This is a genomic window from Cedecea sp. AS113, assembly GCF_037152415.1.
Lineage (GTDB): Bacteria > Pseudomonadota > Gammaproteobacteria > Enterobacterales > Enterobacteriaceae > Cedecea.
Genome location: NZ_JBBCMI010000008.1, coordinates 1 through 55,276, shown reverse-complemented (window position 1 = coordinate 55,276; position 55,276 = coordinate 1). Strand labels below are relative to the sequence as shown.

Sequence of the window (55,276 nt, the reverse complement as noted above, 5' to 3'; positions counted from 1 at the left end):
GTCCGAAATCGATCTGAAGGCAAAATTCCACCTGACAGATATTTCTACAAGTGTAAATCCTTACACGTTGACGGAGATCCCTTCATATGAGCATCCGATGGTGCAGTTCTTTCGCCCTAAGAAGGAGGTAAAAAAACTGACAAAATGGGAGTGCGCTCGCATCCTCTTTGATGAGTTCCGGTATTTATCACGTCCTTTTTCGTGGGATGGCCCTTACACCTCTTTGATCGAACTAATGATCACGCACATGCAAAAGTGTGGCGGGAAGCCCTTTAGTCATCCCTTACTGAATAGTGCGCTGGAGGAGCAAATATTGAGCGATCGCTCGAAGGAAAACAGTACGCGGCTTCGTCTACAGGAGGTTTTTAGGGACTACATTGATTGGGATAAGAAGTGTTATCCAGTAGAGAAAAAACAGGAGCTCATTGATGCAATTATGGAAGGAAGGTTGCCAAAATTTGATCGTCTCCAGGATCGGGTGAATGGTATGGGAATTACCGTGCATGATACCTGGGCAACGCATATCACAATTAAGTCCCTAACGATTGATAACGAACAATATCACGCTGAGGTTCACTATAAAGTTCAGGATCATTTTGGATTGGATGATGATGATATTTTAAAAATAAAATTTAAAAGTATTCGATTATTTCGTATATGGTTTGTCCTGCAACGCTACAGCGAGTTTGCCTTCAAACCCTTTATTACCAATATGGAAGCCACTATTCATATTATTGGGCGGCGAAATGCAGTTAAAAAATAAAATGATGGTGGGTTTTTTCTGTCTGGCTGGATGTATAGTGGCGGTATACTGCTTATGGCTGTTCTTTCGATCTGTTGAAATCGTCGCTGTTCATCAGAGAAATAACTACAGCAGTATTTTGGTCAAGAACTTCCCGTTCACAGACAAAGGTAAGATTGACTGGTGGTTAGAAAATAAGGATGCACTTAAAGCAAAGTATGATATTCCAAAGCCTGCATCTTATGGGGGGTTTACTATCACTATTTGGCTTTTTAAAGATGGCTATAAAGAAGAGGGTAAGTATGACTGGCTTTGTTTTGATGATATGAATACCAAAATAAACTGCATTGATAAAAACTCTGTTTTTACTATAAGGAAGAGTAAAAACAGAGGAATTACATTTACTGTGGATGATGCTATTTATCGAGAGGAAGAGAACGGTAAGATTGTCAGGCTTGAATATTAGAATATAATGTCTGCAGTTTTGAAAAAACAGAAAATGCTTTATATTTTAGTCAGTTTTTTGGAGTGATTAAATTGAAAGGTAACATAATAAGGGGACTGAAATTTCTAGCTGGCGGTCTATTGGCAGGATATTGCTTATGGTTAGCATTTCGACCGGTAGAAATTGTTGCAGTTCATAAGAGAAATAGTTATAGCCACATTTTAGTGAAAAACTTCCCCTTAACAAATAAAGGTAAAGTACACTGGTGGTTGAAAAATAAAGATATGCTCAAAGAAAAATATGATGTTCCAGGTACAGGGAAAGATGCTTTTTTTGAAATTATATTTTGGTATTTTGGGGCCGGTTATGTAGAAACGGATGGTTACGATCGGCTATGTTTTGACGATCTGGAGCAACCGTTAAATTGTATCGATAAAGATAAAGCTTTTACGGTGTGGCAGGATAGATATAAAAATACAGTAGTTATTTTTCGTGATGGTCAATATCGATTAGGCGAAAAAGGGGAGCTGATAAAATATCTGTAAACGCCCGTTCCCCTGAAGACAACTCCGTCAGCACAAAGCCCCGGCCTTTCAGCCAGGACTTTGTATGCCGTTACTTCGTATAAAACTTATAAGTCGCCGTGTAAGGCACTTTCAGCGTCGCGCCAAAGGTTGCCGGGTCGCAAACCGTGGGGCCGGTTACGCCGCCACGGGTGTCCACGCGCTGGATGCTGCTCACGTTGGCGAACAGGCCTGGCTGCGCTTCGGATGTGCCGGTTAGCTGCAGCCATGGAATCGAGCCTTTATCTTTCGACGGGCGAGTGGCGCTTAGCGCGCCGGCCACCACGCTGCCGTCCGTGGCCTGCCAGTGCGGGCCGTCGAAGTGTTTGCCGACGAGGTGCTTCAGGCCTTTGTCGCTGAACAGGTCGGCTTCCGGGGCCTGGAATACCCAGCTCCCGGTTTTGGCTTCGGCGTCCGCCGCCGCGCAGCGATAGATTTGCACGCCGCGGGCATAAAGCTCGGTTTGCAGGTGCTCACCTTTCGGCGCGTCGATGGAGGGTTCCGCGGCACTTGCCAGCGGCGTCAGGCCGCCCATCATCAGTGCCAGGCAGGCCGTGGTTAAGAGATGCTGTCTCATGACGTGACTCCGCAAACCATACGCGCCCCGCCGCCGCCGAGCATAGCCGGGTGGTCAGAATGGTTGTCGCCGCCGGCGTGGATCATCAGCGAGTGGCCCTTCAGGTCAGACATGCGCAGGCGCGGAGCCAGAACCGGATAGGTTGCGGTGCCGTCGCTGTCGACGTACAGCGCGGGCAGGTCGCCGAGGTGGCCGTTGCCCCAAGGGCCTTCATGTTTGCCGGTGTGGGCCGGATCTAAGTGGCCGCCAGCCGCCAGGCCAGCCACCATTTTGCCGTCCTGCATGCCGGGGCCGCAGTTCGGATTAGTGTGCACGTGGAAGCCGTGAATTCCGGGCGGCAGGCCTTTCAGGTTAGGGGTAAAGACCACGCCGTACTGGGTGGCGTGGTATTCAATGGTGCCTGCCGGGGTGGAAGTGCCGCTGGCGTCGACGGTGTTCATGGCGACAGTGGCGGCCTGTGCCAGTCCGGTGTAGGCGAGGGCGGCAATACAAAGCGTCAGTTTTAGCGTTTTTAACTTATTCATCGTTTAACCCCGTACTTTTATTAGAAGGTGCAAAAAACAGATGTCGCAAAATTTTGTGCTGCGGGCTTATGCGCGGCAGTCAGCTGGTTATAACAAACTGTTTTGCGAGTTGTTTGATTGCTCTGATAGGTAAAGTTGTGGGTTGAAATTCAGCGTGAAGATTTTTAAAAATAATATTTTCATAAGGTTATCCTGTGGTCTTGAGCGATTAAAGGGAGCGGCCTGAATGAAAATAAAAACGGATAAGGCAGTAAAAAGAGAGAGTGAAAAAGACCTGCTAACGATCGTTAAAAATTATCTCGCTGCTGTGCCTGAAATAAAGTGTAGATGAATACGCTGAGGGAGTTGAAAGCGGTCGCTGAAAATCGCGAGATTTTTAAAAAGCTTTTTATTTTCATCCGGCTTGATAAATGAGATATATCTGAACGGGAAAAAGGGCCGCTAAGCGGCCCTTGATGTGAATAAAACGATTCAAGCCAGAGGCCGGGAGCCGATCGAGCGGGCGCTCTTGATCCACGCCATGGACCCCATCACCGCAATGGCCGTCAGCAGGATGTACTCGAGCGACATGGCATATACGCCCTGAATGGCGTAAATCACCACGCTAATCACGTCGATAATTACCCACAGCAGCCAGTTTTCCACGTATTTACGCGTCATTAGCACCATCGCGGCAATCGACAGGATCAGCATCGCGGAGTCCCATAGCGGGAAGGCATCCGGCTGGAGCTGCGGCATCTCAACCGCGACGCCAAGACTCTGCATAATGCCCACCGCAATATGGGTCAGCACGGCGAAGACCGGGTCGATAAAGAAGGTCATCAGCGCGATGGCGACCAGGCAAACTGCCGCCAGCGTGAACGCCTTGCTGCGCGGCAGCCAGCGGATCTTCAGCGCGGCCTCGTTGGCCTCGTTCTGGCGGCTCCACGCGTACCAGCCGTAAAGGTTGGCGGCGAAGAAGAACACCTGCAGCAGCAGGCTGGCGTAAAGCTGGATCTGGAAGAAGATCGCCGCAAACAGCGTGACGTTAATCAGGCCGAACAGGTAGTTGATGATCTTCTCTTTGCTGGCGAACCAGATGCAGAGCAGGCCGAAGACGGTGCCGATGGCCTCGATCCACGAGAGCGCGTAGCCGCCCTCTCCGAGCGGAATGGTGACCATCACATTCTTAATGCTGAAGAAATCCATGATTACTGCTCCTGGCTGTCAAGGTAGAGCGCTTCGAGGGCGAGTAAAATCTCGCGGGATTCACCCTGCAGGCAGGAGTGTTCCTGCTGCTGGTAGTTGTTAATGCCTTCTTCCAGATTGCCGCTGTGCTCAACCACCACGTTAAGCACGGAGGCGATGCGCAAACCGCGCAATGCGCCAACTACCATCAACGGTGCTGTTTCCATATCCGCAGCGAGAATGCCCTTGCCGGACCAGAACTGGTTAATCTCGTCTTCGCGTTCGGTGTAGAAGCTGTCGTGGCTGCGCACATAGCCGCAGTGGCTGGCGTAGCCCAGGCGTTTGGCCTGCTGAGTCAGGTGGTGCACCAGGCCGATGTCCGCGCAGGCCGGGTAGCCTTTGTCAATGTACATCTGGCTGGTGCCTTCGTCCCGCACGGCGGCGGTGGCGATCACCAGGTCGCCGAGGCGGATGTGGTTTTGCATCGCTCCGCAGCTGCCGATGCGGATGAGATTGGTGACGCCGACCTGGCGCAGCTCTTCCACGGCGATGGCGGTAGAAGGCCCGCCCATGCCGGTGGACATCACCAGAACTTCCACGCCGCGGAACCAGCCGCGCAGGGCGCGATATTCCCGGTTGCTGCCGAAGTCTTCCACGTTGTCCAGAAACTGCGCGACGTGTTCCACGCGTTTCGGATCGCCCGGCAGGAGCGCATAACGGGCGTGCGTCATCTCCCGGCTGAGCCGGATATGGGGCTGGAGTTGGGTCATGATAGTTACCTGGCGTTAAACGAGCCATTTGGCATGGCTCAGGATTGGCTGCTGTTATTTAATGTTCGGCGTGCTGGCGCAGGCGCTGAGGGTCGAGAACCTGAATCTGCTCGCCGTGAATCGCAATGATATTGTCTTCCCGCAGTTCGGATAAAATGCGGTTAATGCTGCGCGGAGCCACCGCAAACTGCTCGCTTAATTGCTGCTTATTAAGCGGAATACTGCCCTGTATTTGCTGGTATTTCTGCCACAGCACCAGGCAAAGACGCTGATGTAACGAATAAAGAATGTCTTCCCCGGCCTTTTTGGAGAGCTGATAATATTGATCGCTCACGGCCTGTAATATTTTTTGATTAAAGTAATTGTCTAACCCCAGCCAGCGAATAAACTCTTCCCGCGTCAGCACTAAAAGCGCCGCGTCGCTAACCGTTTCTACCGAGCAGATGTATTGCCGTCGCTCGAAGATTTCCAGCTCCCCCAGAATGTCGCCTTTTTTATAGCGCGCCTGGGAATATTTTCGCCCGTCGTCGGCGGTGGTGAAAACGTCGATTTCCCCTTTAACAATCAGGTGGAATTCATCGCAAATTTCCCCCTGGCGAAAAATCAGCGAGCCGCGTGGGTAATGTTTTAGCTGCCAGCTGCGCAGAATATCCAGCGGGCAATACTTCAGCAGCTCATACAGCACCGGGTCGCCGGTCACGCGTTCAATGACGTTCAGCCAGTCGCCGGGTCTGTTCTCGTTTTTCATGCTGTTCACTATAAAATTTCCCGTCAAATAAGGACAGGACGCCCGTCCCGCGTTGCCCACAGATTAGCGTGAAAACTGCCAGCGGGATCTTAAATCCGCATCGTGGCCGGGACATTTGTCCCGCCAGGGCGCAGGTGGGGTGGGCGATTTGTTTGTTTTTCGTACATACTGTTTTTGACGTTCACCCAATCTATTAACTGTTTATGATTTTAATCAAGGAGTTAACATGTCTGGTTGGTTCGAATTAAGCAAAAGCAGCGACGGGCAGTTTAAGTTCGTGCTCAAGGCGGGCAATGGCGAAGTGGTCCTCACCAGCGAGCTGTATAAAACCCGCGCCTCGGCGGACAACGGTATCGCCTCCGTGCGAACCAACAGCCCGCTGGAGGAGCGCTACGACAAGAAGGTTGCCAGCAACGGGAAGTTCTACTTCAACCTCAAGGCCGGCAATCATCAGGTGATTGGTACCAGCCAGATGTACGCCACGGAGCAATCCCGGGATAAAGGCATTGCCTCGGTGAAAAATAACGGTGGAACCGAAACGGTGAAAGACAAGACTTAACCGGAACCAGGGCGGCGGGGCAATCCGCGAGCATTCACCTGGGTGATGTTTTCGCGTGATGCTGCCCCGGCCGCCTTTTCCCGGTCGCAGCCTCAATGGCTTGTTGTTTATCGCCGGGAGCCTGGCCGTAAAAATGAAAGTTGAATCCCCCCCTGCGGCGTATCGCCCTTTAGAACTTCACCTGTCCATAGCGAGTCAAACGCCCGGCACGGATCTCTCGCAGCTTGTCTCGCATATCAAAGACAAAACCGGCATCGTGCCTGAGCACCTTATTCCGCTTCAAAAAGTCGCCTCGGAACACAATTGCATCATTGGCGTTCGCCCGGTGGACAAGCTGGCAACGGCGCTGATTGAGGCCGGCTATCCGACCAAAGGATTTCACATCAAGGGGAAAAGCGCCTCGTGGGGGCCGCAGGCGGGGTTTATCTGCGTGGAGCAGCGGTTCAGCAAGCTGGAGAACGCCTCGCCCGAGCGAATCGTGAAGTTTAACCTGCAAACGCAGGCCTGCATTGTTGACGGGCATGCTGCCGCCGTGCCGCTGGAAGTTTCCCAGAGCCGCCTGCACGACCTGTTTGAGCAGGGGCTTATCGACAAGCTGTCACCTGAGAGCGCCGGCGGCGTGAGTCATCTCAGGGCCAGCGGGCCAGGTGGGGAGCCTTATGCGTTTGAGGCCCGGCGCCTGCCGGGCAGCGGAGAAGCGCGGTATCTAATTTCCCATCACGGTGCACCCCTGCAGGTGCTTGCCCCACACGCTGAAGCCCGGCCCTTCACCGCGGATTATGATCTGCTGGTCATCGCCCCGCACGTCAGCGAGTTAGGGCCTGAGGATAATTTGCAGGTGCCGGATGTGTCCCATCAGGTATTTCGCCAGCGGCTGGAAAATTACCGCACGCTGCCTGAGCACCAGGCGCTGCGCGGGGACTATGACAGCCCGGCGAGTTTCTACCGCAAGAGCGATGAGGAAACAGGCAACACGAGCGAGCGCGCCCGCAGGATGATTGGCGTGCTAAACCAGGTGCTGGTGGGGGACGGGGAAAAAGTGGTGCATCACGCAACGGACAGCGCCAACCCGGTTACCGATCCTGAGAGCAACTACCCGGCCACGTTCGCGCTGCCCCATAAAATCGGGCGCTTTGCGCCTTTGTGCATTATTGAAAACAAAGACGATCTTGCGGAGCTGGTGCTTCAGGCCAAGAACGCGGGCTACCACGTGCCGCTGAATCCGCTGTGGGAAAAGGAGGTCCTTGGCGTGCGCAGCGACAGGTTTACTGCCGCAAAGTTAACGCTGGAGGCGGCGCAGTTCACAAGGCCGATTCGGCAGCGCTAAAGTCGCGTTTCGATATATCGCAGGGAGAAATCCCAAAAGCGCATTCATTGTTCAAAAAATAATCGTCGGCGGGTCGATACTGAAACCAGAAGCATATGACTTACCCAAAAGTTAACTCACAGAGGGATATGCTGATGAACAGAGATCTACAGGCAGTAAATAATTTTGATTTTCTGGCGCGTAGCTTCGCGCATATGCAGGCTTCGGGGCAGCAGGTGAATCTCCAGGCCGTGACAGGCAACATGAGTCGTGAGCAGAAAACGTGGTTCTGCGAACGCTTCAACCAGTATTGCGAAGAAGAATTCCGGGCCGCCGAGCTCGAACATTGAAATAATGGGCCATGCGGCCCGTTAAAGTTGCAGACAAAGAAGGAAAAAGCGTGGTTTTTCCTTCTTTGTGGCGAGCAGCCGAAAATCAATGGATTGATTTTCCAGTTTATTTTCAGGTGACAGATTGCAGAACTTTATCCGCATGAGCTTTGTCATCAGTCTCGACGGGCCAGATGGCCCGTTATCTGTTTTAGCCCTTCAAAACGCCTGTTTCATCCAGACTCTCGTTAATTACCTGTTATCCGGCTGGGCGCGAACGTTGTTCAGCCCGCTGGTGTTGATCCGGTATGGCTGCCCGTTGCTGGATTTAATCAGCTTCTTGGTTCTGAGCTTTTTGAACACGGCCAGCGTGCAGTCGCTGAGCAGCAACCCTTCGCGGGAGTAACACTCAACGGCGGTGACGCGGCCTGACGAGTCGCGAGTGTGAACGATGCGTCCCCCTTTCGCTAAAACGTGAAGGGTACGCTGTTCCTGACGGGATAAATTCATGCTGAAAAACCTTTTCATCATCATGTGCAAAACGTGCCAACACAACGCGTGTGTTCGCATAAGAGTTAAGCGCAGTGATAATCAGTCCGGCCTGTGACAGGCGGGGCACTGATTATCAGATGATGACATTCTCCAGCATCAAGCCTCTGAGTAAGTTCGGTAGAAATAACGGGCGGATAATAACACAGAAAAACTAAAGGGAAATAATTAAGGGATCCAGTTGTCCCACGCTGGCTGCGGCGAAAGCTCCCCCACAAGGAAATCAATAAACGACCTGACCTTAGGATTGCTGTATTTGCTCGGGAAATAGAGGGCGTACAGCGCATGGGTTTCGTAAGTGATGATGCCGTCCAGCAGCAGCGGGGTTAGTTCATCCTTTTGAATATGGTCGCCAATCAGATAGGTGGGCAGGTAGGCGACGCCCTGATTTTCCAGTACGGATTTAAGCAGTACCAGGCTGCTGTTGGCCTGGATTGGCGTACGCATTTTTACCAGGTGCTGCCGTTCGTGCTCGTCTGTAGTTTTAATCTGCGGTGTCAGCCCTGGGTAAACCAGGCAGTCGTGCGTGACCAGATCCGTGCGTTTGCCCGGCATCCCTTTCTTGCTGAGGTAGTCTGCGGTGGCACAGTAAGCCCAGCGAACTGGAGCCAGTTTGCGCATGGCGTAATTTTGCGGCGGAGAGGTGGATATTCGCAGGGCGATATCGAAGTCGGATTCATTAAGATTAATAAAGTTATCGTTGAGATCAATATAAAGATTCACATCGGGGAAGTTCGCCCGGTATTTATCAACAAGGTTGACCAGCCTGGCGTAGCCAAACGCAATAGAACAGGTGATGCGCAATTCACCCTGCGGATTGTTGTAATAGCTTGATGTGGTATTTAGCGTGTCGTCGAATTCTTTAATTAACTTATTAGCGCGGTTAAACAAATATTGCCCCGCATCGGTTAGCGTGATGCTGCGGGTCGTTCTTTTGATAAGCGTTGTGCCCAGTAAATCCTCCAGCGCCGCCAGGCTCTTGCTCACCGCCGAAGGCGACACGCTGAGCTGTGCCGCCGCTTCAGACAGCCCGCCGCAATCGATAATTTTGACGAATACCTCGAGATGCTTGAGTGAAATTGGCGCGCTCATTTTTTCCTTTTATTCACAAGTGATTTGAGGAAACGGTATTAATTCCCCATACCAATCCAATTTCAAAAGTGTAACTATTGCGCTGTAGTAAATAAAGAAGTTGGAAAATGAATTTTATACATTATTAGTGATTTTCATCACAAAAGTCCGGGGATTTAATTACAGCAGTTGGTAATTGTGATTTTCGTCCCAGTTATTATTACTTTTATTGAGAAGGTATCCTTTATGTGGACACGCCTTGAACCCTACAAATCATCTTTTGTTCTTTTATTTGCGCTTATTGTCGGCGGCTTGCTGGGTATTTATGCCCCAACTTACGCCATTAAATTACAACCTGTCGGGCAAATATTCCTCAACCTGTTGTTTATGATTATTGTGCCGCTGGTTGGCGTCAGCGTGATGTCATCTATTGCCGGCATGACCGACCTTAAACGGTTAGGCCGCATCATGGTGGTTATTTTTATTGTTTCCATCGCCATGGCGCTTATTCCCGCCGCAGGCATTGTGCTGCTGGCGCTTTGGTACAACCCGGCACAGGGCGTGACCATCGATCTTTCCCATTCGGTGAAAGGCGGCTCGGGGGAGATGGATTTTGTCAGCATGGTGACCACCAGCGACTTTGTCGGGTTGTTCTCCAAGTCGAACATCCTGGCGCTGATCGTGATTGCGATTATCGCCGGTGTAGCGATTGGTCAGTCGGCGGATGCGGGTAAACGCATCGCCGCTCTGCTGCAGGACGCCAACACCGTTATCATGAAAATTGTCTCTATTATCATGAAGGTGGCACCTGTCGGCCTGGGCTGCTACTTCGCTGCAACCATGGCGAGCCAGGATGCTTCGCTGCTGATGACCTTCGCTCGCGCCATCGGGTTATTTATGGCGGCAACGCTTATCTATTACGTGCTTGGCTCCATTTTCTATTCGTGGATTGGCGGCGGGCTTCCGGCAGTAAAAGCGTTCTGGAAACACGCGATTGAACCTTCCGCGACCGCGCTGGGGACCTGCTCTTCGCTCGGTACTCTGCCGGTTACGCTGCGTGCGGGCAAGGCAATGGGCATCAACCCTGAAATTGTCGATGTCTCGATTCCGCTGCTGGTGAACCTCAATAAAGGCGGCGTGGCGATGATTGCCGCGTTGAAAATCGTCTTTATCTATTCAGTTCTTGGCCTGCCATTTACCAGCGAAACCTTCTTTCTCGCGATGCTGATTGCCGTGCTGTCGGCCATTATCGTTGGCGGCGTGCCGGGCGGCGCGTTCCTCGGGGAGATCTTTATTGTCACGACGCTGGGGCTGCCAATGGAAGCCATCCCGCTGCTGGTGGTGCTTGGCACCATTACCGATGCACCGGCCACGCTTATCAACGTGATCCACGATCTTAATGCGGCACAAATCGTGGAACGCTTCGCCGGAAAGAAACGTGGTGAACCGGAAACCAGCGCTCCGCTGGCCGCAAACAGCCTCGCTGGCTAAGCCCTCTGAATGGAATGAATCAGGAAATAACGGGAGAATTTTATGAAACAGAAAAGTCATCTTGAAACTCAGCTGATCGTCGCCGGGCGTGAAAAACGCTACACCCAGGGGGCGGTAAATGCGGTCATCCAGCGCGCGTCCTCGCTGGTATTTGACAGCGTGAAAGCCAAAAAATTTGCCACTGCCAACCGGGCAAACGGCGAACTGTTCTATGGCCGCAGAGGCACGCTGACGCATTTTTCCTTCCAGAAGGCGATGACGGAGTTAGAAGGCGGTGCCGGGTGCTCGCTTTATCCGTGCGGCGCGGCGGCGGTCACCAATGCGATTCTGGCTTTTGTCAGCGGCGGAGATCATATCCTGATGACCGGCGCGGCCTATGAGCCAACGCAGGATTTCTGCAACAAGATCCTTAGCAAATTCAACGTCTCAACAACGTATTACGATCCGCTGATTGGCGCCGGGATCGCTGAACTTATCCAGCCCAATACCCGCGTTGTTTTCCTTGAGTCTCCGAGCTCAATTACTATGGAAATTCAGGACGTGCCCGGCATGATTAAGGCGATTCGCGCCGTTAACCCGGAAATTGTTGTCATGCTGGATAACACCTGGGCCGCCGGGGTTCTATTCCGTGCGCTGGATTATGGTGTAGATATCTCGATTCAGGCCGGGACCAAATACACCATCGGCCATTCGGACGGCATGTTGGGGACGGCGGTTGCCAACGAACGCTGTTGGGATCGCCTGCGTGAAAACTCGTACCTGATGGGCCAGACGCTGGATGCCGATACGGCGTATATGGCTGCCCGTGGCCTGCGCACGCTGGGGGTGAGGCTGAAGCAGCATGAGGAAAGCAGCCTCGCGATTGCCCGCTGGCTGTCGGCTCATCCGCTGGTGGAACGGGTTAACCATCCCGCGCTGGCTGAATGTCCGGGACATGCGTTCTTCGAACGCGACTTTTCCGGCAGCTCCGGCCTGTTCTCCTTTGTGCTAAAACAGCGCCTGACGGACGAGCAGCTTGCGGGTTACCTGGATAATTTTACGCTGTTCCATATGGCGTATTCCTGGGGCGGGTTTGAGTCACTGATCCTGGCCAACCAGCCGGAAGAGCTGAATGACATTCGTCCGGCAGGCAAAGTTGACTTCAGCGGCACGCTGGTGCGAGTCCACATTGGCCTGGAAAACGTTGAAGAACTGATTGCTGACCTGGAAGCCGGTTTTACCCGCATCGCCTGATTCCCTCTTTTGCCGCCCGCAAGGGCGGCTTTCTCGCCCGAGTTATTCTGCTATTCCCTTTGTGATGGAATAAAATATTCGTGATTGTGTTCACGCACATGGAATAAAATATTCCATACTATGCACAACAGAATACACATAACGGATGCCCCGATGAAAATTAACTTAACCAAACTGGTCACCGAAGGCCGCAATCCGGCCAGCGCGGAAATCGACACTCTGCCCACCTTAGAGATGCTTAAAGTTATTAATAACGAAGACAAGCAGGTGCCGCTGGCGGTGGAAGCCACGCTGCCGCAGGTCGCTCAGGCTGTCGATAAAGTGGTGGCGGCTTTCGCCCAGGGCGGCAGGCTGATTTACAGCGGCGCAGGAACGTCCGGCCGTCTGGGGATCCTGGATGCAAGTGAGTGCCCGCCAACCTTTGGTACGCCGCGTGAGCAGGTCGTCGGGCTGATTGCCGGTGGGCACCCGGCCATTTTGCAGGCGGTAGAAAACGCCGAAGACAACCGTGAAATGGGTGAGCAGGATCTGCGTAACCTGAACTTCAGCGCGCGTGACGTGCTGGTAGGGATTGCCGCCAGCGGGCGCACGCCTTACGTACTGGGCGCTATGGCCTATGCAAAAAGCGTGGGGGCCACCGTCGCCGCAGTCTCCTGTAATCCGGGCAGCGAAATGAGCCTGGCGGCGGATATCGCCATTGAACCGGTCGTCGGCCCGGAAATCGTCACCGGCTCTTCACGCATGAAGGCCGGGACGGCGCAAAAGCTGATCCTGAATATGATCACTACCGGGTCGATGATTCGCAGCGGCAAAGTCTACGGCAACCTGATGGTGGATGTGGAAGCCACCAACGCCAAGCTGATCCAGCGCCAGGTCAATATTGTGGTGGCGGCGACCGAATGCAGCCCGGAGCAGGCCGAAGCGGCGCTTAGCGCCTGCCGCCGCCACTGCAAAACGGCGATCTTCATGCTGCTGAGCGGCCTGTCAGCCGAAGAGGCAAGCGATCTGCTGGCGAAAAAACAAGGCTTTATACGTGAAGCATTGCGGGGGTTAAACGGGTAGCTATGGCGAAAATCACCGGCTCGATGATGGCAGACATCCTGCGCCTGACGGGCGGCAGCGGCAATATCCTTGTCTGCGGCAACTGCATGACGCGCCTCAGGCTGACGCTCAAAAACAGAGATCTCGTTCAGCACGACGACCTGAAGAAAATCCCCGGCGTGATGGGTGTGGTCAACGGCGACGACCAGCTGCAAATTATTCTCGGCCCCGGCAAAGCACAAACCGCCAGCGAGCTGATGAATGGCCTGTTAAAGCAGGAGGGCTTAAGCGAGCCGGAGCGTGGCGAAAGCGCGGACCTGGCCGCGCTCGCCAGCCAGAACAAACAGCAGATGAAGGCGAAGCAGAACAGCGCGGTGCATAACTTCCTCACCAAGTTTGCCACCATCTTCACGCCGCTGATCCCGGGTTTTATCGCCGCCGGGCTGCTGCTGGGTATTGCCACGCTGCTGCAGCAAACGCTGATCGTTGAAGGCACAGCGCCTACGGCCTGGCTGACCCAGCTTATCGCCTATATGAAGGTATTCAGCATCGGGCTGTTTACCTTCCTGAGCATTCTGATTGGCTTCAACACCCAGAAAGCTTTCGGCGGCACCGGCGTGAACGGGGCGATCGTCGCCTCGCTGTTTATTCTGCGCTACGTGCCGGAAGGCAAAGTGGGCTACTACGCCGGGATGGATACCTTCTTCGGGCTGGCTATCGACCCGCGCGGCAACATTATTGGCGTGCTGCTGGCCTGTATGCTCGGAGCGTGGATCGAACGCCAGGTTCGACGAATGATCCCGGACAACCTGGATATGATCCTCACCTCGACGATCACCTTATTGATCACCGGGGCGATCACTTTTGTGGCGATCATGCCCATCGGCGGCGAGCTGTTCAAAGGCATGTCCTGGCTGTTTATGCACCTGAACGGCAACCCGTTCGGCACGGCGATTCTGGCCGGGCTGTTCCTGATTGCCGTGGTGTTTGGTATTCACCAGGGATTTGTCCCGGTCTACTTCGCGCTGATGGATGCCCAGGGCTTTAACTCGCTGTTCCCGATTCTGGCGATGGCCGGTGCGGGGCAGGTGGGCGCGGCGCTGGCTCTGTTTGCCCGCTCGCCGAAAGGCTCGGTCCTGCGTACGCAAATCAAAGGGGCGATTATTCCCGGCCTGCTGGGCATTGGTGAGCCGCTGATTTACGGCGTGACGCTGCCGCGCCTGAAGCCGTTTATTACCGCCTGTATCGGCGGCGGCATCGGCGGGTTCTTTATCGGGCTGGTGGCCTGGCTGGGGCTGCCAGTCGGACTGAATACGGTGTTTGGGCCGTCAGGTTTGGTGTCGATTCCGCTGATGACTTCCCATCAGGGGATCTTCGCCGGGATGGCGGTTTACGTTGCCGGGATTGTTATCGCCTATTTGGCCGGGTTTATCATGACCTGGTGTTTTGGCAGTAAGAACGTTGATTTGACTTAAGTTAATATGACTCTTGCCCGCCCGCCTTCTGCGGGCGGCGTTATTCCCGCTCAGCAGCTAACCTTGCCCACTTTTTTTCTAAGGACGGAAAGGCATTAGCGATAATTTTTTATTCTTTTATGGAATCGTTGCCGTTGGAAATACTGCTCTCTCCCCCGAGACAGGAGCAGAATCATGGCAGCAAAACGACACTCACTCTGGCTGGTTGCACTGGCCCTAATTGCGGCTCAGGCCCACGCGGTGGACGTTACCGTGGCGTACCAAACCTCCGCCGAACCCGCCAAAGTTGCGCAAGCCGACGACGCTTTTGCCAAAGACAGCGGGGCGAAAGTGGAATGGCGTAAGTTCGACAGCGGCGCGAGCGTGGTGCGTGCGCTCGCCTCGGGCGATGTGCAAATCGGCAATATCGGCTCCAGCCCGCTGGCCGTTGCCGCCAGCCAAAACGTACCGATTGAAGTCTTCCTCCTGGCCTCCCAGCTCGGTAACTCTGAAGCGCTGGTGGTCAAAAAAGGCATCAAAACGCCGCAGGACCTGATCGGCAAACGCATCGCCGTGCCGTTTATTTCGACTACCCATTACAGCCTGCTGGCTTCCCTCAAGCATTGGGGCATCAAGCCGGATCAGGTTCAAATTCTAAATCTTCAGCCTCCGGCAATAATTGCCGCGTGGCAGCGCGGGGATATCGACGCCGCTTACGTCTGGGCTCCGGCGGTGAACGAGCTGGAAAAAGACGGCAACGTGCTGACGGACTCGGCGCAGGTGGGCAAATGGGGCTCCCCGACGCTCGACGTCTGGGTCGTACGTAAAGACTTTGCTGAAAAACATCCTGATGTGGTCACCGCTTTTGCCCGCAGCGCCGTTGCGGCTCAGAAAGGCTACCTCGACAATCCTGACGGCTGGCTTCAGCAGCCGGACAACCTGAGCAAGCTTTCGCGCCTGAGCGGCGTACCGGAAAACGACGTCCCGGGGCTGGTGAAGGGCAATACCTACCTGACGGCGAAGCAGCAGGTTGAGCAGCTTAGCGGCCCGGTGAATAAAGCCATCGTGGACACCGCACACTTCCTGAAAGAGCAGGGCAAAGTGCCGGCGGTCGCCACCGATTATAGCCAGTTTGTGACCGACCGCTTCGTGAAGCCGCTGGCGCAGTAAACAGGAGACACGGCGATGCTACAGGTTTCGCATCTCAGCGCGGAGTACGGCGGCAAGCCGGTACTCGACGACATTAATCTGACGGTGGACGAGGGCGAGCTGCTGGTGGTGCTCGGCCCTTCCGGCTGCGGTAAGACCACGCTGCTTAACCTGATCGCCGGTTTCGTTCCCTATCATTCCGGCAGCATTACGCTTCAGGGCAAAACGGTTGCAGGCCCTGGCGCCGAGCGCGGGGTTGTTTTTCAGAACGAAGGGCTGCTGCCCTGGCGATCGGTACTGCATAACGTGGCCTTCGGGCTGCAGCTTGCCGGGCAGGCTAAGCCCGAGCGGGAAGAGATTGCGCTCGACATGCTGCGCAAGGTTGGGCTGGAAGATAAGGCGAAAAACGCCATCTGGCAGCTTTCGGGCGGGCAGCGGCAGCGGGTGGGCATTGCCCGGGCGCTGGCGACGAAGCCCCAGCTTTTGTTGCTGGACGAGCCGTTTGGTGCGCTGGATGCCTTTACCCGCGAGCAGATGCAAACTCTACTGCTGAAGCTGTGGCACGAAAGCCGTCGGCAGGTGCTGCTGATCACCCACGACATTGAAGAGGCGGTCTTTCTGGCGACGGAACTGGTCTTGCTCTCGCCAGGCCCTGGCCGCGTACTGGAGCGGCTTCAGCTTGATTTTGGCCGTCGCTTTGCCGCCGGAGAGCCGTGCCGAAGCATCAAATCCGATCCAGAATTTATCGCCAAACGTGAATACGTGCTGAGCCGCGTGTTCGATCAGCGGGAGGGCTTCTTATGAGCATAGTGATTCCGGACAAACCCGTGTGCCGCAGGCTTGCCTTGCGCTGGCCGTTTTCGCGTCAGCTTACCCTGAGCGCAACCACGCTGGTGGCGTTGGTGCTGCTGTGGTGGTGGGTGGCGGCGCAGCATTGGATAAGCCCGCTGTTTCTGCCGCCACCGGGGCAGGTGCTGGCGAAGCTTATCACCATCGCCGGGCCGCAGGGCTTTATGGACGCCACGCTTTGGCAGCATCTGGCCGCGAGCCTGGGGCGCATTCTTACCGCGCTTGCCGCTGCGGTGTTGATAGGCATCCCGGTGGGCATTGCAATGGGGCTGAGTCCCACCGTGCGCGGCATTCTTGATCCGCTGATCGAGCTTTACCGCCCGGTGCCGCCGCTGGCCTATTTACCGCTGATGGTGATTTGGTTTGGCATCGGCGAGACATCCAAAATCCTGCTGATTTACCTGGCGATTTTTGCGCCGGTGGCCATGTCCACCATGGCGGGCGTGCGCAGCGCGAAGCAGGTACGCATTCGTGCGGCTCAGGCGCTCGGGGCATCTCGCTGGCAGGTTATCTGGCATGTGATTTTGCCGGGCGCGCTGCCGGAAATTCTGACCGGATTTCGCATTGGGCTGGGCGTGGGCTGGTCCACGCTGGTGGCCGCAGAGCTTATCGCCGCCACGCGCGGGCTGGGCTTTATGGTGCAGTCCGCCGGTGAGTTTCTGGCGACCGACGTGGTGCTGGCCGGGATCGGCGTCATTGCCGTCATCGCATTTTGTTTAGAACTGGGGCTACGGGCGCTACAGCGCCGCCTGACCCCGTGGCATGGAGAAGGGCAATGAGTGAAAAAGTGAACATTAAGCCGTTGGGGCCGTATATCGGGGCGCAGGTTGACGGCGTGGATTTAACGCGCGGCCTGAGCGACAACCAGTTCGAGCAGATTTACCACGCGCTGATCCGCCATCAGGTGCTGTTCTTCCGCGAGCAGGAAATTACGCCCGAGCAGCAGCGCGCGCTGGCTCTGCGTTTCGGCGATCTGCATATTCACCCGGTTTACCCGCATGCCGAAGGCGTGGAAGAAATTATCGTGCTGGATACCCACAACGATAATCCGCCGGATAACGACAACTGGCACACCGACGTGACCTTTATTGAAACGCCGCCTGCCGGAGCGATTCTGGCGGCGAAGCAGCTGCCGGAAACCGGCGGCGATACGCTGTGGACCAGCGGGATTGCCGCTTATGAGGCGCTGTCCGAGCCGTTTAAAAAGCTGTTGTCCGGGCTCGAGGCCGAGCACGATTTCCGTAAATCGTTCCAGGAGTATAAGTACGCCCACAGCGAAGTCGAACACCAGCGCTGGCGCGAAGCCGTGGCGAAGAACCCGCCGCTGCGCCATCCTGTGATTCGCACGCATCCGGTCAGCGGCAAGCAGGCGCTGTTCGTCAACGAAGGCTTTACCACGCGGATTGTTAACCTGACAGAAAAAGAGAGCGAGACGCTGCTGGGCTTCCTGTTTTCCCACATCACCAAACCAGAGTTCCAGGTACGCTGGCGCTGGCAGCAAAACGATATTGCCATCTGGGACAACCGAGTGACGCAGCATTACGCCAACGCCGATTATCTCCCGGCTCGCCGTATCATGCACCGCGCGACAATCCTCGGGGATAAGCCTTTCTGGCGCGGCTGAGCATCCGAAGGTGTGATTGATATTTGCTCTTTTGGTGGTTATTATAACCACCAAATTTCACTTCATGGATGAAGGAATGACAAGCGCAGAGCTGATAAGGATGTTGAAAAAGTTGGGATGGCTACACGTGCGTACCAGAGGCAGCCACCACATTTTTGAAAAAGAAGGTGAGGCAAACCCTGTCGTGGTACCCCACCCAACCAAGGATTTGGCCCCGGGAACGTTGCATAAAATTCTTAAGCAACTGGGTGAGAAATGAATAAGTGGCGTGCCAACGAGTAGCGCTTTCAGGAGAGAGGAACGTATGAAATATCCTGTGTATTTGCACCAGGCCGAAAGTGGAAGCTGGTCAGGGTTTGTGCTGGATATTGAAGGCTGCTATTTCGCCGGAGACACCATCGATGAGGCTATCGATGACGCCCATGGCGCGATTAATGCTCATCTGGAATATCAAAGCGAGAAAGGCAGAGCGGTGCCTGTTGCTCTGACGATTAACGATCATAAAAATGATGAGAGTTGCCAGGGGGGCGTTTGGGGATTTGTTGATATCGATATTACCCGGTACGAAGGTAAATCGGTAAAATTGAATATTACGTTGCCACAATCCTTGCTGGCGAGAATCGATAGCTATCTCAGTGGTAATAGGGAGTACGCCAGCCGAAGTGGTTTTTTAGCAGAGCTGGCTCGCCGTGAATTAACTAAACGCCTGTAGCTTCTCATCACGAATATGGCCCGCCAGGTGCGGGCCTTGTTGTTTTTACAACTTAAGCCCGCACCTTCACCGTAACCAGCACCGCTGTCAGCAGCATCAGGCTGCCGGACAAGATAAGCGGGGCCAGCAGGCCGAGGTTATCCAGCGCGAGGCCGCCTATTGCCGCCCCGCAGGTGTTGGCCAGTTGAATTACGGCCACCTGAATTGACCCGGCTTTTTCCGCCTGATCTGCCAGCGAGCGGGTGATCCACGTTGACCAGCCGACCGGTACGAGGGCAAAGGCCAGCCCCCAGACAATAGCAATCACCGATGCCACGGCTTTGTTCGTCCCCCACAGCACCAGTATCGCCGCGCTGATAGCGAGAATTAATGGCGCGCAGGCCAGGGCCAGCTTGAGCGATCGTTTCAGGATCGGGGCGGAAAGAGAGGTGCCGACGAAGCTGGCAATACCGAAGCTCAGCAGCACCAGCGTCAGGCCGTCCACGTCAAAGCCCGCCAGGGTCATATAAACCGGGCGAATATAGGTAAAGAACGAGAACTGCCCGGCGAACGCCATGAAAATTGCCAGCATACCCGCCAGCACGCCCGGGCGTTTGAGCAGGCCAAACATGTTTTGCTTCTGGTGCGCCGCTTCCCCTGGCAGAGAAGGCAGCGCTTTCCAGACCCAGATAATACAGGCGACGCCCATCAGGGCGGCGGCGTTAAAGACGTTGCGCCAGCCGATGATCCCCCCGAGGAAGCTGCCCAGCGGGGCGGCAATCACTAGCGCAATCGAGACGGCTCCGAAGATAACGGACAGCGCCTTAGGCACCGTGCGCGCGGGCACAAGGCGCATGGTCAGCGAGGCCGACATTGCCCAGAACCCGCCCAATGCCAGCCCAAGACAGGCGCGACCAAGCAGCAGCAGAGAGAAGTTGCCCGCGAACGAAACCAGCAGGCAGGAGGCGGTGAGCAGGACGGCAAAAAGCAGCACCACGCGGCGGCGATCGGTCGATCCAATCAGGTTGGTGACAAACAGGCTGGCAAACATCGCCACAAAGGCGGTGACCGTGACCGACTGCCCGGCAAGGCCTTCGGAGATATTCAGTTCCTGCGCCATCGGCGTCAGCAGGCTAACCGGCAAAAACTCAACGGTAATCAGGCAGGCCACGCAAAACGCGATGGCAAAGACTGCCGACCAGTTGGGGCGTGTTACTGAGGTTGCCGGAATGGTATGGGGGGCGGTTTCATTCATCCTGAAGTCCTGGGTCAAAGTTTGGGGCAAGCCTTCCAGTGTATCACCGCTTGCGCAACGTCTTTAACCTTTTGGCAACTTCACTCAGTATTGCGCGGCAGGCGTTCAAGATCCCTTTATCTGAATCAAACAAAAAATAAACAAATTTAACAAAAAACGAACAATTTTCTGGGGCTAAGAGAATAATATAACCCCCTAAATTAACGAGGCTTTTATCTCTCCAGAATCATTTTCCCGAAAGGTTTACCTGGTCATTTCTTAGGCGTTATTAAGACTGAGCTTATGCAACATAAAGAATTGGTATCTATTACTTAAATAAAATTTAGCTTAATTTAGCCATACTTCGTAGCCCATCACGAATATATAAAAATTTCATCTTGAATTATTAAAGATAACTTTATACGGCACATTAAATAATGTGCTGGGGAAACGTTTGTCTTTAATTCTAATGAAACCACTGAGCATTCTAAGGAATTCCCACAGGATGTGGGGAATGCGTTATGCGGTCATTTGAGACCGATGATGATTCAAACGGAGTCATGAAGGATGCCTGACTCCGATGTGCGTTTTATATATGAAGGAATACCCATGAAATTAAGCAAAATCGCCTCTTCTCTGATCGCAACCGTTGCTCTGGTCAGCAGCGCCGCTAACGCAGCAGATCCTGTTACCGTTAATGGCGGGACCGTGCACTTCCAGGGCGAGCTGGTTAACGCCGCTTGTGCGGTAAGCACTCAGTCCGACGGCCAGATCGTTAAACTGGGCCAGTACCGTACCGCCGCTTTCACCAAAGTGGGCGATACCTCTTCCCAGATCCCATTCAACATCGTTCTGACCGATTGCGATAGCACCGTGGCGGCCACCGCTTCTGTGGCATTCACCGGCCAGACTGATGCGACCGACCCAACGCTGCTGGCGGTAAACTCCAGCGGGAACGCAACCACCGCGAAAGGCGTGGGTATCGAGATCCTGGATCGTACCTCTAAGACCCTGTCTCCGAACGGTTCTACCTTCTCTACCGCTCAGACTCTGAACGACGGTGAGAACACCATTCCGTTCACCGCTCGCTATAAAGCAACCGCTGCCACCGCGACTGCCGGTGCTGCGAACGCGGACGCAACTTTCGTTATGAAATACGAATAATCAGCCACGGCTGAGAGCACAGGGATGATTCAGCCTCACGGATGAGGCTTGTCCGACGCGAGTCCAGAGAGGACGATGATGATAAGGAAAATCCTGCTCCTGGCGATGCTGGCTGCGGTGAATCCCGTTCAGGCAAAGCGCATTGTGGTTATCCACGGTGGGGAAGTGCATATGCAGGGTGAGCTGGTTAACGGCGCCTGCGCCGTCGCACCTGAAAGTCAGGAAATGACGGTGCAAATGGGCCAGTACCCGAGCAACGTATTTAAAGATGTTGGCAGCTACGCGCCGCCCAGCATCCCTTTTACCCTTCGGCTGACGGACTGTCGCCCGGAGGTTTATGACCATGTGGGCATCGCGTTTCAGGGATCTACTCCTGCGGAAGATCCTCTGGTCTTTCTGGCCACGTCCAGCGTAAGTGGCAATGACGCCAGCAGCGGCATTGGCCTCGCATTATTCGACCAACAGCAGCAGCTGATTATTCCCAATAGCGAACCGGCGTCTTATTCGGAAATAACTACGCAGGAAATGAGTTTTCATTTTACTGCCCGTTATCGCGCGGTTTCTAAGCATATGTCGCCCGGAAATATTCGCTCTGACGTCTGGTTCACGCTGGTTTATCCCTGAACCTCTGCTTTTCCATTCTGGCTATTTTGATGGTACCTGTCGTGATGAACAAATTATATAAAGCCGCTTCGGCACTGATGCTCTCTTTAATGATGATGACTTTTAATGCGCAGGCTGCGGGCGGTATTGCCCTGGGCGCTACGCGCGTTATTTATCCGGCCGACGCGAAACAAACTTCGCTGGCCATCACCAACAGCGATCCGAAAGAGCGCTTCCTGGTGAACTCATGGATCGAGAACGATCTCGGCCAGAAAGAGAAAAGTTTTGTGGTTACGCCGCCGCTGTTTGTCAGTGAGCCAAAAAGCGAAAACACGCTGCGTATTATCTATGCCGGGCCTGCGTTACCGACGGATCGCGAGTCTATTTTCTGGATGAACGTGAAGGCCATTCCTTCCGTGGATAAAAACAGCGTTGAGGGAAAAAACGTCCTTCAACTGGCGGTGCTTTCCCGCATCAAACTGTTTGTACGCCCTAAAAATCTGCAGATGCAGCCGGAAGATGCGCTGAAAGAGATTCGCTTCGCGCGCAACGGTCAGTACCTGAAGATCAGTAACCCGTCGCCTTACTACGTTTCACTGGTCAACCTGAAAATGGGGAGTGAAAAACTGCCTAACACCATGGTGGCACCGAAAAATAGCGTGCAGGTTGCCGTACCGTCCGGCGTTCAGGGGGCGGTGAGCTTCCAGACTGTGAACGACTACGGCGCGGTGACTAAAGCACAAGCGGGTGTCATGCAGTAACGCCAGGCGGGCAAAGGGAAGCCGATAAATCATGAAGAGATCAGTCTCGCGTAAGGTGTTTACGCTAGCGCCGCTGGCGGCGACCATTGTGGCCTCATTTTGGCCCGCGTTCGCTGCCGCTGAGAGCTATTTCAACCCGGCATTTTTGTCGGACGATACCGCGGCGGTGGCGGATCTGTCTCGCTTCGAAAAAGGCAGCAGCCAGCCGCCGGGCGTTTATCGCGTGGACATCTGGCGCAACGATGAATTTGTTGCCACCGAAGACGTACATTTTACGGCGACGGAATCGAAAGTCCCTGCTTCTGAAGCCGTGAAGTCCGGCGGGCTGACGGCCTGCCTCGACGTCGACTGGCTCAAGCGGCTCGGGCTGAATATGCTGGCGTATCCTGAGCTGGCGAAATATAAGTCCGGGGAGTGCGTCCCCGTGACTACGGCCGTGCCAGGCGCTGAAATGAGCTATGACTTTTCGCGTCTGCGACTGGATATTAGCCTGCCACAGGCCTCTTTAATCAACAGCGCCCGCGGTTACATTCCCCCGGATCAGTGGGATGAAGGGATCCCGGCGGCGCTGCTGAACTACACCTTCACCGGCAACCGCGGCACTTACAACGACAGCTACTATCTGAACCTGCAAAGCGGCCTGAATCTGGGCCCGTGGCGCCTGCGCAATAACGGGGCCTGGAACTACACCAGCGGCGATGGCCACCACCAGAATCAATGGCAGAATATCAGTACCACGCTGCAGCGCACGATTATCCCGCTCAAGGGCGAGCTGGTCATGGGCGACAGCAACACCGGCAGCGATGTGTTCGACAGCCTCGGGTTTCGTGGGGCGCGCCTCTATTCTTCCGACAGCATGTACCCGGACAGCCTGCAGGGCTACGCGCCAACCGTGCGCGGGATTGCCCGCACCAACGCCAAGATTGTTGTCCGCCAGAACGGCTACGTGATTTATCAGAGCTATGTCTCTCCGGGCGCGTTTGCCATCAGCGACCTTAACCCGACCTCTTCAAGCGGTGACTTAGAGGTTACGGTAGAGGAGAAAGACGGCTCTGTACAGAAGTACACCGTGCCTTATTCCACCGTGCCGATGCTGCAGCGTGAAGGCCGGTTTAAATATGATGTGGTGATGGGGGATTTCCGCAGCGGGAATAACCAGCAGGATAAGCCGTTCTTTACTCAGGGTACGTTGATTGCCGGTCTGCCGAACGGCTACACCGCCTATGGTGGGACACAGCTGGCAGAACGCTATACCGCCGTTGCGTTAGGTGCCGGGAAAAACCTCGGTGACTGGGGGGCGATTTCGCTCGATCTTACCCATGCGCACAGCAAGCTGGCGGATGACAGCGATCATCAGGGGCAGTCGCTGCGCTTCCTGTACGCCAAATCCCTGAGCGGCTACGGAACTAACTTCCAGCTGCTGGGCTATCGCTACTCCACGCGCGGTTTTTACACTCTGGATGATGTGGCCTACCGGAATATGGAAGGCTACCAGTACGAGTGGCAAAACAATGACAGCAACCGGCAGGAGCTGGTGGCGACCAGCTATCACAACCTGCGCTACAACAAAAAGGGCCGATTTCAGGTCAATATCTCCCAGTCTCTGGGGGATTACGGCTCGGTCTATGTTTCCGGCAGCCAGCAAACTTACTGGGGAACCGATCAGGACAACACCTGGTACCAGCTGGGGTACTCCAGCGGCTGGCGCGGGATCAGCTACTCGCTTTCCTGGTCGTGGAGTAAGTCGCTCGGCCTGGCAGACACCAACCGGATTGTCGCCTTCAACCTTTCGATTCCGTTTAGCACGCTGCTTGGGCACGGTTATTCGCGCGATACGGCGCTGGATCGTGCCTACGCCACGATGGCCACAAGCCGCAGCTCTGACGGCAAAAATAGCTGGCAATCCGGGGTCGGCGGCACGCTGCTGGAAGGTCGCAACCTGAACTACAGCGTGAGTCAGGGGCATACCAGCAATAACGGCTATTCCGGCAGCGCCACTGCCAACTGGCAGGCCACGTACGGCACGCTTGGCCTGGGCTACAACTATGACCGCAACCAGCATGACTTCAACTGGCAGGCTTCCGGCGGCGTGGTCGGCCATGCGGACGGGGTGACCTTCAGCCAGCCGCTGGGCGACACCAACGTGTTGATTAAAGCGCCGGGCGCTTCCGGCGTCAGCATTGAAAACCAGACCGGGGTGAAAACCGACTGGCGTGGCTATGCCGTTATGCCGTATGCCACGGTTTACCGCTACAACCGCGTAGCGCTCGACACCAACACAATGGACAACCACACCGACATTGAAAACAACGTCAGCAGCGTAGTGCCGACGGAGGGTGCCCTGGTCCGCGCCACCTTCGATGCCCGAATTGGCGTGCGCGCCATCCTCACCGTTAAACGCGGCGACCGCCCGGTGCCGTTTGGTTCCGTGGTGCGGGAAGAGCAAAGCGGTGTGACCAGCATGGCCGGTGACGACGGGCAGATTTACCTCAGCGGCCTGCCGCTGAAAGGCAAATTGCTGATCCAGTGGGGCGACGGGAAGGGTTCCCAGTGCCGCGCCAACTATTCCCTGCCGGAAGAGAGCCTGAAACAGGCTGTCGTCATGGCAACCGCCACCTGTTCATAGCGTGCGGAGAGATTCAGGAAGATGAAAATGAAACTGAGCAATGTTATCGCGGGTGGCTTGCTGCTGGCCTGCGCAGGTCCTGCTGCCGCAACGGTGTGCTACAACTCCAGCGGCACCGTCACCGATGTCTCTTATGACCTGTCGGACAAATTTAACAGCAGCAATAACAACGTTGGGCAAGTCGTTACCCTGGCGGAAAAAACGCAGTGGGTCGGGGTGAATGCCAAATGCCCGGCCGGCACGATCGGGAACACGACGATGCGAAGCTACAAGACGGAGCTGCCGGTTCAGGAAGTGGTGGGCAGTTATCAGTACCTGAAGATTAATGATTATCTTAACGGGGCGATGCAGATCACCGACAGCTATGCTGGTACGTTCTACCCGCCGCGCAATTATATTCAAATGGGGAGCCACCCGAACGTCTCTAAGCAGCAGCCTTTTGGCGTACAGGATTCGAAGCTGGTGTTTCGCCTTAAAGTCACCCGCCGTTTTATTAACATGGTGCCGATTCCACGCCAGACGATGTTCCGGGTCTACGTAACGACCACCTCTGCGGATCCGTTAGATACGGTCGTTTACACCATCAGCTACAGCGGCAAAGTTGAAGTCCCGCAGACCTGCGAAATCAACGCCGGGCAGGTGGTGGAGTTTGATTTTGGCAGCATCGGGGCATCGTTATTCAGCCAGGCCGGAGCCGGTAACCGCCCGCAAAGCGTGACGCCGCAAAGTAAAACGGTCGGCATCAAATGCACTAATATCGATGCCCAGGCTTACCTCACGCTGCGCCTTGAGGCTGAGAAAAGCAGCGGCAATATGATGATATCCGATAACAGCGATCTGGGCTTTATCGTGGCGAACGCCAGCGGTACGCCGCTGACGCCAAACAACCTTGGCAGCAAGATTAATTTCCAGCTTGATGATGCCGCTGCGGCCCGGGTGGGAATTCGCGCCTGGCCGGTCAGCGTGACGGGCGTTAAGCCGAAGGAAGGGCCGTTCACGGCTCGTGGTTATCTGCGCGTTGATTTCGACTAAGGGGACCTGATGAACAAGTTTATCCTGAGCGCGCTGGCGCTGGTCCCGATACTCTGCGTGCCCTCAGTGAAAGCGGCCTCGCCGCTGGGGGAAATCAACGTTGAGCTGCATGGAACAATCGTGGATTACACCTGTGTCGTGGAGACGGGCGGGGACAATAAGACGGTGAAGCTTGGCTCGTGGCCGACCAAACAGCTGCGCACCGCCGGGAGCACAACTCAGGCAATGCCGTTTAACCTGAAGCTAACCGGCTGCCCGCCGAGCGGTACCGCCTCTATCACCTTTAATGGCAAGAGTACCGGCACGGGACTGCTGGCGCTAAACGCTGCCAGTACGGCGAAAAATGTGGCCATTGAGCTACTGAATGAGGATAAGTCCCGATTGTTGTTGAATGATGCCAGTAAAACGATGCCGGTTGATGCCAACGGCGATGTGACGCTCAAGTTTTGGGCAAACTATATTGCCACGGCGGACAACGCGGATGCCGGGCTGGCCAATGCGGATGCGACGTTTCTGATTAACTACAATTAAAGCATCGTTAATGGTTCCAGAAAATAACCGGGAGGAGTCTTCCCGGTATTTCCGCTTCCGGTGCGTAATGGTCCTTTATAGCAGTTCATGCACCTTGGCATAGTCAATCAGCTCGACAATGGAAGTGAGTCCGAGTTTAGAGAATATATTAGCTTTATGTGCGCTAATGGTCTTGTTACTCAGTAATAGCTGTTCGGCAATCTCTTTATTCGACAGACCGTTTGCCAAATAACGCAAGACTGTGATTTCGCGGTTGGATAACGGCATATCGTCCATCGTTCCCCGGCGTGATTTATGGCTGCTGATAAAATGCAGCGTTTCCGAAGGGAAAAAGGAGTAGCCAGAAAGCAACATTTCAACCGCGTTAAATATATCTTCCTGTTCCTTACGTTTGCTCACAAATCCGTTGGCGCCGGCCTGAATAGCGCGCCCTGCGTAAAACGACTCTGATTTTGACGACAGGAAAAGGATTTTGGTTTTTTCCTGTAATCCTTTGATTCTTTTAAGTAATGTAAAGCCATCTGTGTTGGGGAGTTCAACGTCAAGAATCACCAGATCGACTGGATTCGCGCGCATATAGTCGATAACTTCCCGACCATCATCTGTTTTTAAAACAACATTAATATCTTTATTTTTCTGGAGGAGAACTTCTATCGACATTCTGACAATAGGATGCTCGTCCATAATGATTACGGATGCCGGTTTCATTTTTTTTTGCCTCGATTGTTTGATAAAAACATCGCTTTGACACAGCGTCAATGGCAGCGAAAGTGATAAACAGTGAGTTGGCGGTTGCCGGTCTTTATGCGGGAACCTCCTTGTTTTTTTTTAACTCTCTTCCTTTTTAAATTCGTTATTGTCGGCGGGAGAATGACTGCCTAAATAACTTCACATGTAATCCTTATAGATGCCATGGCAAATATAAATATGTGATGAGGTGATTATACAGCGCAGTTTTTGTGGGAAAAGTCTGATGTTCCTGGAATAAGTCTAAGTCAATACGAAATGCTGTGTAGTTAATTGACCTTTTTCTAAATTGAATTAACGAACCTAATTTTTTAGTTAAGGTGGGTTAAAAGACTTTTTATTGGAGAAAAAATGACATTTAGTTCTGAATGTTGTTATTTTGTTTTGGATCAAAAAGTGCTGAATGGCGTCATAGCGGAATAATTGCTTCCAGGAATAGTTGTAATTGTTAATTTTTTGTTTGTTTTTAACTCAATTTGAACATTGAAATTAAGTAAATTCTTAAAATATCTTATGCCTCAGTAGGTTAGTTCGATAGCCAATGTGCGCTATTTGCAACAGAAATTTCATGTAGAAGGTGCAGCAATTTACTGCGGTTATCGAGCGCCAGTCGAGTCAGCAAAACGTTGAAGCGATAAACGACGTAATGATAGGGTTTCTCAAGTAAAAGGGCGATTGATTTCAATGACTCTCCGCGGCTCAGCGCCAGTAAAATCGCCCACTCTCTGAGGGAAAAAACCTGCGTGTCGTAACTCGCCGCCAAATCTGGGTCGCCGGGGCTTAAAGCCTGTTTCAGTTTGTCCGGGGGGAGACGACGCTCGACAATCTTGCAGCCAACGGCCTGCTGAATAAATCGTGTGATTTCGGGCTTTCGCTGCGCGCTAAGCAGCATGATTTGGTGTTGCGGCGTGGTGATAATTTGTTGGCGAATGGCCTTCAAAACGTCAAGTGTGGGGATCTCCAGGCTGTCGAGGTCGACGATCAGTCGCGGTACGGGAGAGTGCACCTGATGCGCGATAACGTCATCCAGCGAAGAGAGCACGGGAATGTTAAGGCGATGGAAAAGAGTGCCGGTGATTGCGCTGCTGAGGAAATTGTCGGCAGAAACGAGGATGGCATCGGGCTTCTTTGGTTTTTGCCCCCCAATCAATTGCTGTTGAATATATTCGAGTCGATCAAAAAAAAGTGGCGCGGTGGAGTTGGCGGGGTTTAGAAGATAATCAGTCCTGGTACGACGGTGTTTATTTCGCCTCATAGCTGCGCACATAAGCCTGCTCACAATGACAAGGTATCAGAGAGCAGCCAGCGTTTATGCGGCCATAAATAGCCTTGCCCGAAGCTGGCACCTGACTGGCGAGCAAGCTCGAGATGATGTGTGTCTTCGATACCTTCAATGATAATGTGAGGTGAAATGTCCGCGCACCGTGCGACCAGGCGTTGAAGTGCCCTGGGATTTTTACCGAGCGTCCAGAATGCTTGCTTATCAATTTTTACTCCGCCGACATCAATGGCGTAGCGGTGGAAGCTTTCAATACAGCCCTCGGTAAGGTCATCCAGCCATACCGATATCCTTTGTTGCTGTAACAGCTTAATTCGCTCCCGCAGGCAAAGCTGATGCCGCCTGGAGCACGTATCAAAAAGTGGAGCATCCTGTATCTCAATTGTTATCCATGATTCACAAACATCAAGCAGCCGGGCGAATAGCCGCTCGTCAATCAGCGCCATAATGGGAAGGTTAAGGAAGAAGCTACCGGATGCCTGTCGGGACTTCAGCAGGTTGGTCTGACGGCAAAAAAGCGCCACGCTGTCGGCTGCCGACAGGTTTGCAAAAAAAACCTCGGAATCTCGTGATGGCGCGGCGAGCTGGCTGAGTACTTCGTGGCTAATAACGTGTCCGCTAAATAAATTAACAATCGGTTCCAGACGGAAACCGGAAATATGCTGGTCAACAGATAATAAATTGTTATCTCTAGAAATATTTATCATTATTTTGTCGCTAATTGTGACAGCTATAACTGAATTGCTGAGCAATCAATGCCCTGAGAGGAAGAGGTGGTGTGCTTTCAGCAAATTTGGAGATTTTTCTGAGCGTATTCTCTCAGCGCCTCGAATGAGTGAATACCGGGGATGGCTTATTCCAGGTTGCGAAAATTCGCAACCCTGAAGAGTGAGGGGCGCGTTTTTTTTATAATTAAGAGTAATTCCCTGGCATAATAAGAAAATACTTAATTAAATAATTCAATCCAGCAAGAACGGCAGATTGAGTTTGATATAATTCATGAGTTTATATTGGCTCTTGATATTAAGTTTTTTCATAATCGACAGTCGTTTATCCCGCGCAGTATTTTCATCAATATGCATAATAAAAGCCGCGTCAATCAGCGAGTAACCACAGGCCATTAGCTTCAGTAATTCACGCTCCTGCATGTTGAAATGCCGCGTTGTGCAGTAGTGGCAAATAGACGTAGGCACGGGCAGGGTGTTTTTTTTGCGCCGTTCTGGATCTATCCAGGGGGCCAGTTTGAGCCTGACATCTTCGACCTCATCCTCACGATAGATAGACGGCAGCATATACAGGCAGGGACGAAACATCAGGTTCTCCTGATCCTGCTTTTTACAGATGAGGATCACCCGCTGATGGCGCGTCGTCTGCGGTATTTTGTAGCAGTTGGCGGTTGACCAGTTGTCGTCTAGCGCGAAAAAAACCAGATCGGCGACGTCCTGGTGCGCCAACGGTAGGAAATGATAAGTCTCGCTAAACTGACGGCAGAGCTGCTGGATAATAATTTTAATGCCATTGGCAAAATGGCTATTTCTTTCACAGATAGCAACGGTAAGCATGCCTTCCTCCGGGCTGGTTGACTATTAAAAAAATGATAGTGAAAAAAACTCGGATTATGAATGTGTTACGACTTAACCCCGCAGGTGTGGAGGATGAATTATTGCCAGGCCATTTCCTGGGAGTAGCAGAAAAAACGGCAAAAAAACGCTTTGGGTAAAGTTTTCTGCTGTTACGCCGATGATTAAGACTTGTCTTACAGGGAATGAGAAGCAATGTTAAACCGTATCAAAATCGTTACAAGCTTACTGGTCGTCCTGGGGCTGTTTGGCATTTTGCAGATAGCTTCCGGCGGATTGTTCTTCAATGCGCTGAAGCAGGACAAAGAAAATTTCACCGTTCTACAAACCATTCGTCAGCAGCAGTCAACGCTGAACGGCAGCTGGGTCGCGCTGTTGCAGACCCGTAACACCCTGAACCGCGCCGGTATTCGCTACATGATGGATGCCAATAAAATTGGCAGCGGTGCAACCGTTGAAGAACTGATGGCGATTGCCAGCACTTCGCTGAAACAGGCTGAGGTTGAGTGGGCGGCTTATGAAGCTTTACCGCGCGATCCACGCCAAAGCGACGCGGCCGCACAAGAAATTAAGCGCAACTACGATATTTATCACGGTGCGCTGGCAGAGCTGATTCAACTGCTTGGCGCGGGGAAAATTAATGAATTCTTCGATCAGCCAACCCAGGGGGATCAGGATGGCTTTGAGAAGCAATACGTTAACTATCTGCAGCAAAACGACCACCTTTATCAGGAAGCGGTCGACAGCAGCAACAGCTCTTACAGCATGGCGATTTGGATCCTGATTGGCGTCCTGATTGTGGTGCTGGTGGTGATCCTTGTGGTCTGGCAGGGGATCCGCACCACGCTTATCTCTCCGCTGAATCGCCTGATCGAAAGCATTCGCCACATCGCCAGCGGCGATCTGGTGCGCAAAATCGACGTGGAAGGCACCAACGAAATGGGGCAGCTGGCCGAGAACCTGCGCCATATGCAAAACGAGCTGGTGATTACCGTGGGTGAGGTCCGCAACGGCGCGAATGCTATTTATAGCGGCGCCAGCGAGATTTCCATCGGCAATAACGATCTCTCTTCTCGTACCGAACAACAGGCGGCTTCGCTTGAGGAAACGGCCGCGAGCATGGAGCAGCTGACTGCCACGGTTAAACAGAATGCTGAAAACGCCCGTCAGGCTAGCCAGCTGGCGCTAAGCGCCTCTGAAACCGCGCAGCGCGGCGGTAAAGTCGTGGACAATGTGGTGCATACCATGAGCGAAATTGCCGGCAGTTCGCAGAAAATTGCCGACATTATTAGCGTCATTGACGGCATCGCCTTCCAGACCAACATCCTGGCTCTTAACGCCGCCGTTGAAGCTGCCCGTGCGGGTGAGCAGGGACGTGGTTTTGCCGTGGTAGCCGGGGAAGTGCGTAATCTGGCGCAGCGTAGCGCGCAGGCCGCGAAAGAGATCAAAACCCTGATTGAGGATTCGGTTAGCAAGGTGGATACCGGCTCAACGCTGGTTGAAAGCGCCGGGGAAACCATGGGGGAAATCGTTAATGCGGTGACCCGCGTGACCGATATCATGGGCGAGATTGCCTCTGCTTCTGACGAGCAAAGCCGCGGGATCGATCAGGTTGGATTAGCGGTTGCAGAAATGGACCGTGTGACCCAGCAGAACGCCGCGCTGGTGGAAGAGTCTGCCGCCGCCGCCGCTGCGCTGGAAGAACAGGCCAGCAGGCTCACGCAGTCCGTTTCCGTATTCCGTATCGCTCAGGAACGCCAGGCCAAAGCCCAGGCCGCTGCGCCAAAGGCTGTCGCGACGACGACTGCTCCGCGTAAAGCCGTGGCTGCTACGTCTGACGATAACTGGGAAACCTTCTGATTCGAGCTGTATAGGAACAACAAGGCGGGTAGCTCAATGCTGTCCGCCTTTTTTATATCCTCGCTACCATTTCCAGCGCGTCGCTGTCCTGAAGCCAGTCGCGCGAATTGATCCTCAGCATTTCCATAAAGGTCGTCCCTGCGGTGGACAGCCGCCCTATACTGGGGCAAACGATGTTCACGCTGGTTGCCGGCAGCACTTCTTTAAGCGCCAGTGGCCGAAGGTTTTTTTCATAGCCAGGAAAGCGAAGCCTGACCGAAGTCCACATGCTAACAATGGGCGCCTGTTCTATCATGCGCGCCATAATCCACGGCGAGGAGCAGTGCACAATCGTCGGCGGTAGCGGCAGGTTATAGCGGCGGAAGACCTGGCCCAGAATAGAGTGCTCTCCCGGCTCATCCCAGTCCAGCCAGGGAAATTGCATCAGGCTTTTCAGCGTGGTGGTGTGGGTGACGGGATGATGCTCGCCGGCAATAATGGTGTTGCTGAGGGCGTAGAGCGTTTCCTGGTAAAACGTGCCGATGGGCGTTCCGCTGGCAATGGTCATCACCGCCATATCCAGCCGCTGATTAGCGAGCGCATCCAGAATCTGGAGCGGCCTGCCTTCCATGGCGATTAACTTCACGCCGGGAAAGCGGCTCTGGTACTGGCTCATTGTGGTGCTAAAGGGACCGTAAGAGGCGGCGGAGGTAAATCCAATGCGCAGCTGACGCATGGCTTTTCCGAGCAGATTATCGATTTCATCCCGCGCCTGATGTAACGAGCGATCGATATCCCTGGCATGGCGCAACAGCACTTGCCCGTACTCATTTAGCGTCACCCCCCGTGATGAGCGTTGCAAAATTGGCATGCCGATTTCCGTCTCCAGCTCCTGAATGGTTTTGGAAATAGCGGGTTGAGTGAGATGCAGCGCCCGGGCAGCCTTGCCTATGCTGCCCTGTGCGGCAACTTCTAGTAATACATCTAATTGATTTATTTTGATTTTCATTTGTCACTCCGCCATCGGCTTTCGCCATAGTGCAAAAAATGCACTTTCAGGATACGAAGAATATAACCAAAGCCATAACTAATTTTTATGTTTGCGATGTTCTTTTTTTATGCAGATAGTCGAATCACCCTCAGAAGTCACAGCCCGACATGCAAAAAATAATGAGAAGGAAGTGAGCATGAAATCATCTGCAAGTACTGCCTCAGCGGCTAGCGGGTTGATCGCCGCGATGCCGCCTCAAAGCCGTCCTCTGGAAGAGCGAACCAGCGCTAAGTCTCTGGTGGCGGTAACATTGGGTAACGGATTAGAAATCTATGATTTTGCGGTTTATAGCTTCTTTTCAGTGATCATTGGCCACCTTTTTTTTCCCTCCAGTAATGACTATGTTTCGCTGCTGCTGGCGGTAGCGACCTTTGGCGTCGGTTTTGTGATGCGCCCATTGGGCAGCCTGGTGCTGGGTAACTATGCGGATAAGCATGGCCGCCGTTCCGGGATGACGTTGATCCTCGGACTGATGGCCCTTGGCGTGATGCTGGTGGCGTTTGCGCCGACTTACAGCCAGGTCGGAATACTGGGGCCCATCGTGTTGATTGCTGGCCGCCTGCTGCAAGGTTTTTCCGCCGGGGGCGAAATCGGCGCGGCAACCAGCTGGCTGATGGAGGCCGGAGATAAATCCCGGCGCGGGCAGCGGGTGAGCTGGCAGATGACCAGCCAGGGCGGCGCCGCGCTGTTTGGGGCGGCAATGGGAGCAGGATTGAGCCACTACCTCAGCGAAGAGGCCCTGTACGATTGGGGCTGGCGCGTGCCCTTTATTCTGGGTCTGGCGATCATGCCCATTGGGATGTACATCCGGCGCCATTTGCCGGAAACGCATCATACTGAAGCGACTCCCCAAAAGGAGAACTCGGCCAAAATCCTCTGGCGGGAGCATCGTCGGGCTCTGCTGTTGGGCATTTTGCTGATAATGAAAGGCACGACAACGTTCTACATCATCATTTATTACATGCCCGCATACATGGTGAACACGCTGCACATGCCGGCGGCGACCTCCTATTGGATAAGCCTGACGGCGGCGCTGATGACGCTCCTGATCCCTTTTTTCGCAGGAAAGTTGGCGGACAGGCTGCCCAGACGTAAGCCGATCATGACGTTCTGCTTTGCCGTTTCACTCTTGTTGGTTTGGCCAATCTTCGCGTCGATTTTGAACGGTATGCCGCTGTGGATCACTATTGCGTTAATCGCTGTCGATCAGGTGCTGGCGAATGTGTGCACGGTGGTGCTGTTCCTGCTGCTGCTCGAAGCATTTCCGAAAACGGTTCGGGCCTCGGGCATCAGCATTGTGTATGCCGTTGGCGTCACCCTATTTGGCGGCTTTGCGCAATTTAACGTGACCTGGTTGCTTAAAGCGACGGGTCAGCCGATGACGCCGGCCTGGTATCTGATTTTTTGCTCTTTCGTTTCGCTGGCGGCGCTGCTTGTCTGGCGGGAACGGAAAACGCAACCTGACGCTTAATACAAGGAGCTACCTATGTTGATTAAAGAGATTCTGGATCGTGAAGAAGAGATGATCGCCCTTCGGCGTGATTTCCACCAAAACCCGGAACTGGGGTTTGAAGAGTTCCGCACCAGCGATCGTATTGCTGAACTGCTGACCGGCTGGGGTTATGAAGTACATCGCGGGTTAGGCGGCACCGGGGTGGTTGGGACACTAAAAGTGGGAAGCGGCAGTAAAAGATTGGGGATCCGCGCCGATATGGACGCGCTGCCGATGCAAGAGCAAACCGGGCTGCCCTGGGCAAGCCAGGTGGAAGGTAAGATGCATGCCTGCGGGCATGACGGCCACTGCGCCATTCTGCTTTCTGCGGCTCGCTACCTGGCGGAGAAGAAGCCTTTTAACGGGACGCTGCATCTGATCTTTCAGCCCTCGGAAGAAAAGATCGGCGGTGCTAAGCGGATGATCGACGACGGTCTGTTCAGGCTGTTCCCGTGCGACGCGGTGTTTGGGCTGCATAATTTCCCCCTGATCCCCGCCGGTCAGTGGGTGACGAAGCCGGGGGCGCTAATGGCCTCTTCTGACAGCCTGACCATCACGCTGGAAGGTAAAGGTGGGCATGGCTCGATGCCGGAGCACTGTATCGATCCTACGATTGCCGGAGCCTCTATTGTGATGGCGCTGCAAACTATTGTCTCTCGCAATATCGACCCGCAGGATGCGGCGGTGGTGACCGTGGGCAGCCTGCAGAGCGGCACAACACACAACATTATTCCACACACAGCCGTGCTGAAGCTGAACATGCGTGCCTTTAAAAAAGAGGTTCGTGAGGCGCTCAAACAACGAGTTGAAACCCTCGTCCACGCTCAGGCGGAAAGTTTTGGCCTGAAGGCCTGTATAGAGGTGGATTTTGGCTATCCGGTGACGATAAATAACGAAGCACAGACGGCATTCGCGCTTCAGGTTGCCCGGGATACGTTCGGCGCGGATAACGTCGCGGATCCTCAGCACGTGAAGAGCATGATGGGCAGCGAGGATTTCTCTTTTATGCTGGAAGAGGTGCCGGGGTGTTATCTCTGGCTGGGTACGGCGACGGGGAAAGACGACTATTCAGTGCATCATCCTCTGTATCAGTTTAACGATGCCTGTATTTCGGTGGGGGCTACATATTGGGTTCGGTTGAGTGAGGCATTTTTACGCTGAGAATTTCCCCCTGACGCTTTCCTTTGCGGGAGCGTCAGGGGGCGGAGCGTTACTCGGCGTCTTTCGGGGCTTCGCGGTTTTCCAGTTCGGTCAGTCGCTGCTCCAGCAGAGCCAGTTTCTCGCGGGTGCGCAGCAGGACCTGAGTTTGCACGTCAAACTCCTCGCGGCTCACAAGGTCAAGGCGGGTTAACTGAGACTGCAGGATCTGGCGTACTTTCTTCTCCACATCATCCCCGAACTCACGAATCCCTTTCGGCATTGACTCATGGACCTGGCGGGCGATTTGTTCAATTTTTTTCGGGTCAATCATAGCGGCTTCCATTATCTGGCGAGTAATAGGGCTAATTGTAATGCCTGATTGCCAGGGGATAAACTGGAAATGTTGCCTGTGTAATCGTTGCCCACAAAAATGATTAGCGCTATAGTGAACCTGCTTATTCTCAGGGCGGGGCGAAACTCCCCACCGGCGGTAAATCAGCGAACGCTGAAAGCCCGCGAGCGCTTCAGGCTTTGCCTGAAGGTCAGCAGATCCGGTGTAATTCCGGGGCCGACGGTTAAAGTCCGGATGGGAGAGAGTAACGATCACGTCAGGCCCTGGCCTGCCCGCGTTATTTTTTTAGCTCCTAAGACTGCCCTGATTCTGGTAACCATAATATTAATGAGGTTTTTATTACCATGAATCAGACGCTACTTTCTGCATTTGGCACCCCGACTGAGCGCGTTGAGCGTGCTCTTGATGCGCTTCGCGAAGGCCGTGGCGCTATGGTTCTCGACGATGAAAATCGTGAGAACGAAGGCGATATGATCTTCCCGGCTGAAACCATGACCGTGGAGCAAATGGCGCTGACCATTCGCCACGGGAGCGGCATTGTTTGCCTGTGCCTGACCGACGAACGCCGTAAACAGCTCGATCTGCCGATGATGGTCGAAAACAACACCAGCGCTTTCGGCACCGGGTTTACCGTGACCATCGAAGCCGCTCACGGCGTGACAACCGGCGTTTCCGCAGCCGACCGTCTGACCACCGTTCGTGCAGCTATTGCCGACGGCGCTAAGCCGAGCGACCTGCACCGCCCTGGTCACGTTTTCCCGCTGCGTGCGCAGCCGGGCGGCGTGTTAACTCGCGGCGGCCACACCGAAGCCACTATCGACCTCGTTTCCCTGGCCGGTTTCAAACCTGCAGGTGTGCTGTGTGAACTGACCAACGACGACGGCACCATGGCGCGTGCGCCGGAGTGCATCGAGTTTGCACGCAAACATAATATGGCGGTTGTGACCATCGAAGATTTGGTGGAATATCGCCAGGCGCAAGCGCGTAAAGCCAGCTAAAAAAGTAAAGCCCGGTCAGCGCGATCGGGCTTTTGTTATTCACTCCCGCCTCGCTGTTTTCGTCTTTTCAGACCTGTTCAAAATTTCTGATGATCATCATCATGCTTATCTGAGTTCTTCCCACAAAAATTGGGCGTAATCTGTGTGTATTGAATCTTAGCCATTTAAGGACACCATCATGACAAGCCCACGTATGCCCGCGCTGTTCCTTGGCCACGGTAGCCCGATGAACGTGCTGGAAGATAACCGCTATACCCGCGCCTGGGCTCAGCTCGGCGAAACGCTGCCGCGGCCAAAAGCGATTGTGGTGGTGTCGGCCCACTGGTTCACCCGTGGAACGGGCGTGACCGCGATGGAAGCGCCGAAGACGATTCACGACTTTGGTGGTTTTCCTCAGGCGCTGTATGACACGCATTACCCGGCACCCGGCTCGCCTGAGCTGGCGCAGCAGCTGGTTGATCTGCTGGCACCGACGCCGGTGGCGTTAGATAAAGAGGCATGGGGCTTTGACCACGGCTCGTGGGGCGTGCTGATCAAGATGTACCCGGAAGCGGATATTCCGATGGTGCAGCTGAGCATTGACAGCACGAAGCCGGCAGCCTGGCATCTGGAGACTGGCCGCAAACTGGCCACGCTACGTGACCAGGGCATTATGCTGGTGGCGAGCGGTAACGTGGTGCATAACCTGAGAACTGCGCGCTGGCACGGTGAAAATACACCTTACCCCTGGGCTGAGTCGTTTAACGACTATGTTAAAGCCAACCTGACCTGGAAGGGGCCTGCGGAGGAGCATCCGCTGGTGAACTATCTCAGTCATGAAGGCGGTTCACTGTCTAACCCGACGGCGGAGCATTTCCTGCCGCTACTTTATGTCCTGGGCGCGTGGGACGGCAAAGAGCCGGTGACGATTCCGGTCGACGGCATAGAGATGGGATCGCTGAGTATGCTGTCGGTTGTGGTAGGGTAAACAGAAAAGCGCCCAATGGGCGCTTTTTTAATGCTCTATTCCACAAAGATATGTGGATAGAAACGGGAAAGATCCTGCGTAATAAGCTCGCGATCCTCACGAATCCCGATCCCTGCAGGCTGATCGTTAATAAGCCAGCTGCCAATCAGTGTATAGCTGTCGCCGAATTTTGGTAGCGGATAGAACTGCTGGACGATCATGCCTTCTTCGCCGTACGGCCCGTCAACGCGCGCGATCTCCTGGCCATTCTCGATGATCTTCACGTTGGCGCCTTCGCGGGAGAAGATTGGCTTCACGACGTATTTTTCCATCGGCGGGAAGTTGTCCTCGGCGAAATAAGCCGGCAGCAGGTTAGGGTGGCCCGGGAACATCTCCCACAGCATCGGCAGCAGGGCTTTGTTGGAGATAATGCTTTTCCAGGCTGGCTCCAGCCAGCGCACGCCGGCATCTTCCAGCTTGGTGGAGAACATCTCGCGGAGCATGAATTCCCAAGGGTAGAGCTTGAACAGGTTACTGATAACCTGATCCTGCAGATCGGTAAACTGACCTTTTTCGCCGAGGCCAATTTCCTCGATAAACAGGAACTCACTGGCGACGTCAGATTCGGCGGCGCAGTCCTGCAGATACTGCACGGTGCCGCGATCTTCTACCGTGTCCTGACAGCAGGCAAAGTGCAGTAGATTGAAACCATGCTGCTGCTTGAGTTCGGCGAAACGTTCGATCAGCTTTTCCTGCAGGCTGTTGAACTGGTCCGCGCCTTCGGGCAGATTGCCCGCAGCCACCTGATCTTCAAGCCAGATCCACTGGAAGAAAGCCGCTTCATACAGCGACGTTGGCGTATCGGCATTGTTTTCCAGCAGCTTGGGTTCACCCACGCCATCCCACGCCAGATCCAGGCGGGAATAAAGGGAGGGCTGCTGGCTGCGCCATGACTGGCGAACAAATTCCCAGGTGTGTTTCGGAATGCGGAAACGGGCCATGAGCTCGTCGCTGGCCACCACTTTTTCCACAACCTGCAGACACATTTGATGCAGCTCGGCGGTGACCTCTTCCAGGCGTTCAACCTGAGCCAGCGTGAGCTTGTAATAGGCGTCTTCACACCAGTACGGCTCCCCGTACATGGTGTGAAAATTGAAGCCGTATTCCGTGGCTTTTTCGCGCCAGTCCGGGCGTTCAACGAGAGAAACTCTTTCCATGATTTATCAGCCGCCCATCGAACGGCTGCTGCCGGAGGTGGCGCTGCTGCGCTGCATGGTGGATTGCTTGGCCACTGACTCACCAAAGCCGCCGCGAGTCACCGTTGAGGTGGTCGCAGGTTTTGGTGCCATCGCACTTTTCGGAACGGTTGTCGTCCGGCCTGGGGTGGCCGCGCCGTAGCTTTTACCGCTGGCATCGGCGTACTTGCCGTAAGCCGGGCTGGCCGGGTTTTTTGAGGTAAACAGCGGCTGCTGCGCAAAGCCCGCGCCGCCGCCCATCAGACGGCCCATCATGTAGCCCGCCATCAGCGGCATCCAGAAGCTGCCGCTTTGCTGCGGTTGAGCCTGAGCCTGGCTTTCGCCGGCAAGGCTTGCCTGAGCAGGGGCTGGCTGGCACTGGCCTTCGCCAAACTCGGCCACGCAGGCTTCACGGGAAGCGTACTTCGGTGCCGTGCGCTCGGCTTCTTTCAGAGCGTTATTATAGGCGGTGGTACATTCCGCGCTTTTGCTCGGGTTTGCCTGCGAGCAGTCGTCCGCGTTTTGGTACATTGAGACGGTTTCGTCGCTTTGTTCACAGCCGGCCAGCATAAAGACGGCGGTGACCGCCAACGCCACCGGCGTTAAATGGCGTGCGTTCCAGCTTTTGCGGAACGATGAATGATTTATATTTTTTGTCCGTTTCATTTAATCAGTCCTGAGCCCAGTAGGTTTGGTGCTAAGGATAGGGGATGAGCGGTTGAAATTGAAGCGATGTTGGCCTGTTGGCAGGAGATCTTTACGTTGCCTTACGTTCAAACGCGAGACAGAAAAAAAGGGGCGTAAAAATACGCCCCTTTCGTTGGCATTCCGGCGATTAATTAGCGAATGGGTTCGCTTTTTTCCCGCTGGTGGCCGCAGCCGGAGTGGCATGAGTTGCCTTAGTGGAAGCCGTCGCTGGCGCGGTGTTGTAACCGTCAGCGCGGGCATCCTGCTCTGGGGTTTCCGGCGCAACGCTGTCCGCAGAGGTTGAAACCGGTTTGCCCAGCGTATTGTTCAGCGCAATCAGATCTTGCTCGTTCAACGTACCCAATGCTGATTTAATATTCAGCTGGTTAATCAGGTAGTTATAACGTGCGCTGGAGAGTTGCTGTTTAGCGTTATACAGCGTGGTGGTCGCATCCAGCACGTCAACGATAGTACGGGTACCCACCGAGTAACCGGCTTCCATCGCATCCAGGGAGCTTTGCGCAGACACCACGGCCTGTTTGTAAGCGTTGATGGTGCTGATAGAGGCGTTCACGTTATTAAAGGAAGAACGCACGGTCTGTACCACGCTGCGGTGCGCGCTTTCCAGCTGCTCGCTGGCACCCACAAAGTTGTACTGAGCCTGTTTAACCTGAGAGTTAACCTGGCCACCCTGGTACAGCGGCAGGGAGAAGCTCAGGCCAACCTGGTTCTGCCCTTTATAGCTGTTGTCATACTGCGAATTGCCGGAAGTTTTAGAACCATTGTAGCTGCTGTTAGTGACGCCGCTGGATGCGTTCAGGCTCAGCGTCGGCAGATGACCATCTTCAGCCAGGCGAATTTGTTCGCGCGCCAGATCCTGGCTCAGGCGAGCCTGAAGCAGGCTAAGGTTGCGTTTTTCAGCATCTTTTAGCAGGCTGTTGACCGCATCTGGCTTGGTGGTTTTGAAACCGTCTACGTTCAGAGAAGCCAGGCTCAGATAGTCGTTCCCGGTGACCTGACGCAGTGATTCCACCGCGTTGTCCAGGTTATTACGGGCGGTGACTTCGTTCGCCAGCACGGTGTCGTACTGTGCGCGGGCGTTCTGCACGTCAGTGATGGCGACCAGGCCTACGTTAAAGCGCTGAGTGGTTTGATCCAACTGGCGGTAAATAGCCTGTTTCTGCGCTTCAGTATAGGAAAGCGCGTCAATGGCGCTCAGCACGTTGAAATAGGCTGTGGCCGTGTTCAGGATCAGAGACTGCTGATCGGTCTGGAAGCTGACGTCCTGAATCCCTGCGGTTTTTTCCTGCAGGCTCAGTGCGCGCCATTTCGACATATCAAAAATGGTTTGCGTCAGCTGTAACGTTGCGCTGGTCGTGTTGGAGTTAATACCGTTAGAGTCGCGGAAACCGTTACCGTAGGTGTAATCTGCACCCAGGCCCAGCTGTGGCAGTAATGGGCTGCGCGCTTCATTAATTTTTTCGAATGCGGCGTCACGGTCAGCAACGGATTTACGCAGGTCCGGGTTGCTGGTGCGCGCCTGTTGATAAACCTGCAGCAGGTTTTCTGCCTGGCTCATGGCGCTGAAACCCGTTAGGCTCAGACCGATAAGAATGGGGAGCAGTTTCTTCATTTGCATTCCTTGTTGTGAAGCAGAATTATTTTGTTTAACGCCGACAGGAGTCAAAGATGATCGCCGATTCTACAGATTCCGTCAGCCGGGCAGGTTGGCGTAAAGTGCCATCTACCTTAATTTTCACCAATCTACCACATCAAAATTGAAAGGGCAGTTACGCAGGGTTGAAATCGCCCGGCCAGCGCCCATTTGTCATCAGGACATCATCTATGAACAAGTCAGAAAAGCTAGCGGCTACTTTCGCCAAAAAGGATGTAGAAATTATTGCACGGGAAACGCTTTATCGTGGCTTTTTTTCACTCGATCTTTATCGTTTTCGTCATCGTTTATTCAACGGCGAAATGAGTGGCGAAGTCAGGCGCGAAATTTTTGAACGCGGTCACGCTGCGGTGCTGCTACCCTATGACCCTGTGCGTGATGAAGTCGTGCTGATAGAGCAGATTCGTATCGCGGCCTGGGACACCAGCGAAACCCCATGGCTGTTAGAAATGATCGCCGGCATGATTGAAGAGGGCGAAAGCGTAGAAGATGTTGCGCGTCGTGAAGCCGTAGAAGAAGCTGGCCTTGCTGTGGGCCGAACCAAACCGGTTCTGAGCTATTTAGCCAGCCCCGGCGGCACCAGCGAAAGGTTGTCTATTTTAGTCGGCGAAGTGGATGCCACTCAGGCCAAAGGTATTCATGGCCTGGTGGAAGAAAACGAAGATATTCGTGTTCATGTGGTGAGCCGGGAGCAGGCTTACCAGTGTGTCGAAGAGGGGAGCATCGACAACGCAGCAACGGTCATCGCTTTGCAATGGCTGCAGCTGCATTATGAGCAACTAAGAAAAGAGTGGAATCACTGATTATGAAGCGCTATACCCCTGACTTCCCCGAAATGATGCGTTTGTGCGAAACCAACTTCGCGCAGCTGCGCCGCCTGCTGCCGAAAAATGATGCGGCGGGCGAAACGGTAACCTATCAGGTTAATAGCGCCAGATATCGATTAACTATTTCAGAATCAACACGTTATACCACCCTGGTGGAAATAGAACAAACGCACCCCTCGGTGAGTTACTGGAGCCTGCCGTCAATGTCGGTCAGGCTGTATCACGACGCGATGGTCGCGGAAGTGTGTTCAAGCCAGCAGATCTTTCGCTTCAAAGCGCGATATGATTATCCGAATAAAAAGTTGCATCAACGCGACGAAAAGCATCAAATTAACCAGTTTCTTGCTGATTGGCTGCGCTACTGTTTAGCGCATGGAGCAATGGCCGTGCCTGTGTATACCTAGTTTTTTTAGGGTTGAGGACGGTTAACGGCACAACGCCCTGAATAAATGGATGATATTGATACCCTGAATGAATCGAGCTGCCGCCTGGATATCAGCAGCTTAAGTGTGGTGGGTAGTGAGTGCGTGAAACCTAAGGACACCATTTGGAAAGCCTGTTAACCCTTCCTGTGGCCGATGGAGGCCGAATCAGGATATTGCAAATAACCGATACCCATTTGTTCGCTGGAAAGAACGAAACGCTGCTCGGGATTAATACCTGGAAGAGCTATCAGGCGGTCTTGACCGCTATTCTGGCCGAACAGCGTGCCTGCGACTTACTGGTGGCAACCGGGGATTTGGCCCAGGATCACAGCGTGGAGGCTTATCAGCATTTTGCTGAAGGAGTCTCCCGCATTTCTGCGCCTTGCGTTTGGCTGCCGGGTAACCACGATTTTCAACCTGCAATGTTTAACGCTCTGCAGGAAGCGGGTATTTCTCCGGCCAAGCGCGTTTATATCGGCGATCGCTGGCAAATCTTGCTGCTGGACAGCCAGGTCTTTGGCGTTCCCCACGGTGAACTGAGCGACTATCAGCTGGAATGGCTTGAGCGTCAGCTGGCTGCGGCTCCAGAGCGCCACACCCTACTTTTGCTGCATCATCATCCTCTTCCTGCCGGCTGCAGCTGGCTGGATCAGCACAGCCTGCGCAATGCTGCCGCACTGGATGCCGTGCTTAAGCCCTGGCCGCAGGTGAAAACGCTGCTTTGTGGGCACATTCATCAGGAACTGGATCTCGACTGGAACGGTCGCAGAATGCTGGCCACGCCTTCGACATGCGTCCAGTTCAAACCTCACTGCGCCAATTTCACGCTCGACACCATTGAGCCGGGATGGCGCTGGCTCGATCTTTATCCTGACGGCAGCCTGACGACGGAAGTTTGCCGTTTGCAAAGCGGTAAATTTAGTCCTGACACGGCTTCTGAGGGTTATTAATGCCTGCGTTACTGTATCTGCACGGGTTTAATAGCTCTCCGGCCTCCGCAAAAGCGACCCGTTTTAAGGCGTGGTTGGCTCAGCATCATCCTGAAATTGAGATGATTGTGCCTCAGTTACCGCCTTATCCGGCAGAGGCTTCCGAGCTGCTAGAGTCGCTGGTGCTCAAACGTGGAGGAGAGCCACTGGGCATTGTGGGGTCTTCCCTCGGCGGTTATTACGCGACCTGGCTTTCGCAGTGCTTTACGCTGCCTGCGGTGGTGGTTAACCCGGCGGTTCGCCCTTTTGAGCTGCTTGTGGGTTACCTTGGTAAAAACGAGAACCCCTACACCGGGCAGCAATATGTGCTAGAGTCACGCCATATTTACGATCTGAAAGTCATGCAGATTGACCCGTTGGAAGCGCCAGACCTGATTTGGCTGCTGCAACAAACGGGCGATGAGGTGCTTGATTACCGCCAGGCCGTAGCCTACTACGCGCTCTGCCGCCAGACGGTGAAACCCGGTGGCAATCATGCCTTCACGGGCTTCGAAGATTATTTCACACAGATTGTCGACTTCCTCGGCTTGCGCTGAGGCCTGACGGCCGATTTCCTGTTTCGCTATCTGAATGAATAAACCATGACGCAATCCTATAATGCCGATGATATAGAGGTACTCACCGGGCTTGAGCCTGTTCGCCGCCGCCCGGGGATGTACACTGACACCACTCGTCCTAACCATTTAGGACAGGAAGTCATTGATAACAGCGTGGATGAGGCGCTGGCAGGTCACGCTAAGCGCGTGGATGTCATCCTGCACGCCGACCAGTCGCTGGAAGTCATTGATGACGGGCGCGGGATGCCTGTTGATATCCATTCCGAAGAGAAGGTCCCGGCCATTGAGCTGATCCTTTGCCGTCTGCATGCGGGCGGTAAATTCTCGAATAAAAACTACCAATTCTCCGGCGGCCTCCACGGCGTAGGGATCTCTGTGGTTAACGCCCTTTCCAAACGCGTTGAAGTGACCGTCCGCCGCGACGCTCAGGTATACAGCATCGCTTTTGAAAACGGCGAGAAGGTGCAGGATCTGGAAGTGATTGGCACCTGCGGGAAGCGCAATACCGGGACCAGCGTGCATTTTTGGCCGGATGAAAGCTTCTTCGACAGCCCGCGCTTTTCCGTTTCACGCCTCAGCCATCTGCTGAAAGCGAAAGCGGTACTGTGCCCGGGGGTTGAGATTACCTTTACCGATAAGGTGAATAATACCGAGCAGCGCTGGTGCTACCAGGACGGCCTGAACGACTATCTGTGCGAAGCCGTAAATGGCCTGATTACCCTCCCGGAAGCACCGTTTATCGGCAATTTTTCGGGCGACACCGAAGCCGTTGACTGGGCGCTGCTCTGGTTGCCGGAAGGCGGTGAGCTGCTGACGGAAAGCTACGTAAACCTGATCCCAACCATGCAGGGCGGTACTCATGTTAACGGCCTGCGTCAGGGGCTGCTCGATGCCATGCGTGAGTTCTGCGAATACCGCAATATTCTGCCGCGTGGCGTGAAGCTCTCTGCGGAAGATATTTGGGAACGCTGCGCCTATGTGCTGTCGGTCAAAATGCAGGATCCTCAGTTTGCTGGCCAAACGAAAGAACGTCTCTCCTCACGCCAGTGTGCGGCCTTTGTCTCCGGCGTAGTGAAGGATGCTTTCAGCCTGTGGCTGAACCAGAACGTACAGGCGGCAGAACAGCTGGCAGAGCTGGCTATTTCCAGCGCTCAGCGCCGCATGCGCGCCGCGAAGAAGGTTGTGCGTAAAAAGCTGACCAGCGGGCCAGCGCTGCCGGGTAAGCTGGCAGACTGTACTGCGCAGGATTTAAGCCGGACCGAACTATTCCTGGTGGAAGGGGACTCGGCGGGCGGCTCCGCGAAACAGGCTCGCGATCGCGAATATCAGGCGATCATGCCGCTGAAAGGGAAGATCCTGAACACATGGGAAGTTTCTTCTGACGAAGTACTGGCCTCGCAGGAAGTGCACGATATTTCTGTGGCGATCGGTATTGATCCAGACAGTGAAGATCTGAGCCAGTTGCGCTATGGCAAGGTCTGTATCCTTGCGGATGCGGACTCCGATGGTCTGCACATTGCCACGCTGCTGTGCGCGCTCTTTGTGCGCCACTTCCGGGCACTGGTGAAAGGTGGTCACGTTTACGTGGCGATGCCGCCGCTCTACCGCATCGATCTGGGTAAAGAGGTTTATTACGCGTTGGATGAAGAAGAAAAAGCCGGCGTGCTGGAACAGCTTAAGCGCAAGAAAGGCAAGCCAAACGTGCAGCGCTTTAAAGGGCTGGGCGAGATGAACCCGCTTCAGCTTCGCGAGACCACGCTTGATCCGAATACGCGCCGTCTGGTTCAACTGACCATCAGCGATGAAGACGACCAGCGCACGCTGGCGACAATGGATATGCTGTTGGCCAAAAAGCGTTCGGAAGATCGCCGCAACTGGCTGCAGGAAAAAGGCGACATGGCCGATATCGAGGGCTAAACGTTTTTCTCCAAAACGTAAAAGGGATGGCTCAGGCCATCCCTTTTTGCATTCTCAGACGCCAGTTACTTCACGGCTTCTTCGAGAATGCGGATATGCACTTCCAGCACGTCGTCTTTCACGCGGGCGCTATGTTCTTTCATGTGGGCCGTCTCAAGATGGGCTTCCAGATGCGCAACGCTTTCCCATTTTTCCAGCATGAAGATGGAGTCCGGAGCGGTAGTCTGGAACGCGACCTGGGCGTTATGATCGACCAGCGGCGCGTAGCCGTGGCAGCCTTCTTCCTTCAGCACGGTTGGAATAATTTTCTCAAACGCTGCAATTACCGCCTGGCGATGGTGTGACCCAGGACGTGTACGAATTTCTGCAATCACTGTCAGCATGACTAACTCCTTATGTTATCCGGCAAACAGTTAAGCAAAAATACCAGCCAGATGCTTGCGATATTCTGCTACATAATGTGGCACGTCAGGTGCCTTGATGACGTCATTAGCGATAAAGGTTGGCAGCCCTTCCATGCCCAGAAACTGGTTAGCCTTGTGGAATGGAAGATAAACACCGTCTACGCCAACGCCATGGAAAAACTGATCTTTTTCGGTGAAAGCTTCTAAAGGTGCGTTCCAGGTCAGGGACATCATGTAGGTTTTGCCCTGAATCAGGCCGCCGGAACCATATTTTTTAGAGGCGTCTGAACGGGTACGGCCGTCGCTGGCATACAGCGAACCGTGGCCCTCGGTGAACACATCGTCAATGTACTTTTTGACCGTCCACGGGGCGCCCATCCACCAGCCCGGCATCTGCCAGATGATGCTGTCTGCCCAAAGGAATTTCTCAACTTCCGCTTTAACGTCATATTCGCTGTCTGCGCGGGTGACCTGGACATCATGCCCGAGGTCGCGCAAATAGCTTTCCGCGACTTCGGTCATGGTGTCATTAAGCTGGCCGTTGGAATGGCCGAATTTTTTACCGCCGTTGATAATCAGGATGTTGCTCATTGTTAGCCCTTAAATAATTACGTTTGCCAATCATTATAATGAGAACCTTACTGTGAAAAAATGACCAGGATGTGCAAAGACTTTTGCTGCACGAGCAATAATCCGGCTGAAATTTCTCAGTTCCAACGGATGCAAACCCTAAAACCGCCGCTTTCTGCGTTGCCGAAAGTTGCCCGCATACCGTGCAACGCCGCAATTCGACTAACGATTGACAACCCCAGCCCGCTGCCGGTTTTTAGCTGCCCTGGTGGGCGGAAGAAGCGTTCCCCCAAAGAGGCAAGATATTCAGGGTTCACGCCCGGTCCATTGTCGATAACCTTAAGCTCATTCTCCTTAAGTACGACGTTCACAACGCTGCCTGCAGGGCTGTAGCGGACGGCGTTATCAATGATATTGCGCAACATCAACCCAAGCAGAAGTGGCTGAACGAGCTGGGTTACTGGTTTTTCCGGCATCTGCAGGTGGATATCAATATGCTCTCGCTGGGCCGCGTGCCAGGCTTCCATCACGCTTTCCTGAAGCAGAGTCTGCAGTGACACGTCCTGGACATCATTCAGTTCAGCCAGAGAGTCCAGCCGGGAAAGCGTCAGCAGCTGTTCAACAAGACGGGAGGCTCGGTCAATGCCCTGATGAAGCTGGTTCAGCGCTTGCTCTCTGACTTGGGCATCATCTTCCGCCAGTTGAGCCACCTCTGCCTGTACCTTCAGGGCCGCAAGCGGGGTTCGGAGTTCGTGGGCGGCATCGGACGTAAAGCGCCTTTCACGCTGCATAAATGCTTCTGTACGCTCAAAGAGCTGATTTAAGGCATCCACAAGGGGCCTGACTTCCAGCGGGAGAGGCTGAGTCTCGAGTCTGCTGTTGTCACCGGGGGGGCGACGCTGTAGTTTTTGCGCCAGTTTTCGCAGCGGTGCCAGCTCTCTGCTGACTAACCCAATCAGCAGGACCAGCATCAGCGGCAGTGCTATTAACCAGGGCGTGAGCTGAGCGGACACGATATCCAGAGCCATATCGTTCCTGTAGTCCCACTCCTGACCGACCACGATACGATAACGACCATCAGGCGTTGTCAGCCAGACCAGACGCCAGAGATCGTCATCATCATCGAGTTGCCCATCAGTAAATCCGTCCCTATGCCATGAATAGATCAGTCCTTTACCGCTGTCGCCGTCATTGAGCACAAGCCTGCCCTCAGCGGTAAAAATGGCGAAGGCTAATGTGTCATCATCGAGCTTACCGCGATGTTTTTTCAGAATGTTTTTACTGCGAGGAAGCTGTGGCTCGGCGCTGTTTGCGCCATCGAAATCCAGCACGCTTAGCCGCTTAGCAAAAAGCAGTTGTTGGGTATCGAAGAGCTTGTTGAGCGATTTACGGGCTTCATACCAAGCGGCGGCACTGGCAAAGGCTGCTGCTGCAAGGGTCAGCACTATAAAGCCTACGGTCAGGCGTGTGCGTAAGCTTTTGGTCAACGTTCTTAGCATGCATCACCTAACGTATAGCCGATGCCGTGTACGGTGCGAATAAAACCGCTGCCCAGCTTTTTACGGAGATGATGGATGTGAACTTCAAGGGCGTTGCGCGAGACTTCATCGTCCCAGCTATAGATTTTTTCCTCGATCAGTGTACGTGGCAGAACACGCCCGACATTACGCATAAGCAACTCGAGTAAAGCGAATTCCTTAGGCTTTAGCTGTAGGGGCTCGCCGTTGAGAGATACCGTATGGTTTTCCGGAGAAAGTACGACATTTCCGTGGGTAATCTCTGGCTGCGCGTGGCCGTGCGCCCGGCGGATGAGTACCTGCAACCGCACTGCCACTTCTGTCAGGGCGAATGGTTTGCAAAGGTAGTCGTCCGCACCCAGCTGTAATCCTTCAATGCGCTCTTCCAGCGAGTCTCTGGCAGTCAGGATTAGTACGGGCTGACTGTGCCCCTCTTTACGCCAGGCGCGCAGAATATCCAGGCCATCCATGCCCGGGAGACTGAGATCCAACACTACGGCGTCGTAGGGGGCTAGGCCAAGTGCGGCTTGCCCCTTTGGCCCATCGCTAAACCAGTCAACTGCAAACCCCATTTTGATTAATCCGGCTTTAATGCCGTCACCAATTAGTGGGTCATCCTCAATAAGTAACAGGCGCATGGCGCACTCCTTGTTGCTGCCGTTAAGACGAGCAGTAAATACCTGTCGTCTTTGTGTGTACAGAAGAAAAGCCTGCTCCTTCGGCAAAGACCGCAAATTTGTAATAAAAAAACACTTCCTGCCGAGGGGTTAAGATCTCGTTAAGATTTGGGCGCTTTACTAGGGGCTAAGAAACGAAAGGAGAATTACATTATGAAAAAGACAGCCGCTTTATTTGCCATTATCGCTTTAACTTCAGCCCCTCTATTTGCTGCTCAGACCGGGGGGTTTGTTGACCCTAATGCCTCGGTACATACTCAGCCTATACAGCAGGGCGGCTTTGTGGGCCCAACGGGGAGTAAAACCACGGTAAAACAGGCCAAAACGTTATCTGATGACACTTGGGTGACGCTGACCGGTAAAATTGAGCAGCGCATTGGTGGTGAAGATTATATTTTCCGCGATGCAACCGACAGTATCAACGTAGACATTGACCATAAGCGTTGGAACGGCCAAACGGTCACCCCTCAGGACACCGTGGAAATTCAGGGTAAAGTGGATAAAGACTGGAACTCGATAGAAATCGACGTAAAGCAAATTAACAAACTGAAGTAACGCTGAAAATGCGGCTTGCCCATATGGGCTGCCGCTTCGTATAAAGCTATTCATCGCTATGACTCAACAGGCCAGATAAGGTACTATCGGCGGCAATTACGCCGATTGTGGCCACAATCGGTTCGTCAGTTTGAGGATGAATGAGCAATGAGTGATTTGACTCATGATGGTGCTGAGCGTCTTGCGCTGCACGAATTCACGGAAAATGCGTATCTCAACTATTCCATGTACGTCATCATGGACCGCGCCCTGCCGTTTATTGGCGACGGGCTCAAGCCGGTTCAGCGTCGAATCGTATATGCGATGTCGGAGCTGGGGCTAAACGCCAGCGCAAAATTCAAAAAGTCAGCCCGTACCGTGGGTGATGTGCTGGGTAAATACCATCCGCACGGCGACAGCGCCTGTTATGAAGCGATGGTGCTGATGGCGCAGCCGTTCTCTTACCGCTATCCGCTGGTGGACGGGCAGGGGAACTGGGGCGCGCCGGACGATCCTAAGTCCTTTGCTGCCATGCGTTATACCGAATCCCGCCTGTCGAAGTACGCGGAGCTGCTGCTCAGTGAGCTCGGGCAGGGAACGGTAGACTACATCCCGAACTTTGACGGAACGCTGCAGGAGCCAAAAATGCTGCCTGCGCGTTTACCGAACATCCTGCTTAACGGGACAACCGGCATTGCGGTAGGGATGGCAACAGACATTCCTCCGCATAACCTGCGCGAAGTCGCTCAGGCCGCCATAACGCTGATTGACCAGCCAAAAACGACGCTGGACAGCCTGCTGGATATCGTCCACGGTCCGGATTATCCGACCGAAGCGGAAATCATCACGCCGCGTGAAGATATTCGCAAAATCTACCAGAACGGGCGCGGCTCCATCCGCATGCGTGCGGTGTGGCGCAAAGAAGACGGCGACGTTGTGATTACCGCGCTGCCTCATCAGGTGTCAGGCGCTCGCGTGCTGGAGCAGATTGCCAGCCAGATGCGTGCGAAAAAGCTGCCAATGGTTGAAGACCTGCGCGACGAGTCGGATCATGAAAACCCGACCCGGCTGGTGATTGTGCCTCGTTCCAATCGCGTAGACGTTGAGCAGGTAATGAACCATCTGTTCGCGACCACCGATTTGGAAAAAAGCTATCGCGTTAACCTGAATATGATTGGCCTTGACGGTCGCCCGGCGGTGAAAAACCTGCTGGAGATCCTCAGCGAATGGCTGGTCTACCGTCGTGACACGGTGCGCCGCCGCCTGAACTACCGTCTGGAAAAAGTCCTTAAACGCCTGCATATCCTCGAAGGTTTGCTGGTAGCGTTCCTCAATATCGACGAAGTGATTCATATCATTCGTACCGAGGATGAGCCGAAGCCGGTGCTGATGTCTCGTTTTGATATCAGCGAAACGCAGGCCGAAGCTATCCTTGAGCTGAAGCTGCGTCACCTCGCTAAACTGGAAGAGATGAAGATCCGCGGCGAGCAGAACGAGCTGGAAAAAGAACGCGATCAGCTGCAGGGTATTCTCGCTTCAGAGCGCAAAATGAACACGCTGCTGAAAAAAGAGCTGCAGTCGGATGCCGATACCTACGGGGACGACCGTCGCTCTCCGCTGCATGAGCGCGGTGAAGCGAAGGCGATGAGCGAGCATGACATGGTGCCGTCTGAACCGGTGACGATTGTGCTGTCGCAAATGGGCTGGGTGCGCAGCGCCAAAGGCCACGATATTGACGCGCCGGGCCTGAGCTATAAAGCCGGTGACAGCTACCTTGGCTCAGCCAAAGGTAAGAGTAATCAACCGGTGGCGTTCATTGACTCCACCGGGCGAAGCTACGCGCTGGATCCTATCACGCTGCCGTCAGCACGTGGTCAGGGTGAGCCTCTGACCGGTAAGCTGACGCCACCGCCGGGTGCGACGGTTGACTATGTGCTGATGGCCGCAGACGATCAGAAGCTGCTGATGGCTTCGGACGCAGGCTATGGCTTCGTCTGTACCTTTAACGACGTTGTTTCACGCAACCGCGCAGGTAAAACGCTGATTTCCCTTCCGGATAACGCCCGCGTCCTCCCTCCGCTGGAAATTCACAGCGCAGACGACATGCTGTTGGCGATCACCGCCGCCGGGCGCATGCTGATGTTCCCGGTGAGTGACCTGCCGGAGCTGTCGAAAGGCAAGGGTAATAAAATTATCTCTATCCCGGCAGCCGAAGCGGCGAAAGGTGAAGATAAGCTGGCACATCTGTTTATCCTGCCGCCGCAGAGTACGCTGACGCTGCACGTCGGGAAGCGTAAAATTAAGCTGCGCCCTGAAGAGCTGCAGAAAATTACCGGTGAGCGAGGCCGCCGCGGGACGCTGATGCGTGGCCTGCAGCGTATCGACCGCGTGGACGTCGATTCGCCAATGCGGGCTGGAGCTGGAGACAGCGAAGAATAATCCGGGGTACGGCGGCAGCGTTGCCGCCGTCCGGTGTGTTTTACGCTAAAGCCGATATACTTATCAACGGCTTCGGCTCATGAGGTAGTTATGCTAGCGATTGTACGTTTTATTATTGTCGTTATTTACTGCATCCTGGTATGCATCTTTGGTTCAATTTATTGTCTGTTTAGCCCGCGTAATCCGCGCCATGTGGCAACTTTTGGGCACCTTTTCGGGCGTCTGGCGCCAGTATTCGGTCTCAAGGTTGAAACCCGCTTACCTGCCGGGGCAGAAAACCACCCCACCGCGATTTACATCGGTAACCATCAAAACAACTACGATATGGTGACGGCTTCGAGTATCGTGCAGCCGCCGACGGTAACGGTTGGGAAAAAAAGCCTGGTGTGGATCCCGTTTTTTGGCCAGCTTTACTGGCTGACTGGCAACCTGTTGATTGACCGGGATAACCGGGCAAAAGCCCACGGTACTATCTCCCAGGTTGTCGAGCAGATTCGCAAACGTAATGTTTCTATCTGGATGTTCCCGGAAGGGACCCGCAGCCGTGGTCGAGGCCTGCTGCCGTTTAAAACCGGGGCGTTTCATGCCGCGATTGCCGCGGGCGTGCCGATTATTCCGGTGTGCGTTTCCAATACCAGTAATAAAATTAAGCTAAACCGTTGGAACAACGGGTTGGTCATCGTCGAAATGCTGCCGCCAATTGATACCAGCGCTTATGGGAAAGATCAGGTCCGTAAGCTGGCCACTGACTGTCGTGAACTGATGATGGCCAAAATCGACGAACTCAATCAAGAAGTTGCCGCGCGTGAAGTCGCCGGCAAAGTTGAAAAGAATCAGGCGAGTTAAATGCCGCCTTTGGCGGTACGGTTTGTATCGCCTTTCGTTATTCAGTTTTACATGGAGCAATTATGTCACTCAGTCGGCGTCAGTTTATTCAGGCATCCGGAGTTGCGCTTTGTGCCGGCTCGGTGCCGCTGAGGGCAAACGCGGCAGGGCAGCAGCAGCCTTTACCTGTTCCCCCTCTGCTTGAATCTCGTCGCGGCCAGCCCTTATTCCTGACGCTGCAGCGCGCTCACTGGTCATTTACCGGCGGCGCTAAGGCACCCGTTTGGGGCTTTAACGGGCGCTATATGGGGCCAACCATTCGCGTCTGGAGCGGGGATGACGTGAAGATGATCTACAGCAACCGTCTGCAGGAAAATGTTGCGATGACGATTGCTGGCCTGCAGGTGCCGGGGCCGCTGATTGGCGGGGCCGCACGTATGATGTCGCCGAACGTAGACTGGGCGCCCGTTTTACCCATTCGCCAGCGAGCCGCTACGCTGTGGTATCACGCCAACACGCCGAATCGCACCGCAAGGCAGGTTTACAACGGCCTCGCGGGGATGTGGTTAATTGAGGATGAAGTCAGCAAATCTCTGCCAATCCCTAACCATTACGGCGTGGATGACTTCCCGATTATCATCCAGGACAAGCGACTCGACAACTTCGGTGCGCCAGAGTATCAGGAGCCAGGCAGCGGCGGTTTTGTTGGCGATACGCTGCTGGTGAACGGGGTGCAAAGCCCGTACGTGGAAGTGTCCCGTGGTTGGGTGCGTCTGCGTTTGTTGAACGCCTCAAACTCGCGTCGCTACCAGCTGCAAATGAGCGATGGTCGCTCCATCGCGGTGATTTCCAGCGATCAGGGGTTCCTGCCGGCACCCGTTTCGGTCAAGCAGCTGTCGCTGGCGCCGGGAGAGCGGCGAGAAATTCTTATCGACATGACCGAAGGCAAAGAGGTCTCGATTACCGCCGGTGAAGCGGCGGGGATCATGGATCGCATTCGTGGTTTCTTTGAGCCGTCGAGCATTTTGATTTCCACGCTGGTGTTAACGCTGCGTCCTACCGGGCTGCTGCCGCTGGTGACCGACACGCTGCCAATGCGCCTTCTGCCGGAAGAGATTATCGGCGGTAACCCAACGCGCAGCCGTGAAATCACCCTCGGTGACGATCCGGGCATTAACGGCCAGCTGTGGGATATGAAGCGGATTGATATTCAGACTCAGCAGGGCACCTGGGAACGCTGGACGGTGCGCGCTGATACGCCGCAGTCTTTCCACATTGAGGGCGTTAGTTTCCTGGTGCGCAACGTCAACGGGGCTTCGCCGTTCGGGGAAGATCGCGGCTGGAAGGATACCGTGTGGATAGACGGGCAGGTTGAGCTGCTGGTCTACTTTGGGCAGCCTTCCTGGGAGCATTTCCCGTTCCTCTACTCCAGCCAGACGCTGGAGCTTGCCGATCGTGGCTCCATCGGTCAGCTATTGGTTCAGCCCGCACCCTAGTTTTTACCCTCACCCTAACCCTCTCCCTACAAGGGGGTACGGTCCGGGGACATCGTGAACACTTGTTCGGGGACATGGTAGACACTTACAACTAAGGCATAAGAACCCGTTTATGGAGCCGCTTATGCCGTGGTATGCGAGAGATACCATGTCATTACGTTCTGAGTTTGTTCTGCTCGCCTCGCAGGACGGGGCGAACATTCGTCTTCTGTGCCGTCGCTATGGCATTTCTCCTGCCACTGGCT

At 54.2% G+C, this 55,276-nt stretch carries 57 protein-coding genes, 1 pseudogene and 1 riboswitch (1 of these 59 cut by a window edge); of the genes and pseudogenes, 37 read left to right on the top strand and 21 right to left on the bottom strand.

Going from position 1 to position 55,276, the window contains the following annotated elements:
* The 3 genes from WFN87_RS11430 to WFN87_RS11420 form a co-directional block, all read left to right on the top strand.
* Positions 1–763, top strand: the 3' portion of a protein-coding gene (locus WFN87_RS11430; protein ID WP_336982956.1) for a YPO3983 family protein. 89 nt of this gene lie to the left of the window's left edge; the window shows 763 of its 852 coding nt (coding positions 90–852); its start codon lies off the left edge, out of view; the stop codon is at positions 761–763.
* Positions 747–1,208, top strand: coding sequence for a DUF943 family protein (locus WFN87_RS11425; protein ID WP_336982957.1), 462 nt, complete (start codon positions 747–749; stop codon positions 1,206–1,208). Before WFN87_RS11430 ends, WFN87_RS11425 begins: the two co-directional genes overlap by 17 nt.
* Positions 1,209–1,273: 65 nt before the next feature.
* Complete coding sequence (locus tag WFN87_RS11420) at positions 1,274–1,732, top strand: DUF943 family protein (RefSeq protein ID WP_442892772.1); 459 nt, start codon at positions 1,274–1,276, stop codon at positions 1,730–1,732.
* Positions 1,733–1,802: 70 nt separating this feature from the next.
* Here WFN87_RS11420 and WFN87_RS11415 read toward each other — a convergent pair whose 3' ends face one another.
* The 5 genes from WFN87_RS11415 to WFN87_RS11395 all read right to left on the bottom strand — a co-directional run bounded on the left by WFN87_RS11415 (position 1,803) and on the right by WFN87_RS11395 (position 5,545).
* The gene (locus WFN87_RS11415) at positions 1,803–2,327 is read right to left on the bottom strand and encodes a DUF3455 domain-containing protein (protein WP_336982959.1); all 525 of its coding nucleotides are present in this window, start codon (positions 2,325–2,327) and stop codon (positions 1,803–1,805) included.
* Positions 2,324–2,851 carry a superoxide dismutase [Cu-Zn] SodC gene (gene sodC / locus WFN87_RS11410; RefSeq protein WP_336982960.1) on the bottom strand — a complete coding sequence of 176 codons (528 nt, stop codon included), beginning with the start codon at positions 2,849–2,851 and terminating at the stop codon, positions 2,324–2,326. Before sodC ends, WFN87_RS11415 begins: the two co-directional genes overlap by 4 nt.
* Before the next feature lie 471 nt (positions 2,852–3,322).
* Positions 3,323–4,039, bottom strand: coding sequence for a nicotinamide riboside transporter PnuC (gene pnuC, locus WFN87_RS11405; RefSeq protein WP_336982961.1), 717 nt, complete (start codon positions 4,037–4,039; stop codon positions 3,323–3,325).
* Positions 4,040–4,041: 2 nt separating this feature from the next.
* A complete protein-coding gene (locus tag WFN87_RS11400) occupies positions 4,042–4,788 on the bottom strand; it encodes a nucleoside phosphorylase (RefSeq protein WP_336982962.1) in 747 nt (248 codons plus the stop codon).
* Positions 4,789–4,846: 58 nt separating this feature from the next.
* Positions 4,847–5,545: a Crp/Fnr family transcriptional regulator gene (locus WFN87_RS11395; protein WP_442892769.1), complete on the bottom strand. Its 699-nt coding sequence runs from the start codon at positions 5,543–5,545 to the stop codon at positions 4,847–4,849.
* 217 nt (positions 5,546–5,762) lie between these two features.
* Between WFN87_RS11395 and WFN87_RS11390 the strand changes: the two genes are divergently transcribed.
* The 3 genes from WFN87_RS11390 to WFN87_RS11380 all read left to right on the top strand — a co-directional run bounded on the left by WFN87_RS11390 (position 5,763) and on the right by WFN87_RS11380 (position 7,751).
* Positions 5,763–6,095, top strand: coding sequence for a YegP family protein (locus WFN87_RS11390; protein ID WP_008460852.1), 333 nt, complete (start codon positions 5,763–5,765; stop codon positions 6,093–6,095).
* Between the two features lie 133 nt (positions 6,096–6,228).
* Positions 6,229–7,422 carry an anthrax toxin-like adenylyl cyclase domain-containing protein gene (locus WFN87_RS11385; protein WP_336982964.1) on the top strand — a complete coding sequence of 398 codons (1,194 nt, stop codon included), beginning with the start codon at positions 6,229–6,231 and terminating at the stop codon, positions 7,420–7,422.
* Between the two features lie 134 nt (positions 7,423–7,556).
* A complete protein-coding gene (locus WFN87_RS11380; RefSeq protein ID WP_336982965.1) occupies positions 7,557–7,751 on the top strand; it encodes a glycogen synthesis protein GlgS in 195 nt (64 codons plus the stop codon).
* A gap of 231 nt (positions 7,752–7,982) precedes the next feature.
* Here the strand turns inward: WFN87_RS11380 and WFN87_RS11375 are convergent, their stop codons facing one another.
* Both WFN87_RS11375 and WFN87_RS11370 read right to left on the bottom strand, forming a co-directional pair.
* Entirely contained in the window at positions 7,983–8,240 is a 258-nt protein-coding gene (locus WFN87_RS11375; protein WP_008460858.1) for a YjhX family toxin, read from the bottom strand.
* A 207-nt stretch (positions 8,241–8,447) separates the two neighbouring features.
* A complete protein-coding gene (locus tag WFN87_RS11370; protein ID WP_336708640.1) occupies positions 8,448–9,371 on the bottom strand; it encodes a LysR family transcriptional regulator in 924 nt (307 codons plus the stop codon).
* 225 nt (positions 9,372–9,596) lie between these two features.
* On the opposite strand from WFN87_RS11370, the gene WFN87_RS11365 reads away from it, so the two are divergent.
* The 10 genes from WFN87_RS11365 (at position 9,597) to WFN87_RS11320 (ending at position 18,903) form a co-directional block, all read left to right on the top strand.
* Complete coding sequence (locus WFN87_RS11365) at positions 9,597–10,841, top strand: dicarboxylate/amino acid:cation symporter (RefSeq protein ID WP_008460862.1); 1,245 nt, start codon at positions 9,597–9,599, stop codon at positions 10,839–10,841.
* Between the two features lie 42 nt (positions 10,842–10,883).
* Positions 10,884–12,074 carry a cystathionine beta-lyase gene (metC, locus tag WFN87_RS11360; RefSeq protein ID WP_336982966.1) on the top strand — a complete coding sequence of 397 codons (1,191 nt, stop codon included), beginning with the start codon at positions 10,884–10,886 and terminating at the stop codon, positions 12,072–12,074.
* Between the two features lie 153 nt (positions 12,075–12,227).
* Complete coding sequence (gene murQ, locus WFN87_RS11355) at positions 12,228–13,136, top strand: N-acetylmuramic acid 6-phosphate etherase (RefSeq protein WP_336982967.1); 909 nt, start codon at positions 12,228–12,230, stop codon at positions 13,134–13,136.
* Positions 13,137–13,138: 2 nt separating this feature from the next.
* The gene (murP, locus tag WFN87_RS11350; protein WP_336982968.1) at positions 13,139–14,590 is read left to right on the top strand and encodes a PTS N-acetylmuramic acid transporter subunit IIBC; all 1,452 of its coding nucleotides are present in this window, start codon (positions 13,139–13,141) and stop codon (positions 14,588–14,590) included.
* A gap of 174 nt (positions 14,591–14,764) precedes the next feature.
* Positions 14,765–15,739, top strand: coding sequence for a taurine ABC transporter substrate-binding protein (gene tauA / locus WFN87_RS11345; RefSeq protein WP_336708648.1), 975 nt, complete (start codon positions 14,765–14,767; stop codon positions 15,737–15,739).
* Positions 15,740–15,754: 15 nt separating this feature from the next.
* Positions 15,755–16,522: a taurine ABC transporter ATP-binding subunit gene (gene tauB, locus WFN87_RS11340; RefSeq protein ID WP_008460871.1), complete on the top strand. Its 768-nt coding sequence runs from the start codon at positions 15,755–15,757 to the stop codon at positions 16,520–16,522.
* Positions 16,519–17,346, top strand: coding sequence for a taurine ABC transporter permease TauC (gene tauC / locus WFN87_RS11335; RefSeq protein ID WP_336982969.1), 828 nt, complete (start codon positions 16,519–16,521; stop codon positions 17,344–17,346). Before tauB ends, tauC begins: the two co-directional genes overlap by 4 nt.
* On the top strand, positions 17,343–18,191 hold the full coding sequence (gene tauD, locus WFN87_RS11330) for a taurine dioxygenase (protein ID WP_336982970.1): 849 nt from the start codon (positions 17,343–17,345) through the stop codon (positions 18,189–18,191). The genes tauC and tauD overlap by 4 nt, the downstream gene beginning before the upstream one ends.
* A gap of 64 nt (positions 18,192–18,255) precedes the next feature.
* Positions 18,256–18,450: a type II toxin-antitoxin system HicA family toxin gene (locus tag WFN87_RS11325; protein WP_336989463.1), complete on the top strand. Its 195-nt coding sequence runs from the start codon at positions 18,256–18,258 to the stop codon at positions 18,448–18,450.
* A gap of 45 nt (positions 18,451–18,495) precedes the next feature.
* Entirely contained in the window at positions 18,496–18,903 is a 408-nt protein-coding gene (locus tag WFN87_RS11320) for a type II toxin-antitoxin system HicB family antitoxin (protein WP_336982971.1), read from the top strand.
* Between the two features lie 52 nt (positions 18,904–18,955).
* Here the strand turns inward: WFN87_RS11320 and nepI are convergent, their stop codons facing one another.
* Entirely contained in the window at positions 18,956–20,137 is a 1,182-nt protein-coding gene (gene nepI, locus WFN87_RS11315; RefSeq protein ID WP_166995166.1) for a purine ribonucleoside efflux pump NepI, read from the bottom strand.
* Positions 20,138–20,725: 588 nt separating this feature from the next.
* Here nepI and fimA point away from each other — a divergent pair.
* From fimA to sfmF, 6 genes are all read left to right on the top strand, one after another.
* Positions 20,726–21,280, top strand: coding sequence for a type 1 fimbrial major subunit FimA (gene fimA, locus WFN87_RS11310; RefSeq protein WP_008460883.1), 555 nt, complete (start codon positions 20,726–20,728; stop codon positions 21,278–21,280).
* Positions 21,281–21,358: 78 nt separating this feature from the next.
* Positions 21,359–21,904 carry a type 1 fimbrial protein subunit FimI gene (gene fimI / locus WFN87_RS11305; protein ID WP_008460884.1) on the top strand — a complete coding sequence of 182 codons (546 nt, stop codon included), beginning with the start codon at positions 21,359–21,361 and terminating at the stop codon, positions 21,902–21,904.
* A gap of 44 nt (positions 21,905–21,948) precedes the next feature.
* Positions 21,949–22,644, top strand: coding sequence for a type 1 fimbria chaperone FimC (gene fimC / locus WFN87_RS11300; protein WP_008460886.1), 696 nt, complete (start codon positions 21,949–21,951; stop codon positions 22,642–22,644).
* 31 nt (positions 22,645–22,675) lie between these two features.
* The gene (locus WFN87_RS11295) at positions 22,676–25,270 is read left to right on the top strand and encodes a fimbrial biogenesis usher protein (RefSeq protein WP_336982972.1); all 2,595 of its coding nucleotides are present in this window, start codon (positions 22,676–22,678) and stop codon (positions 25,268–25,270) included.
* Between the two features lie 27 nt (positions 25,271–25,297).
* Positions 25,298–26,302, top strand: coding sequence for a type 1 fimbria D-mannose specific adhesin FimH (gene fimH, locus WFN87_RS11290; protein ID WP_166995169.1), 1,005 nt, complete (start codon positions 25,298–25,300; stop codon positions 26,300–26,302).
* A gap of 9 nt (positions 26,303–26,311) precedes the next feature.
* Positions 26,312–26,833 (top strand): fimbria assembly protein, encoded by a 522-nt coding sequence (sfmF, locus tag WFN87_RS11285; protein WP_008460892.1) that lies wholly within the window; start codon positions 26,312–26,314, stop codon positions 26,831–26,833.
* A gap of 75 nt (positions 26,834–26,908) precedes the next feature.
* Here sfmF and fimZ read toward each other — a convergent pair whose 3' ends face one another.
* From fimZ to fimW, 4 genes are all read right to left on the bottom strand, one after another.
* A complete protein-coding gene (fimZ, locus tag WFN87_RS11280; RefSeq protein ID WP_008460895.1) occupies positions 26,909–27,541 on the bottom strand; it encodes a fimbria biosynthesis transcriptional regulator FimZ in 633 nt (210 codons plus the stop codon).
* A gap of 565 nt (positions 27,542–28,106) precedes the next feature.
* Positions 28,107–28,847 (bottom strand): DNA-binding response regulator, encoded by a 741-nt coding sequence (locus tag WFN87_RS11275; protein ID WP_336989462.1) that lies wholly within the window; start codon positions 28,845–28,847, stop codon positions 28,107–28,109.
* Between the two features lie 8 nt (positions 28,848–28,855).
* Positions 28,856–29,566 carry an EAL domain-containing protein gene (locus WFN87_RS11270; RefSeq protein WP_336982974.1) on the bottom strand — a complete coding sequence of 237 codons (711 nt, stop codon included), beginning with the start codon at positions 29,564–29,566 and terminating at the stop codon, positions 28,856–28,858.
* A gap of 252 nt (positions 29,567–29,818) precedes the next feature.
* Positions 29,819–30,421 (bottom strand): fimbria biosynthesis transcriptional regulator FimW, encoded by a 603-nt coding sequence (gene fimW, locus WFN87_RS11265; RefSeq protein ID WP_008460898.1) that lies wholly within the window; start codon positions 30,419–30,421, stop codon positions 29,819–29,821.
* A gap of 213 nt (positions 30,422–30,634) precedes the next feature.
* Here fimW and tsr point away from each other — a divergent pair, with 213 nt between their 5' ends.
* Positions 30,635–32,299 (top strand): methyl-accepting chemotaxis protein, encoded by a 1,665-nt coding sequence (gene tsr, locus WFN87_RS11260; protein WP_336982975.1) that lies wholly within the window; start codon positions 30,635–30,637, stop codon positions 32,297–32,299.
* 52 nt (positions 32,300–32,351) lie between these two features.
* Here the strand turns inward: tsr and WFN87_RS11255 are convergent, their stop codons facing one another.
* The gene (locus tag WFN87_RS11255; RefSeq protein ID WP_336982976.1) at positions 32,352–33,287 is read right to left on the bottom strand and encodes a LysR family transcriptional regulator; all 936 of its coding nucleotides are present in this window, start codon (positions 33,285–33,287) and stop codon (positions 32,352–32,354) included.
* A 178-nt stretch (positions 33,288–33,465) separates the two neighbouring features.
* On the opposite strand from WFN87_RS11255, the gene WFN87_RS11250 reads away from it, so the two are divergent.
* Together WFN87_RS11250 and WFN87_RS11245 are read left to right on the top strand one after the other, a co-directional pair.
* Positions 33,466–34,800 (top strand): MFS transporter, encoded by a 1,335-nt coding sequence (locus WFN87_RS11250; protein WP_336818875.1) that lies wholly within the window; start codon positions 33,466–33,468, stop codon positions 34,798–34,800.
* 15 nt (positions 34,801–34,815) lie between these two features.
* Positions 34,816–35,982, top strand: coding sequence for an amidohydrolase (locus WFN87_RS11245; RefSeq protein ID WP_166995178.1), 1,167 nt, complete (start codon positions 34,816–34,818; stop codon positions 35,980–35,982).
* A 49-nt stretch (positions 35,983–36,031) separates the two neighbouring features.
* On the opposite strand, the gene ubiK is transcribed toward WFN87_RS11245, so the two are convergent.
* Complete coding sequence (gene ubiK / locus WFN87_RS11240) at positions 36,032–36,292, bottom strand: ubiquinone biosynthesis accessory factor UbiK (RefSeq protein ID WP_008460905.1); 261 nt, start codon at positions 36,290–36,292, stop codon at positions 36,032–36,034.
* A gap of 122 nt (positions 36,293–36,414) precedes the next feature.
* Positions 36,415–36,563: riboswitch (FMN riboswitch) on the top strand.
* 94 nt (positions 36,564–36,657) lie between these two features.
* On the opposite strand from ubiK, the gene ribB reads away from it, so the two are divergent.
* Positions 36,658–37,311 (top strand): 3,4-dihydroxy-2-butanone-4-phosphate synthase, encoded by a 654-nt coding sequence (gene ribB, locus WFN87_RS11235; protein ID WP_008460907.1) that lies wholly within the window; start codon positions 36,658–36,660, stop codon positions 37,309–37,311.
* 178 nt (positions 37,312–37,489) lie between these two features.
* Positions 37,490–38,278, top strand: coding sequence for a 4,5-DOPA dioxygenase extradiol (gene ygiD, locus WFN87_RS11230; RefSeq protein WP_336982977.1), 789 nt, complete (start codon positions 37,490–37,492; stop codon positions 38,276–38,278).
* A 35-nt stretch (positions 38,279–38,313) separates the two neighbouring features.
* Here the strand turns inward: ygiD and WFN87_RS11225 are convergent, their stop codons facing one another.
* The 3 genes from WFN87_RS11225 to tolC form a co-directional block, all read right to left on the bottom strand.
* Positions 38,314–39,474 carry a glutathionylspermidine synthase family protein gene (locus tag WFN87_RS11225; protein WP_008460911.1) on the bottom strand — a complete coding sequence of 387 codons (1,161 nt, stop codon included), beginning with the start codon at positions 39,472–39,474 and terminating at the stop codon, positions 38,314–38,316.
* A 6-nt stretch (positions 39,475–39,480) separates the two neighbouring features.
* Positions 39,481–40,158, bottom strand: coding sequence for a DUF1190 family protein (locus WFN87_RS11220; RefSeq protein WP_008460913.1), 678 nt, complete (start codon positions 40,156–40,158; stop codon positions 39,481–39,483).
* Between the two features lie 169 nt (positions 40,159–40,327).
* Positions 40,328–41,812: an outer membrane channel protein TolC gene (gene tolC, locus WFN87_RS11215; RefSeq protein WP_442892768.1), complete on the bottom strand. Its 1,485-nt coding sequence runs from the start codon at positions 41,810–41,812 to the stop codon at positions 40,328–40,330.
* 212 nt (positions 41,813–42,024) lie between these two features.
* Between tolC and nudF the strand changes: the two genes are divergently transcribed.
* The 5 genes from nudF to parE all read left to right on the top strand — a co-directional run bounded on the left by nudF (position 42,025) and on the right by parE (position 46,569).
* The gene (nudF, locus tag WFN87_RS11210; protein ID WP_166995184.1) at positions 42,025–42,657 is read left to right on the top strand and encodes an ADP-ribose diphosphatase; all 633 of its coding nucleotides are present in this window, start codon (positions 42,025–42,027) and stop codon (positions 42,655–42,657) included.
* A gap of 2 nt (positions 42,658–42,659) precedes the next feature.
* The gene (locus WFN87_RS11205; protein ID WP_008460921.1) at positions 42,660–43,085 is read left to right on the top strand and encodes a DUF1249 family protein; all 426 of its coding nucleotides are present in this window, start codon (positions 42,660–42,662) and stop codon (positions 43,083–43,085) included.
* Positions 43,086–43,228: 143 nt separating this feature from the next.
* A complete protein-coding gene (gene cpdA / locus WFN87_RS11200) occupies positions 43,229–44,056 on the top strand; it encodes a 3',5'-cyclic-AMP phosphodiesterase (RefSeq protein ID WP_166878031.1) in 828 nt (275 codons plus the stop codon).
* Complete coding sequence (gene yqiA, locus WFN87_RS11195; protein WP_008460923.1) at positions 44,056–44,631, top strand: esterase YqiA; 576 nt, start codon at positions 44,056–44,058, stop codon at positions 44,629–44,631. Before cpdA ends, yqiA begins: the two co-directional genes overlap by 1 nt.
* A gap of 45 nt (positions 44,632–44,676) precedes the next feature.
* Complete coding sequence (parE, locus tag WFN87_RS11190; RefSeq protein ID WP_008460924.1) at positions 44,677–46,569, top strand: DNA topoisomerase IV subunit B; 1,893 nt, start codon at positions 44,677–44,679, stop codon at positions 46,567–46,569.
* 65 nt (positions 46,570–46,634) lie between these two features.
* Here the strand turns inward: parE and WFN87_RS11185 are convergent, their stop codons facing one another.
* The 4 genes from WFN87_RS11185 to qseB form a co-directional block, all read right to left on the bottom strand.
* On the bottom strand, positions 46,635–46,952 hold the full coding sequence (locus WFN87_RS11185; RefSeq protein WP_008460925.1) for a putative quinol monooxygenase: 318 nt from the start codon (positions 46,950–46,952) through the stop codon (positions 46,635–46,637).
* Between the two features lie 30 nt (positions 46,953–46,982).
* Positions 46,983–47,564: an NAD(P)H-dependent oxidoreductase gene (locus WFN87_RS11180; RefSeq protein WP_039297985.1), complete on the bottom strand. Its 582-nt coding sequence runs from the start codon at positions 47,562–47,564 to the stop codon at positions 46,983–46,985.
* A gap of 116 nt (positions 47,565–47,680) precedes the next feature.
* Complete coding sequence (gene qseC / locus WFN87_RS11175; RefSeq protein WP_336982979.1) at positions 47,681–49,042, bottom strand: quorum sensing histidine kinase QseC; 1,362 nt, start codon at positions 49,040–49,042, stop codon at positions 47,681–47,683.
* Positions 49,036–49,698, bottom strand: a complete 663-nt coding sequence (gene qseB / locus WFN87_RS11170; RefSeq protein ID WP_336708671.1) for a quorum sensing response regulator transcription factor QseB — start codon at positions 49,696–49,698, stop codon at positions 49,036–49,038. Before qseB ends, qseC begins: the two co-directional genes overlap by 7 nt.
* Positions 49,699–49,890: 192 nt before the next feature.
* Between qseB and WFN87_RS11165 the strand changes: the two genes are divergently transcribed.
* From WFN87_RS11165 to WFN87_RS11145, 5 genes and pseudogenes are all read left to right on the top strand, one after another.
* Positions 49,891–50,292 (top strand): YgiW/YdeI family stress tolerance OB fold protein, encoded by a 402-nt coding sequence (locus WFN87_RS11165; protein ID WP_336708672.1) that lies wholly within the window; start codon positions 49,891–49,893, stop codon positions 50,290–50,292.
* A 147-nt stretch (positions 50,293–50,439) separates the two neighbouring features.
* On the top strand, positions 50,440–52,710 hold the full coding sequence (parC, locus tag WFN87_RS11160; protein ID WP_336818880.1) for a DNA topoisomerase IV subunit A: 2,271 nt from the start codon (positions 50,440–50,442) through the stop codon (positions 52,708–52,710).
* Positions 52,711–52,800: 90 nt separating this feature from the next.
* Positions 52,801–53,556: a 1-acylglycerol-3-phosphate O-acyltransferase gene (locus WFN87_RS11155; RefSeq protein WP_336982980.1), complete on the top strand. Its 756-nt coding sequence runs from the start codon at positions 52,801–52,803 to the stop codon at positions 53,554–53,556.
* Between the two features lie 62 nt (positions 53,557–53,618).
* Positions 53,619–55,031 carry a cell division protein FtsP gene (gene ftsP, locus WFN87_RS11150; protein WP_039297975.1) on the top strand — a complete coding sequence of 471 codons (1,413 nt, stop codon included), beginning with the start codon at positions 53,619–53,621 and terminating at the stop codon, positions 55,029–55,031.
* A 124-nt stretch (positions 55,032–55,155) separates the two neighbouring features.
* Positions 55,156–55,276 (top strand): annotated as a pseudogene (locus tag WFN87_RS11145) (IS481 family transposase); the annotation flags it as partial.

Coding starts and splice junctions, on each gene's coding strand:
- WFN87_RS11155 (WP_336982980.1), top strand. CDS start 52,801: ATGCTAGCGATTGTACGTTTTATTATTGTCGTTATTTACTGCATCCTG.
- ubiK (WP_008460905.1), bottom strand. CDS start 36,292: ATGATTGACCCGAAAAAAATTGAACAAATCGCCCGCCAGGTCCATGAG.
- WFN87_RS11295 (WP_336982972.1), top strand. CDS start 22,676: ATGAAGAGATCAGTCTCGCGTAAGGTGTTTACGCTAGCGCCGCTGGCG.
- ribB (WP_008460907.1), top strand. CDS start 36,658: ATGAATCAGACGCTACTTTCTGCATTTGGCACCCCGACTGAGCGCGTT.
- parC (WP_336818880.1), top strand. CDS start 50,440: ATGAGTGATTTGACTCATGATGGTGCTGAGCGTCTTGCGCTGCACGAA.
- fimC (WP_008460886.1), top strand. CDS start 21,949: ATGAACAAATTATATAAAGCCGCTTCGGCACTGATGCTCTCTTTAATG.
- pnuC (WP_336982961.1), bottom strand. CDS start 4,039: ATGGATTTCTTCAGCATTAAGAATGTGATGGTCACCATTCCGCTCGGA.
- WFN87_RS11415 (WP_336982959.1), bottom strand. CDS start 2,327: ATGAGACAGCATCTCTTAACCACGGCCTGCCTGGCACTGATGATGGGC.
- qseB (WP_336708671.1), bottom strand. CDS start 49,698: ATGCGCCTGTTACTTATTGAGGATGACCCACTAATTGGTGACGGCATT.
- yqiA (WP_008460923.1), top strand. CDS start 44,056: ATGCCTGCGTTACTGTATCTGCACGGGTTTAATAGCTCTCCGGCCTCC.
- WFN87_RS11385 (WP_336982964.1), top strand. CDS start 6,229: ATGAAAGTTGAATCCCCCCCTGCGGCGTATCGCCCTTTAGAACTTCAC.
- WFN87_RS11370 (WP_336708640.1), bottom strand. CDS start 9,371: ATGAGCGCGCCAATTTCACTCAAGCATCTCGAGGTATTCGTCAAAATT.
- fimA (WP_008460883.1), top strand. CDS start 20,726: ATGAAATTAAGCAAAATCGCCTCTTCTCTGATCGCAACCGTTGCTCTG.
- WFN87_RS11425 (WP_336982957.1), top strand. CDS start 747: ATGCAGTTAAAAAATAAAATGATGGTGGGTTTTTTCTGTCTGGCTGGA.
- WFN87_RS11270 (WP_336982974.1), bottom strand. CDS start 29,566: ATGATAAATATTTCTAGAGATAACAATTTATTATCTGTTGACCAGCAT.
- WFN87_RS11245 (WP_166995178.1), top strand. CDS start 34,816: ATGTTGATTAAAGAGATTCTGGATCGTGAAGAAGAGATGATCGCCCTT.
- WFN87_RS11390 (WP_008460852.1), top strand. CDS start 5,763: ATGTCTGGTTGGTTCGAATTAAGCAAAAGCAGCGACGGGCAGTTTAAG.
- WFN87_RS11325 (WP_336989463.1), top strand. CDS start 18,256: ATGGATGAAGGAATGACAAGCGCAGAGCTGATAAGGATGTTGAAAAAG.
- WFN87_RS11375 (WP_008460858.1), bottom strand. CDS start 8,240: ATGAATTTATCCCGTCAGGAACAGCGTACCCTTCACGTTTTAGCGAAA.
- parE (WP_008460924.1), top strand. CDS start 44,677: ATGACGCAATCCTATAATGCCGATGATATAGAGGTACTCACCGGGCTT.
- sfmF (WP_008460892.1), top strand. CDS start 26,312: ATGAACAAGTTTATCCTGAGCGCGCTGGCGCTGGTCCCGATACTCTGC.
- tauC (WP_336982969.1), top strand. CDS start 16,519: ATGAGCATAGTGATTCCGGACAAACCCGTGTGCCGCAGGCTTGCCTTG.
- WFN87_RS11250 (WP_336818875.1), top strand. CDS start 33,466: ATGAAATCATCTGCAAGTACTGCCTCAGCGGCTAGCGGGTTGATCGCC.
- ygiD (WP_336982977.1), top strand. CDS start 37,490: ATGACAAGCCCACGTATGCCCGCGCTGTTCCTTGGCCACGGTAGCCCG.
- WFN87_RS11380 (WP_336982965.1), top strand. CDS start 7,557: ATGAACAGAGATCTACAGGCAGTAAATAATTTTGATTTTCTGGCGCGT.
- tauD (WP_336982970.1), top strand. CDS start 17,343: ATGAGTGAAAAAGTGAACATTAAGCCGTTGGGGCCGTATATCGGGGCG.
- WFN87_RS11205 (WP_008460921.1), top strand. CDS start 42,660: ATGAAGCGCTATACCCCTGACTTCCCCGAAATGATGCGTTTGTGCGAA.
- fimW (WP_008460898.1), bottom strand. CDS start 30,421: ATGCTTACCGTTGCTATCTGTGAAAGAAATAGCCATTTTGCCAATGGC.
- WFN87_RS11225 (WP_008460911.1), bottom strand. CDS start 39,474: ATGGAAAGAGTTTCTCTCGTTGAACGCCCGGACTGGCGCGAAAAAGCC.
- tsr (WP_336982975.1), top strand. CDS start 30,635: ATGTTAAACCGTATCAAAATCGTTACAAGCTTACTGGTCGTCCTGGGG.
- WFN87_RS11185 (WP_008460925.1), bottom strand. CDS start 46,952: ATGCTGACAGTGATTGCAGAAATTCGTACACGTCCTGGGTCACACCAT.
- WFN87_RS11180 (WP_039297985.1), bottom strand. CDS start 47,564: ATGAGCAACATCCTGATTATCAACGGCGGTAAAAAATTCGGCCATTCC.
- tauA (WP_336708648.1), top strand. CDS start 14,765: ATGGCAGCAAAACGACACTCACTCTGGCTGGTTGCACTGGCCCTAATT.
- murQ (WP_336982967.1), top strand. CDS start 12,228: ATGAAAATTAACTTAACCAAACTGGTCACCGAAGGCCGCAATCCGGCC.
- fimZ (WP_008460895.1), bottom strand. CDS start 27,541: ATGAAACCGGCATCCGTAATCATTATGGACGAGCATCCTATTGTCAGA.
- qseC (WP_336982979.1), bottom strand. CDS start 49,042: ATGCTAAGAACGTTGACCAAAAGCTTACGCACACGCCTGACCGTAGGC.
- WFN87_RS11400 (WP_336982962.1), bottom strand. CDS start 4,788: ATGACCCAACTCCAGCCCCATATCCGGCTCAGCCGGGAGATGACGCAC.
- WFN87_RS11255 (WP_336982976.1), bottom strand. CDS start 33,287: ATGAAAATCAAAATAAATCAATTAGATGTATTACTAGAAGTTGCCGCA.
- WFN87_RS11220 (WP_008460913.1), bottom strand. CDS start 40,158: ATGAAACGGACAAAAAATATAAATCATTCATCGTTCCGCAAAAGCTGG.
- nepI (WP_166995166.1), bottom strand. CDS start 20,137: ATGAATGAAACCGCCCCCCATACCATTCCGGCAACCTCAGTAACACGC.
- tolC (WP_442892768.1), bottom strand. CDS start 41,812: ATGAAGAAACTGCTCCCCATTCTTATCGGTCTGAGCCTAACGGGTTTC.
- WFN87_RS11165 (WP_336708672.1), top strand. CDS start 49,891: ATGAAAAAGACAGCCGCTTTATTTGCCATTATCGCTTTAACTTCAGCC.
- tauB (WP_008460871.1), top strand. CDS start 15,755: ATGCTACAGGTTTCGCATCTCAGCGCGGAGTACGGCGGCAAGCCGGTA.
- fimH (WP_166995169.1), top strand. CDS start 25,298: ATGAAACTGAGCAATGTTATCGCGGGTGGCTTGCTGCTGGCCTGCGCA.
- ftsP (WP_039297975.1), top strand. CDS start 53,619: ATGTCACTCAGTCGGCGTCAGTTTATTCAGGCATCCGGAGTTGCGCTT.
- WFN87_RS11320 (WP_336982971.1), top strand. CDS start 18,496: ATGAAATATCCTGTGTATTTGCACCAGGCCGAAAGTGGAAGCTGGTCA.
- nudF (WP_166995184.1), top strand. CDS start 42,025: ATGAACAAGTCAGAAAAGCTAGCGGCTACTTTCGCCAAAAAGGATGTA.
- fimI (WP_008460884.1), top strand. CDS start 21,359: ATGATAAGGAAAATCCTGCTCCTGGCGATGCTGGCTGCGGTGAATCCC.
- sodC (WP_336982960.1), bottom strand. CDS start 2,851: ATGAATAAGTTAAAAACGCTAAAACTGACGCTTTGTATTGCCGCCCTC.
- murP (WP_336982968.1), top strand. CDS start 13,139: ATGGCGAAAATCACCGGCTCGATGATGGCAGACATCCTGCGCCTGACG.
- metC (WP_336982966.1), top strand. CDS start 10,884: ATGAAACAGAAAAGTCATCTTGAAACTCAGCTGATCGTCGCCGGGCGT.
- WFN87_RS11365 (WP_008460862.1), top strand. CDS start 9,597: ATGTGGACACGCCTTGAACCCTACAAATCATCTTTTGTTCTTTTATTT.
- WFN87_RS11275 (WP_336989462.1), bottom strand. CDS start 28,847: ATGTGCGCAGCTATGAGGCGAAATAAACACCGTCGTACCAGGACTGAT.